Here is a 57,671-nt window from a genome sequence, read left to right as displayed (position 1 = left end):
CTGCTTAGGAGTTCCTGCTATCATTGGAGCAAACGGAGTAGAGAAAATCGTAAACGTTACTTTAACTGCTGAAGAGCAATTGAAATTCGCTGAAGCTGCAAATGCAGTAAGAGAAGTGAATGGAGATTTGAAATTCTAATCATTACCCGGCTTTAAGCTGGTTTGAAAATATAAACAGACTGTTCCGAGAAGAACAGTCTGTTTTTTTTTTGTTTAATTTACTAATTTGTTTTTTCTAGCTTGTTGAATCAAGTTATTTTTTAGAATAGTGTCATTCCTAAATATGTATTCTATAGAATCACCTTTCTTTTTAGATATAGAATCACCTATTTTATATGGGTATTCTAATAATTCAACTGAACCATTAGAGTATCTTACAAATAAAAAGTTATGTTCATTTTTATCTCTATAAATATTAGTGACTTTTGCGTACATTTCATAATCAATTAGATTGTTTTTGGCAATTTTTTCATGAAAAAAAGCTAAATAAAGAACAACGAAAAATATAGCAAGAAAAAAATATTTTATGTAATTTTTAATAAGTTTCATAATTTATACATCATTAGGATAGGTAATTCCTGTAATTACTTCCCATTGTACTTATAATTTTATCCGTACTTGGTCCAAAGAAAGCTGCAATATATTATTTACTTTTTCAAGTATCTATTTGAATAAACACCATTTCTTATAAGTTTACCCCATATCAATTGATTGTACTAAAATTCCAGACATTTAATTTTAGTTTTGAAAGCAAGAGTGGCCTCTTTGATTTCGTCACCATTTATACTTTCTTAGATTTATCCAAAGGTAAAAATATCCTGAAGGATGGCAAAATGTATCTTATCTATGGTGATTCACAAAGTTCCATACATTATTGATAAACTGAATGTTCTTTTCATAATACAGCAGGTGTCCGCCATCAATGGAAGCTACTTTCTGATTGGGAAACTGAAAGGTTTGATAATGCTTTGTTCCTACGGCTTTATCTTTTTTTCCTGTAATAATTAATACCGGGACTCTGATGTCTTTTGTAAGCAGGGTGTAATCCGTATAATATTCAGGGTATTCTTTGGGCTTTGTAATCACAGCCATCCCGAAATCGATGATCCTTGGATGAAGAGAGTCTATTTTATCCATTTGTTTAATGGTTTCAATATCATCGGTAAGAAATTTATACCCGATACGCTTTTTTCTCATTAAGCTGCTGACTTTTGCAATTTCTGACTGAAGGCTGTCTTTAGAAATGTCTTTGGCAGGAATGTGGAGGAGTTCATTTCCATATTGAATCTGTTCTTTTAGTGATTCATCATTGAGAAAATGTAACGTGACATTGGCTAGGATAAGTCCTTTTGTATATTGAGGATATTTTTTAGCATAATTCACCGCAATAATCCCTCCAAAAGAATGTGCCAGTAAGAAAACCCTGTTCAGTTTCATATGTTGTCTCAGCTCTTCAATATCCTGGATCATTTTGTCAAGGTGATAGTTTTCTGCCTGAGCTGATCCCCCGGAGCCGCGCTGATCCATATAGATCATTTTCATGTTTTTTTCAAGGTTATTTCCTCCCATCAGTTCAAATGAGGGATATCCCTGTCCGGGTCCTCCCGGAACATAGATGCAGGCTTCTCCTTTTCCGGAGACTTTATATTTTATTTTGATATGGTCGGAGGTTTCAAAAAAGCCTTCAGAACTGTTGCCTTGGGCAGAAACAGAAATGATAGATAAGAAGAAACAGAGGAGTAGCGAGATGGTTTTCATATACTAATAACAGTTGAGAGAACCTGTTTATTACTTTTTTTTATGAATTATTTTTCTTAAAAAAGGCTCAACGGTGAAAGTTGAGCCTTTTTCTAATTATTGATGATATAATTACAGAACGGCTAAATATTTAAGATAGGGTTCCAGAATATCTTTGTTGATCAATGGGGGATATGGCATATCACTGTCCTTTATAAAATCGAGAGTATTTTCTGCATCATAATAGTAGGTGTTTTTATATACCTCTTTTAAAGTTGCTTTTCCATATACTTTATCTGTGAACATTCCCAACAGGGGGTATAGTGGATCTTCCTCATTATTTTTCCATGTATCCAGCCATTCATTATAGGGAAGGGGTTTCATATCAAATCCGAAGTATTGATTGATCCTGTCAAAAAAATCTGTGATAGAAACATCTCTTTCGGCTAGAGGAGTCAGATGGAATTTCTTGCCCAAAGCATTTTTCTGTCGGGATATATGAACAATTGATTTGGCCATATAATCTACCGGAACCAATTGAGATTTGAAGCCTAAAATAGTAGGGTAAGCCTTATTGGCGATACAGCTTTTTACCAATGCTCCCCACCATTGATAGACGGCTGTAGAGCCTGTCTGTGAATTACTCAATGCGTATCCCAGTCGGAAAACAATCACCGGAACTCCTTTTTCCTCTGCCTTTTGCATAATCTGTTCCATTACCCATTTACTCTGTACATACCCCAAATCTCGGCTTACCGCCTGCAAATCCTGATGGATATCATCATTTTCATACACCCATTTTTTATGGGTAAACTGATGGCCAAAGCTAAAGACTGCGCTTGTAGAAAATAATGAAACCGGTTTTACTTTTTCAGCTGCTGCAAATTTAATGACTTCCTGAAGTCCCAGAATATTAGCTTTTCTGATAATGGAATAAGGTTCAATAAAATTCACAGAACTCCCTGAATGATAAATGCAGTCTATTGTTTTTGCTAAATAATTAAATTGTTCCTCTCCCAGACCCAGTAAAGGGTTGTTTAAATCTCCGGTTACCACTTTTATCCTCCCTGTTGTCAGCCAATGGGTAGGAAGTAAGAACTGTTCAAATGCCTGGTGTAAACGTTTTAATGCAATCTGTTCATTTTCTCCCCGAATAAGGCAATAGACGGTGGCTTCAGTTTGCTTCATCAGTTCATCAATAATATGCACTCCCACAAAACCATTGGCTCCTGTCAGCAGTACATTTTGAGGAGAGTTCATTACTGAAGCGTCTATATCACCATCGGTTACAGAGATTTCAGGGACAAGCTGGGCATCTTCTAAGAGCTGCTTGATCATACTTTCATTTTGAGCATCATCCTGATGAGAAATATTCTGCCTGGTCCTGTTTTCTATAATATTTGCTTGTGATTCAATTGTTTTGTGAATAAACAGATCCTGTAGTGATATTCTGTCGCGATAAGAATTGGGTAACCTGTTATAGAGTTTAGCCAGGAGCAAAGAATGGCCCCCCAGTTCAAAAAAATTATCAGTAACCTCAATGAATGGGTATTGTAAAATTTCTGTCCAGATTCCGAATATTGTTTTTTCATAATTGTTTCTGAACTCTTTTTTCTCGTCTACAGAAACGAATGCTTTTTTATAATTGTCCAATAAAGCCTTCTTGTCAATTTTTCCATTCGAATTTATAGGGAGTTTTTCCATGATCACAAAGTCATGGGGAATCATATAAACAGGTAGGGTCTGTTTAAGCTGCTCACGGAAGTTTTTAATCAGCAGATTTTTATTTTTATCATCAAGGGGCATTCCGGGATATTCTAAAAATCCGATTAATTTTTTATCATAATCGCTTTCAGGTTTTACTTTTACCACTGCTTTTCCTACACCTTTCAGTTTTGAAATATTTTCTTCTATTTCCTGAAGCTCAATACGGTATCCCCTGATTTTAACTTGATCATCTATTCTGCCTGCATATTCTATTTCTCCGTTAGGGACCCATTTGCCAAGGTCACCTGTTTTATATATTTTTTCTCCTTTTTTTAATGGATGGTCTATAAATTTGGAATCAGTGAGTTCCTGATGTCCAAAATATCCTCTGCTTAGATTTATACCACCCACACAAATTTCACCGGTTTCATGGATCGGTAGAATTTGATCATTTTCCATAATATAAATATCAGTGTTGGCAATAGGGCCTCCGATGGTCATAAGGTCCTCTTCTGATTTTATAATTTTTGACGTTACCCAGATCGTGGTTTCTGTGGGTCCATAAACATTACATATGGTGTGTTTTCCTTTTAATAATGTTTTGCCTAATGCAGGGGATAAATACTCTCCGCCACAAATGATCATCATGGGTTCTATTTTCTCCCAATTTACGGTGTCTGCCAGCATAGACCAGGTACTCGGTGTGGTCTGAGCTACCGTGATTTTATATTTTAAAAGTAATTCGACTATAGCTTCGGGATTCAGCTGATCTTCCTGTGAAGCGACAACCAGTGTGTTTCCGGTCATGAGTATTGAAAATATTTCCAGAACAGAAATGTCAAAAGCGTAGGTGCTTACGGCAAGCATATGTCCTGCAGATCCGGGAATTACCTTTTCTATGAAATAACTTAATGCATTAACCACATTGATATGTTCCACGGCTACTCCTTTGGGCCCTCCAGTAGAACCGGAGGTAAACATAACGTACATCAGATGATGGGGTTTCAATGTTCTTTCAGGTTTTTCTGAAGACATTGTTTCCCAGTATACATTTTCCCAGCATAAAGATTTTTCAGCCACTTCCTTTGCCGTCTTTTCAAAAGCATTTTCAGTTAGTAACAATGATATTTTACTTTCACTGCTTATATTTTTCAATCTGTCCTCAGGGTATAAAGGAGGCATTGGAACATAGGCCGCTCCTGTTTTCATAATAGCTAAAAGTGAAATAATAAGCTTTTCACTACGGTCAATCATAAGGCCTATACGGTCATCTGGTTGTATGGAAACGATCCTCATCATATGGTTGGCTAGCTGATTGGCCATTTCGTCCATTTCGCGGTAAGTAAGTTCTTTGTTCTGGTAAATGATGGCGGTTTTATCCGGAACCATTTTTACCTGTTCTTCTATCAAATCTATAATAGTTTTGTGTAGAGGATAAGTGTCATTCGAGGTGTGATTGAATTCAAGGATCTGTTTTAGTTGTTCATCCTGAATAAGTTGTCCTTTGATCATTTTTGGATCAGGTAATGCATTTAAGTTCATGGTTTGTGATATGGGTTTTTAAAAATATTGATAAAAGATATGCTGTACTCTTAAAAAGTAAGAGCAGAATCAGTATGTTTTAATTAATGAAATGATAGAAAAATGTTGAGTCAATCAGTTATTTTATTTATTGACTCTATTAATTTTAAACGTCTGAGATAAAATGATGGGTACTGAATTTAAATTCAGAAAATATTTTCAGATTTTCATCTCTTATGGGATTGTGTATCATCTTTTTTTGTGGTTTTCATGGTTAGTGACAGGAAATAGTAACAAAAAAATGAGTGTTTCTGTAAGAATAAAATAGAATTTTTTTCGCTGGAAAATTAATGAAGGATAAAGTGAAATTCGCGATCACTTAAAGGGAATATTCACATTTTTATTCTTAGAAAGAACGGGGTACAATCTTGATTATTTAATGATATGTAAATATATTGATAAAAATTGTAATATTTCTATTAATATTGATTTATTTTTTAACATATTTATTTTATGGTTTAAGAATAAATAATTATTGTTTAAGTAGGAGGTTACTGCTGAAAAATTATGAGATTTAGAATCTGGAATTACTTTTCGTAAAATTAGAGCTGGTTTTTATTGTCATGACTTAAACAATCATGTAGTATTAAATTGTCGGTTATATAAGATTTAAGCAAGCTCAGCAATTTTTTTAAACAACCCGGGATAATGGATGACCAATCCATCTTCATCCACTAAGATGTCAGCTTTAAAGTCGGTCTCAATATTTTCGTACAGATATCCTGTAGGACTTGTTTGGGTATACTGTTGCTTGGCTGGTTTAATATGATTGTTTAAAATATCAATATAAATAACTTCGATCTTCTGCGGATGGTTTTCAGTTAGAATCAAATTATTTATTGGCAATGTATTGGTAAAAGGGGTTAAAGAGATATCGATATATTTAAACCCTTTCAAATCAGGATGTATAAGGTCATTGATCTCCCAATGATCCTGTTGTTTTTTTCCTGTTATCTTAGTCTTTATGGTATTGACTTCAGATTCAATTAAAAATTCCAGCATTGTCCAATCTTTATTAAGGATGAGTTGATAATCTACAGTATACATTTTATCCTGGTAACAGCCGACGATTTTTGATGTTACGGTGTAGTTTTTATCATCCTCCTGTATATTGAAATATTCGAGAGACTGATAAATTATTCCTTGCCATATTAATGTTTTCATTTTACTTTGGTGTATTGTATGATTTGTTTTAGAATACATTGAACGAAATAGTGATTAATGGGAGATTCTTCGTTTCCTGATCCTGCTTAATGTTTCCCTTGCTACGCCTAAGAAAGATGCCAGTTGGGTAAGTGATATCCGCTGTAGCATTTCTGGGTATCTGTTTTCAAGATATTCCAACCTTTCCTGAGCAGAATAGAGTTTGAAAAGATTGGAAAACTCTTCCTGTTTTGTAGCAAACTGACGGATACAATGACGTCCCAGGCTTTCAATTTCATGAGATTCTTTAGCAATTGTGAACAGTTTTTCTTTATTGAAAATAACTGTATGTACTTCTTCACATGCAGCCATATTGAACTCAGATGGTTGTCCACTGCCAAAGCTGCTGATATTGGTAGCTATTTCATTTTCAAAGAAAAATCCGGTGTTCTTTGTCACTCCATTTATCTCATAATATGTTTTAGAAAATCCTTTATCAATAAAGAACAGAGAATGGCAAACCTCTCCTTCCCGCAGCATAAGTTCATTTTTTTTAAAACTTTTTTCAGAAAGGGCAGGCTGGAGCAAAGACCAGCTTTCATCAGAAAAAGGAGTGAGAGAACGGAGATAGCTTAATAGGTTTTCCATGCTTAGTTTTTTGCTCTTAAAATTATTAAAAGATTAATATGATTTCCTTCCTATTATTCCAGATCCAGCGTCATAAAAAGGGCAATCTCGTCGGAATTATTATACAATCTTGTGTTCATACCGGTAATATTGAAGCCCATTCTTCTGTAAAATTGTATCGCAGGATAATTAGTATTCTGGGTTTCAAGTTCAATAACCCGGCAGTTTAATCTTCTGGCTTCTTTAATGGCATTTTTGATCAGCTGTATCCCTGCGCCCTGTCTCCGGTGTTTCTCATGGATCAGGATGTTTTCGATATAAAAGCTGTTGTTCCAGGTTCTTTGCTCACCAATAATCCAGCCTACCAGCTCATGATTCATATACGCTCCGAAAGAATTTCCTTTTTCAATAACTGTATTAAGGGTTTCAAGCTCATCAAGTTCTGTTTCCCATAATTTGGTATAGGAAAAAGCTTTTTCTTTTACCGTAAATTCAAAAACACCGGCATATTCTATGGAAGAGACAGAATATATGGTATCCGTAGTATAGCCATTGTGCCCCCAATTTGTGGAGGGATTGTTGGTAAGCTTTTCCAGTTTTTTTATTTCCATAAAATGATTTTAATAGGAAGTTTATGACATTTCGGTACAGATCTCTACCAGATAATTATCCAGATCTTTAATGTAAGCTGTTTTTTGTCCCCAGGGTTTTACTGTAATATTCTCATATAGAATGGCACCATTTTTAACGGCTTTTTCTACCAATGTTTCCACATTATCTGTAATAAAACCCAGTTCTATCCCGAAAGGTTTAGTTTCCGATTTCGAGGGCAAAAAACCTTCTTTTAAATTGGAACTGGCCAGACTGATCGATGCAAAAGAAATAGTAGTTTCTCCGGTTATCAGCTCACCATAGTCCTTTTCTGGAGTGATGAATTTTATTTCTGTATCAAAAGTATTTTTGTAGAAATTCATTGATTTTTCTACCTCTTCTACATACAGGATGACATATTTAAATTTGATCATAGTATAGGTTTAATAATTGTTGGATAAAATTATTTTTTCTTAATAATATAGTCTTCATCTACCATCAGTTCGATATGAGGCCCATTCAGCGGATAATATTTCATACCTCCAAAATGACCGAAGCGAAACGGGTATTTTTGGCTAAGTTCCCTTATTTTCGTTCCAAAGGAATTAACATCAACATCTATACTCTGGTCTTTATACTGTCTGCCATTGGTAAAGAAGAGCATCAGATTACACTGATCATTAAAGTCGAAATCATGGTAATAAAATACGCTGAGGTTTTCTTCGCGGCATATTGCAGCTAAATCATTAATACAATCTTTTTTGTATACCAGAGGAAGGTTACAGTCAATTCTTATTGAAAAATTTTCAGCGTTATTCTGCCTGAAATCAGAACCTGTCATCTGAATAAACCGATGTTCTATAGTCCTGAATATTTCTCTTTCCGGATCATAGTTTTTGGTATACTGAGCTTCAAAAGGAATATGTCCATCCAAAAGTACTGCATTTTGATCTGTCAGCAGCTCTTCCATTTCAGCAGCTAACTGAAAGTAATAATCAAAAAGCTGATCGTCTCCGATGGTAATCATCACCTGATTACCATTGATTTTTAGCTGTAAATAGGTTTGAGGGAATTTTGCTTTCAAAATTTCCAGTCTGTTGAGGAAATTTTTAATATCATCCACCTGAACTTTTGTCTCCAGTTCGGCAAGACTATCGGTATGACCACCATATCCCTGCATGAAGCTGAAAAATTTGAAATGATATAAATTTTCAGGAAATTTAAAATACCAGTATACTCCTAAAATCATGGATGAATTGATTGGTGAATTGAATATTGATCAAAATTAAATAAAATTTCACACTCCAAAACATTCAAAACCCTTAAATTTGTGGTCAATAAAAATTTACTTGGATGCTTAGGAAAATTTCAATTGCGGCAGCTGCTGTTTTGTCCGTAGTTACAATCAATGCGCAGAAGAACAAAAATACTCAACTGGAAAGACCGAAATTAGTGGTAGGTTTGGTAGTAGACCAAATGCGTTGGGATTATTTATACCGTTTTTATGGTAAATATGGAAATGACGGTTTCAAAAGGTTGCTGAATACAGGATATTCTTTAAATAATGTACATATTCCTTATGTTCCTACGATTACCGCTTTGGGGCATACATGTATCTATACCGGGTCTGTACCTGCCATCCACGGAATTGCAGGAAACGACTGGACAGATAAGGAAACAGGTAAAGGAGTGTACTGTACGGCAGATGACAGCGTTCAGCCGGTAGGAACTACCAATATTAAAACAGGAAGCCACTCTCCAAAAAATCTATGGTCTACCACAGTAACCGACGAGCTGAGGCTGGCAACGAATTTCCAGGGTAAGGTAATAGGAGTTTCTCTGAAAGACCGTGCTTCTATTCTTCCGGCAGGACATACGCCGAACGGAGCTTTCTGGTTTGACGACAGTACCGGGAACTTTATTACAAGTACATGGTATATGAAGGAGCTTCCACAATGGATCCAATCATTCAATGCTCAGAATTTACCTGAAAAATTGGTGGCTAACGGTTGGAATACCTTACTTCCAATCAATCAGTATACAGAAAGTTCACCCGACAATTCTTCATGGGAAGGTCTATTGGGAAGTGCCAAAACACCTACATTCCCATATACCAATCTGGCGAAAGATTATCAGACAAAGAAAGATAATATCCGTTATACTCCTTTTGGAAATACATTGACATTAAAACTGGCTGAAGCTTCTGTAGAAGGAGAACAGTTGGGTGGAGACAATATTACAGACTTCTTAGCTATCAATTTGGCTTCTACAGATTATGCCGGTCATAAATATGGACCGAATTCTATTGAGGTTGAAGATGTTTATATCAGACTGGATCAGGATTTGGCTCAGTTTTTCAGCTACCTGGATTCAAAAGTAGGAAAAGGGCAGTATACTGTTTTTCTTTCAGCTGACCACGGAGGAGCTCATTCTGTAGGATTCCTTAAAGAGCATAAAATTACTACAGGCTTTTTTGGAGAAGGAATGGAAAAAAATCTTAATCAGAAACTGAAAGAAAAATTTGGGGCTGATAATTTAATCAATGCTATAGACAATTATCAGGTGTATTTTGATAGAAAAGTATTGACAGATGCTAAACTTGAACTGGATGATGTGAGAAACTTTGCGGTAAAAGAGCTTGAAAAAGACCCTACGGTTTTATATGCTGTTTCTGTAGACAGAGTTCAGGAAGCCAGCATTCCGGAGCCTATCAAACAAAGAATCATCAATGGGATCAACAGACAGAGAAGTGGAGATATTCAGTTAATCTCTCATGACTCTATGCTTCCTCCTTATTCTAAAACAGGAACTACACACAGTGTTTGGAACTCTTATGATTCCCATATTCCATTGATTTTTATGGGTTGGGGAGTTCAACATGGGGAAAGCAATAAAGAATACCATATGACAGATATTGCACCTACGGTTTCTTCTTTATTGAAGATCCAGTTCCCAAGTGGAAATGTTGGAAATCCAATTACAGAAGTGATGGGTAAATAATCAAACAACATCAGTATATATAAATGGCTGCCTTCAACTATTGGAGGCAGCTTTTATTTTTATAGTATTTATAAAGGTCAGGTTTTATAAAAGTTTTTTATGTTTGAATTTTTCTACACCTTATTCATACGCCTTCATTTTTCATCCGGTATTTCACTTTTTGTCTAATACATTTAAAAAGCTATCTTTGCAAAAATTATGGTTTCCAATATATTGGAATGAAAAGGGAATCGGGTGGAACTCCCGGACTGTCCCCGCAACTGTAAATCGCAACAAAAGTTTCTGTAAAAAACCACTGTGTAAAAACGGGAAGGTACAGAAGGCGAAAGTCAGGAGACCTGCCAGAATAATAATCAAAATATATATTGCTTTCGGAGGAAGAGTAAATTAGTATGGATATAAAAAGATCTTTAGTACTGCTTTTTTCGTCTTATGGCTGCTTTCTTTTTGGACAAGAGAAGGCCTTAGATACTATTTATATATTCGACAGCCAGATGAACAAAGTAAAGCTCTTCCATCATGTAACGAATATTACCAATGAAGATGCTGAAAAAAACTCAACTAACCTTTCCGAATTACTGAGATTTCAATCTTCAGTCTATATCAAAGAAAATGGACGAGGTGCTGTTTCTTCACCTTCTTTCAGGGGAACTACCGCCCAGCAGACTGCTTTTGTATGGAATGGAATTAATATTAACTCCAGTTTTTTAGGACAAGGGGATGTCAATAATATAGCCTTGTTTGGATATGACCAGATCGGAATTAAACCTGGTGGAGGTAGTGTCATTTACGGCAGTGGTGCCATCGGGGGGAGTATTCATTTGAATAACAGCCTTGATTTTAATAAAGGGTTTCATGCTGCTCTGTTTTCAGAATTTGCATCTTTTAATACTTATAATAATGTTGTTAAAGGTTCTTACAGTAATGATAAGTTCAGCTTTAAAGTTTCTGGAAGCCATTCAATAAGCCAGAATGATTATGAAGTAGAAGAAGCGGGCGGAAAGAGGTATACGAATGACAACGGAAAATACTATAATACCAATTTCAATATAGCAGCAGCTTATAAAATTGCTCCCCATCATCAGATCTCATGGATATCGGAGACTTTTAACGGAAAGCAACATTATCCTGTTCGTTTTGGTGATCTGGAAACCAAAACAAAGTACCATACCCAGAATTTCAGAAACCTGATGGCTTGGGATTGGAATACTACGCGTTTCAGTAATTCATTTAAAGCAGCCTATACCGAGGAAAATTTTCAGTATTTTGGAGATATTACAGGACCAGAAACCAGTGGAGGTGCCGGAAAGAATTATATTTTAAAAAATGATTTCAATTACTTCCTCAATTCAAAATGGAATATCAATATTATCGGGGAATTTCAAGTGAATAAAGGTAAGGGCGAAGGAAGTTCAAAAATAGGTGATATCAGTAGAAATGCTGGATCTATTGCCGGATTACTTCGTTATTTTCCTACCAAAGACTTAAGGTTTGGAGCCGGAATCAAGAAAGATTTTGTGGAAGACTTCAGCTCGCCGGTCTTATTTTCTTTTTCAGGAAAATGGAATGCCAACAAATGGTATGATGTAGGGCTAAGTATTTCAAGAAACTTCAGGGCTCCTTCATTTAATGATCTTTACTGGACTCCAGGAGGAAATCTGGATTTAAAACCGGAAACTTCTTATCAGTTTGAATGGAGAAACCAGTTTAAATTAGGAGACTTTAAATTATCTGTAGCTCCTTACTATATGAATATCCGTGATATGATCCGGTGGCTTCCAACAGCTTCAGGATATTACGGAGCGACCAATACCAATAGAGTAGAGTCTTATGGAGTAGAGTCGCAACTGGAATTTGAGAAAAAGTTTGGAAAGCATATGTTGAAATCAAACCTTGGATATTCTTATACAAAATCCAAAGACCTTGATGTTCAGAAACAGCTGATGTATGTGCCTTTCCATAAATTTACAGGAGGTATAGACTACCAATATGATTTTGTGAAGGTATATGTACAGGGAATGTTTAATGGGCTTACCTATACAGATTCCAATGAAAAAAGAAGTGATGCTTTAGATCCTTATTTTGTGATGAATGCCGGTGCCGGAGCTACATTTCTTACAAATTATACCCTCGGTTTTAAAGTAAATAATATTTTAAATGAAACCTATTATACGATGCTTTCCTATCCGTTACCCGGACGAAATTACAGTATAAGCCTTACTATCAATTTTTAAAATAAATTAATTATATGAATATCAGAAAAATTTTACCTCTTGCGTTTGCTTCCATGTTACTTTTCAATGTTTCATGTAGCAGCGATAGCGACATTGTAGAGCAGCCAGTTACTTACGAAGCCGGAGTGCTTATTTCCAATGAAGGCGGATTTACAACCACTACAGCTGAAGTTTCTTTCGTGAGCAGCAATCTTGCTAATCTGTATGACAAAATTTATGCTTCTAATAACAATGGTGAACCTCTGGGGAAAGTTCTTCAGAGTATAGGTTTTCAGGGAGACCGTGCTTATTTAGTGTCTAATGTTCCCAATAAAATTGATATCGTAAACAGATATACTTTCAAAAAACAAGCTACTGTAACCGCTAATCTTGATGGAGCAAGATATATCGCTTTCTCAGGAAACCAATATTATGTAACCAACAACAACTTTACAACTAATAAAAGAAAGCTGAATGTTTACAATACAGGAGATAATTCTTATGTAAAGAGTATTGATTTTACAAATGCTGCTGAAAAAGTGGTGGAAGCTGAAGGAAAAATTGTTGTACAGACTGATGGTACAGGATATGACGCGAGTTGGAATCCAATTGCAACAGGATATACTATCTCTGTGATAAATCCGTCTACAAATACAGTGAGCCAAACAGTAACTCTTCCTGCCAACGGGATTATTAAAGATCTTATTTCTTATAAAGGAACTGCTTATGCATTGGCGTCCGGGGATACTAATTCTTATATTTATAAGATCAATACTGCAGATGGAACGTTTACAACAACAACTCTTCCTATCCCTAAAGTTCAGAAGCTTAGAGGGGAGGATAATAAATTCTATTTTATTACAGATACCAACAAAATATACGGAATGACTATTGGTGCTGCTGCTGTACCAACAACTCCTATTATGACTGCTACAGGTAATGTATATGGATTTGATGTAATTGATGGCAGAATCTTTGCCTCAGACGCAAGTTTTTCAGCAGACAGTAAAGTGAATGTTTACAGTGCAAGCAATGGAACTCTATTGAGAAGCTTCACAGCAGGAATCGGAACAAACGGTTTCTATAAAAACTAACATACAAGGCCCTGGCCTGTATACATAAATTTTTATTTTTTCATCATTTGTGTTTTTTTTCGGTCGGTCTCATAGAGCCGGCCGATTTTGATTCACATATTAAAATAAAAACCCCGGGCTGGAAATCTTTCCAGCCCGGGGTTTTATGATTTAAACTTATATTTTTAATCCTAATTTTTCTGCTTCAGCAATCACAAATTTTGTTGCCTCGTCTTTTTCATTAGGAATTTCTCCTTCAAGAATAGCTTCCTTTACCTTCTCTTTTAAGATACCGATTTCACGGCCTGGTTTAAGCTGGAACATTTCCATGATCTCTTCTCCGGTAATAGGAGGCTGAAAATTCCTTACCTGATCCTTTTCCTCTACTTCTTTGATTTTGACAGCCACATATTCGAAATTCTTTTTAAACTTATCCTGCTTTTTAGAATTTTTTGTAGTGATATCGGCCTTACAAAGGGTAAAAAGATCTTCAAGGTTTTCACCGGCATCAAATAACAGTCTTCTTAATGCCGAATCAGATGCATCATCCGTGATCAAGGCAATAGGTCTGGAGGAAAGCTTTACCATTTTCTGAACATACTTCATATCGCTTCCTAAAGGTAATTTAAGTCTTTGAAAAAGAGCTTTTACCATTTTTGAACCTAAGAATTCATGTCCATGAAATGTCCATCCTGTTCCTTCAACAAATTTTTTAGTAGGAGCTTTTCCCACATCGTGAAGAAGTGCTGACCAACGCAACCAAAGATTATCTGTATTCACAGAAATATTGTCTACAACTTCTAGGGTATGGTAAAAGTTATCTTTGTGAGTCTGCCCTTCCACTTCTTCCACTCCCTTAAGCTCTATAAGCTCAGGAATAATAAGTTTTAAAAGGCCTGTTTGTTCCATTAAACTTAATCCTACAGAAGGTTTTTCAGACAGCATGATTTTGTTAAATTCCACCATGATTCTTTCCATGGAAACAATTTCAATTCTTTTGGCTTCCTGTTTGATAGCCTCCAGAGAATTTTCTTCAATGGTAAAGTGTAATGTAGAAGCAAACCTTACTGCTCTCATCATCCTTAACGGGTCATCAGAATAAGTTTGTGCAGGCTCTAGCGGAGTTCTTAAAATTCCTTTTTCCAGATCCTCAATTCCATGAAAAGGATCAATCAGTTCGCCGAAATTATCTTTATTTAAAGAAATGGCCATGGCGTTGATGGTAAAATCCCTTCTTTTCTGATCATCCTCCAATGTTCCACCTTCTACTTCAGGCTTGCGGCTGTTTTCAGTATAACTTTCCTTTCTCGCTCCTACAAATTCAAGATCAAGGTCCTTGTATTTGATCATAGCCGTTCCATATGTTTTAAACACAGAAACTTTTAGTTTAGGATCAATATCCTGAGCTACAGTCTGAGCAAGCTCAATACCATTTTGTTCGGTCACAAAATCTATATCTGTAGAAGCTTTTCTTTTCATTAAAAGATCCCGGACATAGCCCCCAACAATGTATACGGACTGATTATTCTTTTCCGCAGCCTCAGAAATTATTTTGAAAAGTTTTAAATTTTTATTTTGGTTAAGATTAATTTTCATCGTTAGTAAATAGCGTCAAGTTGTACTCATATCACCCATTAATCATAATGAGCATACATTTTATTAATTTTTCCTTCTTCATTAAAAAACATGACTTCAACAGCCTGTTTGTCCATAATAGATTTGTAGAATAATGCAACAGAATCAACTCCTGCAGTAGATTGTATCAGCTCGAAGTGAAGATTAGGAAACTTTTCCAGCGCCTTTCTCCAGTAATCACGAACGGCTTCTTTTCCCTGCAGTGAACTTTCCTTTCCTCCTGCAGCCATCGAAATCATTGGAGTGGTGATTTCAATATCATCAGAATAGTGGGATAGAATAGCTTCTAAATCATGAGAATTCCAGACATGTATCCACTCCCGGGCAAAATCTTTATGGTTTATCATATATTGTAATGAGTTGGAATTTTGCAAAGATAGAACTAAAAAAAGAAATCCTGCCGATATGAACAGACAAGACTCTAAAATAAACAGATCAATATATTTTATTCACGAAGAACTTTGATTCGGTTGTCACTCCATATTTTGATCACCGAAGATCCTGAATATTTTGACACTTTATCTCTATCTTCTTCCACAGCATAATCTACAAGACTGATCATCTCATTTGAAATATCTGAAAACTTCAACGGACTTTTCTCACCACTGAAATTAGCTGAGGTAGAAACCAACGGTTTATTCAATTTTGTAATTAATTTTTTACAAAAGTCATTTTTTACCAATCTGATACCAATACTGCCATCTTCGGCAAGTAATTCTTTGGGCAATCCGCGGGGATTTTCATAAACAATGGTAACCGGCTTTTCACTAAGATCAATAATTTCCCATGCCATTTCCGGAACATCCACCAGATCCTGAAGTCTTTTTTCAGACTCCACTAAAATAATCATGGATTTATTTTTTTCACGCTTCTTAATGTCAAAAATTTTATTGACAGCCTCTATATTGGTAGCATCACAACCAATTCCCCAAATAGTATCTGTAGGATAAAGAATTGTTCCGCCGGATTTTAATACTTCGATAATATGTTCCATAATGGTATTGAATTCAAAACAGTCTATAAAGGTAGAGAATCTGGGAATTTCAGACAAAAAATTGAGGAATAAATGATATTGTATTTTAATTTTTTTTAGGCTTTGGCTAAAGCCAATGGAAGATTTTTTCATAGGAAAACGGGCTAAAGCCCGTTCCTATTGATGATGGAGATGTTTTATATTAATAATTTATGATTCAAGGGTGAAATAGACATTTTCAAAATGGTTATGCATTATGTATTGAATTCAATAGAAATGGGCTTTAGCCCATTTTAACAAAGGATATATGCATTTGGCTTTAGCCAAAACTTATTCCTTAAAATTATATTTTTCAATAAACTCTTTGTATTCCTCAATAAAACTCTTTTTCTGATGATGTCTTTCTTGATTTTTAATATAATTCCTTACCTGATCTACCATTGATTCAGAAATGGAAACTGCAAAATATTCATCCTGCCATGAAAATTTATCTTTTGTAAGCTTGTTTTTATTGATCCAATGAGAAGATTCACCTTTTATTAATTGGGTTATTTTCTCAATATTTTGATCCGAACCCAACGAAATAAGACAATGACAATGGTCAGAATATCCATTAACCACATCTAGAAAGATTCCTTTTTCTGTAGTATATTCTTTAATATGTTTCCATACTTTTATTCTTATGTCAAAGGTATTAAGGAAGGGGGCTCTATTTTTTGTAGAGAAAACAAGATGAATAAAAATTTTGATAAATGACATTTGTGTTGTTTTAACCAAAAATAATGTTTTTTCAGGTTTCGGCTAAAGCCAATGGAAGATTTTTTCATAGGAAAACGGGCTAAAGCCCGTTCCTATTGATGATGGAGATGTTTTGTATTAATGATTTATGATTCAAGGGTGAAATAGACATTTTCAAAATGGTTAGACATTATGTATTGAATTCAATAGAAATGGGCTTTAGCCCATTTAACAAAAAAATATACATGATATGGTTTTAGCCAAAACTATACGGGTAGAGAATCAGGGAATATCAGACAAAAAATTGAGGAGTAAATGATATGGTATTTTAATTTTTTTAGGTTTCGGCTAAAGCCAATGGAAGATTTTTTCATAGGAAAACGGGCTAAAGCCCGTTCCTATTGATGATGGATGTGTTTTATATTAACGATTTATGATTCCAGAATGAAATAGACATTTTCAAAATGGCTAGATATTATGTATTGAATTCAATAGAAATGGGCTTTAGCCCATTTAACAAAAAAATATACATGATATGGTTTTAGCCAAAACTATACGGGTAGAGAATCGGGGAATATCAGACAAAAAATTGAGGAGTAAATGATATGGTATTTTAATTTTTTTAGGTTTCGGCTAAAGCCAATGGAAGATTTTTTCATAGGAAAACGGGCTAAAGCCCGTTCCTATTGATGATGGATGTGTTTTATATTAACGATTTATGATTCCAGAATGAAATAGACATTTTCAAAATGGCTAGATATTATGTATTGAATTCAATAGAAATGGGCTTTAGCCCATTTAACAAAAAAATATACATGATATGGTTTTAGCCAAAACTATACGGGTAGAGAATCGGGGAATATCAGACAAAAAATTGAGGAGTAAATGATATGGTATTTTAATTTTTTTAGGCTTTGGCTAAAGCCAATGGAAGATTTTTTCATAGGAAAACGGGCTAAAGCCCGTTCCTATTGATGATGGAGATGTTTTGTATTAATGATTTATGATTCCAGAATGAAATAGACATTTTCAAAATGGTTATGCATTATGTATTGAATTCAATAGAAATGGGCTTTAGCCCATTTAACAGGAAAATAAACATGCATCCGGCTTTAGCCAAAACTTATTATATGAACTCATCTGATTTAAAAACAAATTTTCCCAAGTTAGAATAATGGAGTCGTTCTATTGGATTTATATTTAATGCATAAATAAATGGAACCAAAGGTTACCAATAAAATAGAAGCTACCCATAAAAAATAACCAATTTCAAGGCTGTATATTCTTCCCATTCTTCCATTTTCAGCGGCTAAAACTTCTTTCCAAAAAAAGAATGAAACAGAGATTACTGAAGCAATCAATCCAGTTACAAAGGAGATTAGATAAGAATTTTTATAACTAAATATGATAGATATGAAAAACCAAATATTTGCTGTCCAGATAAAGAATTCTAATATCCCACCACCTAGACAACTGATTGGACCTACAAGGAATAATATATATGACTTATAATCTTCAATCTTTCCTAAGTCTTCAATTTTAAAAGCCGTGAAACAAAGAGAAAGAGAAAAGGTTAATAAACTTATAATCAGAATCCACTTTTTTACATCCATCCCAACTTAGATAAATATCTTTCCTCAATAATATTCAGATGATGATAGTTGTGTCCAACGATCAATTTTCCAATGGTTTCTACTGAAATTTCGTTGCCATTAGCGATTCCTGTGTTTTGTAAAGCAGAGGGATTAAGACTTTCTAATAAGATCTGAGAAGATTTTCTTACCAGTTTATATTCTTCGATCAGAGACTCTGGTGTTCTTTCATCTGCGAAAGAGTTATTGGCATATTCATTTTCATCAAATCCCGGAAGATTGTTTTTGTCACCTCTTGCAAAGGCTAATATTCTGTATTGAAAAACTCTTTCGGTATCTGATAAATGCAACAGAAGTTCTTTCAGTGTCCATTTGCCTTCGGCATAAGCAAACCTGGATTGTTCTTCTGTAAGGTTGGAATAAATTCCTACTGTTTTCTCTTCTGATATTTTTAATTCTGCCAACCAGTTTCCTGTTGGCACCTGATCTAAATATCTTTGAATATATTTTTGAAAATCTGTCATGTTTTTATTTTTTTTAAGTTAGATAGGTTTTGCAATTTTATAAGACTGTACAGTATACAAATAATCATGAATTGCTCCACTCATAGAAATTGACGGAATCATACAATTCAAAACCACAGGCAGGGTATAATTGATTTCCGATATCATTACTTTTACCTGTTTCCAGTAATATACCACAGGCTTTTGATGATCTGCATAGTTCTTTAGATGCTTCGATCAGTGCTTTAGAATACCCTTTTCCTCTGTGATTTTCATTGACGTATAAGTCATTAAGCAGCCAGTAACGCTGCATTCTTGTAGATGAAAATAGGGGATATAATTGTACAAAACCTGTCAGTTCACTGTTCTCCTCTGCAACAAAAATTTCAGAGTCTTTATTTTCAAGTCTTTCCTGAAGAAATTTTTCTGCTGAAGGAATATCTGATTCTTTATGATAAAAAATCCGATACTGGTCAAATAATGCAGCTAATTGAGGGAGGTCATTAGCGACCGCTTTTCTTATATTTTTCATAAATATTTGGTGATAATGTAAATAAAAAGGAGTGTTTTATATGATAAATACTCCTTTTTACTATTGTATGTTAAGAAAAAGCTTTCTCTAAATCTGCAATAAGATCTTCTGCATCTTCAATACCAACACTTAAACGAACCAAGTCATCTGTAATTCCTAATTCAGCACGTTTTTCTGCCGGGATAGAAGCGTGAGTCATTAAAGCCGGGTGATTGGCTAAAGATTCTACACCACCTAAAGATTCAGCTAAGGTAAATACTCTTACTTTTTCCAGAAACTTGATGGCATCCTCTTTTTTTCCGGATTTGAAAGTGAATGATACCATTCCTCCAGATTCTTTCATCTGAGATTTTGCAAGCTCATACTGTGGGTGAGATTCTAATCCAGGATAGATTACTTTATCTACAGCAGGATGTGTTTCAAGATATTTTGCTACGGCAAGACCGTTGTCAGAATGTCTCTGCATTCTTAATGCTAAAGTTTTAATCCCTCTCAATACAAGATAAGAATCATGAGGTCCTAAAATACCACCGCTTGCAAACTGAATAAAGTGAAGTTTTTCTCCCAATTCAGCATCCTTAGCGATCAGTGCACCTGCAATCACGTCAGAATGTCCTCCTAAATATTTCGTAGCAGAATGCATCACAATATCAGCTCCTAAATCAATTGGTCTCTGGATGTAAGGTGTAGCAAAAGTATTGTCTACAGCTACTAGAATATCTTTTCCTTTAGTAATTTCTACTACAGCTTTGATATCTACCAACTTCATCAATGGGTTCGTTGGTGTTTCTACCCAGATTAATTTTGTTTTATCTGTAATTACGTCAGCAATTTTAGAAACATCATCAAAATTCACGAAAGTAAACTTCAGTTGATATTTTTCAAAAAGCCTTGTAAACATTCTGTAAGTTCCACCGTAAAGATCATCTACAGCAATAACTTCATCGCCTGGGTTTAATAATTTTAAAACACAGTCGATAGCAGCAAGACCTGACCCGAAAGCTAAACCTCTTGCTCCATTCTCAATGCTTGCCAAAGAGTCTTCCAATGCCTGTCTTGTAGGATTGGCAGCTCTTGAATATTCATATCCGGAATGTACTCCCGGGCTTTTCTGTGCAAATGTAGACGTTAAAAATACAGGTACATTTACAGAACCTGTTGCAGATTCATGATGCTGCCCTCCGTGAATTACTTTTGTATTAAAATTCATATTTATATAATTTGATACTTTAAAAATGGGGTAATTTGAAGATGAGATAATGGTTTTTGATTGTATTATGATCTCATCCTATTTTCAAATTATCAAAGAACCCTATTTTCAAATTGTTTTTATTTTATTGCTGACTTTACTGCAAATTCTTCTGCAATTTCTTCCATCCACTGCGCTACATCCTCCTCTCCGGTAGCTCTCTGGTATGTACTTCCTAAAGATACTAAGATCTGGTGGATAAACATCTTCATTTGATCTACAGGCATTTCTTTAGTCCAGAGGTCTATTCTCAAAGCTTCCATTGCTTTATCATCCCATACAGAGATCATGGTTGCTTTAGTTTCTTCCTTTTCAACTCCGCCATCCTGTGCATTCCATGTTATACTTTCAGGGATGTGGTTTTCATCCAGCTCTACATCTATCGTAATCTGAGTCTTTCTCATTTTTCTATTTTTCTAAATTCTAAATTTTCTATTATTTAAGTTTCGGTTTATAACCGGACTGATTAAAGATTGTTGTCGCGTCCATTTTAAGGAAAGCAGTCAGTTTTGTTTCAGGTTTTTCTTTAAGATAAGCTTTACAAATCTGCCATCCTGTAAAAATTCCAATTTGTGGTGAAGATTCATTATCAATCTCTGTATAAAATTTGGAGAAGGGTCCCGGAGCAATAAAACGTTCTCCTAACCTTGGATCATCCCCAAAAAGCAGATTGCTTTCCACAAAATAATTCCAGATATTCGCTTCATTTACCTTAGCCCATTCATATTGTTTCTGGGTGTAATTCATTTTAAGGTAATCAGGAAAATCCGGTAAGAAAGCATCCTGAAGAGTCATTACCTTTCCGTTCAGAATCACCTGGTCAATAAATTTCTGGTGATCCGGAGATTCTGTAACAATATTTTCAGCAAATAACTGTGAAACCTTAGGAACAATATTCTGAGGATTCATCGATTTCTGGAAATACAGTTCCAATCCTTTGTAATGAGGATTGCCATCACCCATAAAACCTGTAATATCTATAAACAGCAGATTCCCTTTTTCATCATAAAAAATAGGATCCTGTACCATCTGTAATGCAGATGAAAAAAGATATACTTTAGGACTTTTGAACTGTGGAAAATAATATTTGATATGTGAAAATAAATCCTGCAGTTCCTTCTGAAGTTTTACTCCATCAATTTTTCCAATCGCTTCTTTATAGATTTTTATTTCTTCAGTATCGGCTCTTCTTTTCTGAAAGTCAGCATCAGAAACACTTCCCTGAAACCAGGGAAACTTAGCTTTAAACTGATCTAACGGAATTCCCGGATTGTAAAATTCTTTTGAAATATCCGTCACTTCAACTTTTTCAGCGGTATTGGTTATTTCTACCTTCCACTGATTTTCCGGTTCTTTTTTACAGGAATCTAAGCCCAAAACTAAAACAGAAGAAAGCGCAATAAATCTAAAAATCTTCATTATTTTTACATGAAATTAAGTTTACAAAAATAAGGATTAAAAAGACAATTAATGATGAAAATTAAAATATTTACAGCACTATGTCTTATTTTGGGATTTTCTTTTTTCTACGGTCAAAAGCTTGAGTTTAAAGATAAAAACTTTGAAAAAGCAGTCCTTGAGAATTTTGATCTGAATAAGAATGGAATATTGGAAAAGACCGAAATAAGTATGATCACAAACTTATTTTTAGTTCAGAAAGGAATAACATCAGCAGAGGATTTACGTTTTTTTGAGCATGTAAAAATGGTTATTCTGGATGATAATATTATTTCCAATATAGCGATAAGCAATATGGATAATCTGGAACTGTTCTCATGCACAGGATGTAAGGTTTCCTCATTCAGGGCTGAAAACCTGAAAAGTATGACCTCGTTATATCTTGACAATAATCTTTTGGAAACAATTTCATTAAAGGCTGCGCCAAAAATTAATCAATTAACATTATCTTTAAATCAACTAAAAACTATCGATTTGACTTCATTTAAAAAATTAAGAAAGTTGAATCTTGAGCATAATAAACTCCAAAAACTGGATATTTCAGAAAATACTGATCTTCAGACAGTGAACGTTGGCGGAAATAAAATGAAAGATGCAGATATAAGGAAGGGAATGAAAACCAATATTACTATTTTTGGAACCGAAGAATAAACTAATGATATGAGAATAGAGACGGATCGACTGATTTTAAGACAGCTTGAGGATAATGACTGTGAACGGATGTTTCTTATGGATTCTGATCCTGAGGTGATGAAATATCTTGGAACACCGGTAGCAAGCATCCAGGAATCAAAAGAGATGATAAAAATGATTCAGAAGCAGTATGAGGAAAATGGAGTGGGAAGGCTTGCTGTTATAGAAAAAGAAAGTGGACTGATGATAGGGTGGAGTGGACTGAAATTATTAACCCAACCCATCAATAACCATGTCAATACATTGGATCTTGGATATCGTTTCATCCCTGAATTCTGGGGAAAAGGCTATGCCATGGAAACAGCGATAGCTGTTCTTCATTATGGTTTTAATGAATTGAATGCAGATGCTATATACGCTTACGCAGATTCCGGAAATACAGGATCCAATTATATTTTAGGAAAATTGGGATTTGAACGAACCGGAGAGTTTGAGGATTCTGGAGTACTCTGCTGCTGGTATGAACTGAAACGTGAAAAATATCTTTAATATAAATATGACAATACGCAAGGAGGAAGAAAAAGACCATAAAAAAGTATTTCAGCTTATAGAAGAAGCTTTTAGGAATATGGAACATAGCGACCATCAGGAACATTTTCTTGTTGAAAAATTAAGAAAATCGGATGCTTTTATCCCTGAACTGTCTTTGGTAGCAGAAGATGAGCAGGGTGAAATTACCGGTCATATTCTCTTCACAAAAATCAAAATAGATAATGGCCCAGAATCTTATGAATCATTAGCATTAGCTCCTGTTTCAGTAAAACCTGAGTTTCAGAATAAAGGAGTGGGTGGCAAACTTATTCTTCAAGGACACGCGATAGCCAGGGAACTTGGCTATTCTTCAATTATACTTATCGGACATGAGAATTATTATCCAAGATTTGGTTACGAAAAAACCAGTAATTTTGGGATCTCTTTTCCATTTGATATTCCGGAAGAAAACGGAATGGCTATTGAGTTGACAGAGAATGGATTAAAAAATAAAAAAGGGGTGGTGAAATACCCTAAAGAATTTGGAATAGACTAAAAAATATAAACAATGCAGACACAAAAAGTGATAGATCATATTGTAAGCTGGTTAAAAGATTATGCAACAAAAGCTAAAGTAAACGGGTATGTATTAGGTGTTTCCGGAGGTGTAGATTCCGGAGTGGTTTCGACTCTGGCGGCAATGACCGGTCTGAAAACATTATTGATCGAGATGCCTATCCGTCAGAAAGCTGATCAGGTAGATAGAGCAAGGGAACATATGAATGATTTGAAGTCAAGATTCCCGAATGTAGAAGTGATGTCTGTGGATCTTACGCCTGCATTTGAAGAACTTTATAAAACTTTTGATGTAAAAGATGATTTATATTCCAATGAAAAATTGGCTTTTGCCAATACAAGATCCCGTTTAAGAATGCTTACCCTTTACTATTATGGGCAGCTTAACGGACTTTTAGTATGCGGAACCGGAAATAAAGTTGAAGATTTTGGAATCGGATTTTATACAAAATACGGAGATGGCGGTGTAGATGTTTCTCCCATTGCAGACCTTTATAAAACAGAAGTTTATACCCTTGCAAAAGGATTAAACCTTATTAAAAGTATTCAGGAAGCGATTCCTACAGATGGACTTTGGGATGTAGACCGTACAGACGAACAGCAGATTGGAGCTACATATCCGGAACTGGAAAAAATTCAGAAAGAATATGGATCCAAAACGGCAGAAGATTATGAAGGAAGAGATAAAGAAGTCTTTTTAATCTTCGACAGAATGCATAAAGCAGCCAAACATAAAATGGATCCCATTCCCATCTGTGATATTCCGGAAGAGTGGAGAAGCTAGTAAAATTGTTGTATTATTAATAGAGTATTACCATGAACAGTAAAATAAGATCAGTTTTTTTTATATGCCTGGGACTTCTTTTTGGAATGTCTGTCATGTATATTTACAATAATTTTATTGCAGATAAAAAAGACCAGGCCGCTACAAAAAAAGAAACTGTAAGCTACGGAAGTACATCTGCTCAAGATGGGTACACTAACGGAACATCATCTGCCCAGATTTCCATTGATAAGTTAACAGAAGAAAAAACTGTTATTACCTATGTGAAACAAAACCATAGGCTGCCTGATTACTATCTTACAAAAAATGAGGCCCGAAAACTGGGATGGAATCCTTCAAAAGGAAATCTTTGTGAAGTGCTTCCCGGGAAGGCTATTGGAGGAGATAAATTCGGAAACAGGGAAGGACGGTTGCCGGGTGGCGGAAAATACTTTGAAGCCGATGTTAATTATCAATGCGGAGGTAGAAATGCAGACCGAATCATATACACGGAAAATGGCGACGTCTACCTTACTAAGAATCATTATAAGAGTTTTGACAAACAGTAAATAGTCATTGCTTTATCACTTACGTTCCTCGCCATGACAATGGGTATATTGTATTTTAAATTATTGTATTAATTTTGAAAAATAATAATCTCTTTTATCTGCTATTGGCTTTGTTCCTGATTATCTCATGTTCGGAAAAACAGAAGATGAAGATCAAGGAAAGGCATAAACCCGCGATTACCATTCTTATACAGCCATTTAAAGATGTTAAACCTGAAAGTTTGGAAACCGTGGCAGAAGGAATTAGGGAGGTTTATCCGAATGTCAAAGTGCTTGATGCTATAGATTTTCCGGAAAATACTTATTATAAAGAGAGAAACCGGTACAGGGCTGATTCAATTATCAAGTTCTTGAGTAAAAGGACAAAAGAAGGTTTTGTAACGATAGGATTAACCTCGAAAGATATTAGTGCTACCAGAGGGGAAATCAAAGACTTTGGAATCATGGGATTGGGATATACTCCCGGAAAGGCCTGTGTAGCATCAAAATTTAGGTTAAGTAAAGAAAATTCTGATGAACAGTTTTTTAAAATAGCCATTCATGAGCTTGGCCATACGCAGGGGCTTCCACATTGCCCGGAAAAAATGTGCTTTATGAGAAATGCAGAAGGTAAAAACCCTACCAATGAGGAAACCGGGTTCTGCAAGAAATGTAAAAGTTTTTTAATCAAAAAAAATTGGAAATTCAGTTCAATATGAAGACAGTATATATAGATTTTACAGACATAGGCGATTATGAAGATTTTTACGCCCAATTAAAGGAAAAAATTCAGCTTCCTGAATACTTTGGGGATAATCTTGATGCGCTTTATGATACCATTACAGGAGACCTGGAAATGCCACTCCACATTGAATTCGTAAATATGACAGTAGATCAGCTTGAAATTTTCGAAGATCTGCTTACCAGTTTAGAAGATGCTGAAGAAGAAGTTGAAGACTTTAGTTTCAGTTATTATCTGGAGCAATATGAAGATGAAGACGATGAGGATGTAGAATCAGAAGAAGAAAAATAAACGAAAAATAGAAAGAGGTTGTTTCATAAATAGAAACAGCCTCTTTTTTTGATCTGTGGTTTTATTTACCATGTGATGCAAAATTGATTGAAAAATAAAAACCTGCAGAAAACTCTGCAGGTTTTTATAAGTCTATTTGTCTTGTTACAGATTCACTCTTTCTTACAAGAACGTTGAATCAAAATAAAAAGGAAGAAGATCTTTTACGGCGTGTACTTTTACAACCTCATCATTCATGCTTGAAAAATAGAGATCAATGTCTTCACTTTGTTTTGTTTCATATTCTATTAAACTCTGACGGCATGCTCCGCAAGGAGGAATTGGCGGATTGCTTTCATGAAATTCTTTAGGACCTCCTACGACGAAGATCTTTTTTATTTTCACATCCGGAAAATTAGCAGCTACCCAAAAAAGAGTGGTTCTTTCAGCACAAAGTCCAGATGGAAATGCAGCATTCTCCTGATTATTGCCGGAATAGATTTCTCCATTTTCCAATAATACGGAACACCCTACCAAAAATTGGGAATAAGGTGCGTAAGCGTTTTCACGAGCCGCTTTGGCTCTTGCTAATAATGTATTTTCTATATCACTCAGCTCACTGCTATTTTTAAAATATTCGTAACTGATCTGTATGTCTTTTTTCATATATTGTAGACTAAAAAAGGGGGGTAAAATTACTTCTTTTTAATGAAGTGGGCAATATTTATTCTTCTGGAGTTAAGTTGAATTTTTTTAAAAAGATAAAATGTTATATACACCAATACAATTCAGAAATGTAGAGCTAAAAAACCGATGGGTAATGTCACCTATGTGTATGTATTCATGTGAAAACGGAATGGCCAATGATTTTCATTTTGTACATTATGGAAGCAGAGCACAGGGAGGTACAGGACTGATTGTGATAGAGGCTACAGGAGTAGAACCCCGGGGAAGGATTACCAATCATTGTATGGGAATCTGGAATGATGAGCAGGCGGAAAAACTACAGAGAATAGTAGAGTTTGTACATACCCACTCAGATTCCAAAATAGGAATCCAGCTGGCACATGCTGGTAGAAAGGGCTCTACCTGGAACAATCATCAGATCTCTATTGAAGAAGGCTGGGAAACGATTGCTCCTAGTCCTATTCCTTATCATCCTTCAGAAAGAATTCCACATGTGCTGACTACTGATGAGGTAAAAGGGCTTGTGCTCAACTTTAAAGAGGCAGCAAGAAGAGCTGTAAAAGCAGGTTTTGATATTATTGAACTTCATGGGGCACACGGATATCTTATCCATCAGTTTCTTTCGCCTCTTTCCAATATAAGAACCGATGAATATGGCGGAAGTTTTGAAAACAGAATCCGTTTTCTGTTGGAGATTGTAGAATCCGTAAATGAAGAACTGAATGCAGAAACGGCACTTTTTGTAAGGATTTCCGGAACAGAATATGCTGAAAACGGATGGGATATTGAAAGCAGTGTGGCTTTAGCTAAAGTTTTAAAAGACTATTCCGTTGATCTGGTAGATGTATCGAGCGGAGGAAATATTCATGGAGCTAAAATTTCAGTTTTTGATGGCTATCAGGTTCCATTTTCTTCACAGATAAGAAATGAGGCCGCTGTTAAGACAGGTGCTGTAGGTTTGATTACTGAAGTTGAACAGGCTGAAGAAATCCTTCAGAATGGAAATGCCGATCTTATATTTGTAGCACGGGAAATCTTGAGAAATCCATACATAGCGGTTCAGGGGTCATTTGAGATGAAAGAAGAATGCTTTTTTCCTCATCAATATACCAGGGCGAAAATCTCATCATAAATACGTATAATATAGTTTAATACTGCAGAAATGGATGTTGAAGATTTCATGCTGACCTGTCCCAGTAAAAAATTTCTGGGAGTAGAATGCCTTGGGTGTGGTGCTCAAAGAGCTATTGTGCTGGTATTTGAAGGAAAGTTTTCAGAGGCTTTTCATATGTATCCTGCCGTATATACTTTATTATTGTTTTTCTTTACCCTTGGCTGGAGTTTCATCGACAAGAAAAGAAAATATGGTGTTGCTTTAGGGATTATGGTGGTAATCAATCTTTTAATTATGATTGCTGCTTATATGTATAAACATAATATTTTTGAAACCGTTTAACGTTTTGTAATTAATTGTTAATCATTCTTATAATGGTCTACAGAAGACTGAAAAATCCAATATGAAAACTTTCCTGTTGTTTGTTTTGTTTCCGGTGATTCTATTTTCACAAACGAGTACCATGATGAAGAATCTGGATGATACTCAAAAGAAAATTCTTTTGAACCTGGTAAAAGAAGATGCGAAAGTTTCCATTTTCTCTATACAGCATCAGCAATATCTTGATTCCATTCTTATTATTTTGCCTAAAGAAGCCTTTTTCTGGCAACAAAAAGCAATGCCGCTGTTCAAACAAAAAAAATATGAATTGGGTATGGTATATCTGAATAAAGCCGTTGAATTAGATAAAACCAATCACTACAAAGAATACAGGGCATTTATAAAATGTGTATTTCAAAAAAATTATACGGAAGCCCTGAATGAATTTAAAGCTCTTTCAGAAGAAAATGAGAATGGTGTTATTATGGATCATCCCTATACGTTTTGGATGGCTTTATGTTACCTGCAGTTAAATCAATTTGATGTATCCAAAAGATATATGGAAAAGGCTGTTGCTTTCGGAAAGAAATACAATGAGGTGAATCCTTATGAAATGTTTTATCTGGGAGTTATAGAATATGAAAAAGGTAATTATCAGGAAGCCATAAAAAATCTGGATATATCCTTGAAGTATTATAAAGATTTTGCTGATGCTAAGTATTACAAAGCTTTGTCATTAGCCAGAACTGACAAAAAAGAAGAGGCCGGCAAATTACTTCTGGAGTCAAAAGAGAATTTTGAAATAGGAAAATCTTTCAATGAAGGAAATTCTTTATACGAGACATTTCCCTATCAGGTTTCCAGGCTTAGCTACGTCAGTTTGGAGGCATTGTAAAAGAAGAACAGCAAATCATCAATAAAAACATATGAAATTATTGAATGAAATATAAGCTTAAAATCACAGAGTTAGAGAGCAAATCCTCTTGAATTAGAATTCAAAATCCGGCAAAAAGTCGTAGAACTACTACAATTTATGAAACTGTTGCTTAAAAACTTTTTAGATTAGAACATGAACTCTATCTTTGTTATATAAATCCTATATACGGGAACAATCATTAAGGATAAAATTTAAGAAATGGCAGGAAATTCAAGAGGAATCTTAAAATTCAATGGAGGTGAAGGTCAAAAGTTATTAAAGCTTAATTACAGCGTATCAAGAGCTACAGATGTTTCAGGACGTGTAGCATCTGATCCGACAAACGCCCTTATTAAAGTAACGATTGAAGCAACAGAAAAATCTGATGTTTTGGAAAGCTTACTCAACAGCAAATACAAGCCTACAAACGGAGAAATTAATTTCAATAAATCTCATGAAGAGGGAACATTGATCTCTTTAAAATGGGAGAACGGATATGTGATCCAGCACGAAGTAGATTTTGATGCTTTAGACAGCAACAATATGCTGATCAGCTTTGTAGTTAGTGCAGAAAGTATTACGTACGGAAATTCATCTTATGACGGACTTTGGCCTATGAGCTAGATCCTCAGTGTTGAGATATAAAAAGGCTGTCCTCTTAAGACGGTCTTTTTTTACCTATTATAAAACCTGATTTCAGGGATTATTATTTACTAAGTCCCGTTTTATAAAAAAATTAAAAACCTTAACAAATCACTACAAAATATGTCAAACACATCTGGAAGAAGTGCAGGATCTTTTCGTCCGACACAAAATGCAGACGGTGTATCTGAAAATCACCATACTGGAATTAACCGCCTGGTAAAGCTTTCTTTGGTTATAGAAGGAAAGATGATCAAATACTATAAACACTTTAAACTTAAGCAAAGTACAAGACGCCACCATGAGTTTACCCTTACTCTGGCACATGATGCGCTGGGAGACAGGCAAACCCATTCACTGGAAGAGGCTAATAAGTTTCTGGGTAAGCGTCTTACGGCAGTACTCTCTTATAAAGACATAGACAACAGTCCGGAAAGAACTTTTGTGGGAGTTATTACGGGAGTAGGATTCAGCCAGGAGAAAATGAGTCTGGGAAATGTCGTGCTTACGGGTTGTAGCCCAACCATTCTGCTTGATGGGGCACCACATATTCAGAGTTTTGGAGGTACTCAGCCTGTTAATATGGGAATTATTGCTGATGAAGTGATTAAACAGGGGATTGACAAAGGTCGTTTTGATATCAGGGTGGATGCCAATAATTTTTCACAGATTATCTACAGCAGCCAATATGACGAAACCCATTACAATTATCTGGCGAGGATGGCAGAAGCCTATGGAGAGCAATTCTATTACGATGGGGAAGTGCTTCATTTCGGAAAACTGCCTCCACAAAACAAACCTATTGTATTGACTTATGGAAGCAGTGCCAATGATATAAAGGTTGACCTGAAAGCTGTTCATACCCGACCGCAATTCTATGGCTACAACAGTAATAAAGATGAAAAGCTGACTTCAGGATCCACCCCGATTAAGCATGTGGGGGATCTGGCTAAAACAGCATACAGCCATAACGATTCTATCTATAAAACTCCTGCATTACAAATAGCTCCTGTAAAAGCAGCTACGCATCTCGATGTTGAATATTCACAGAAAAGCGCTTCAGGAAGTGAAGCGGTAAATGTTTTTTCTATCTCAGGAAATACAACGGTTCCTTTTCTGCATCCCGGATGTGTAGTAGATATGCAGATGCGTAAACCGGATTCTAATGAAACCTCTTATTTCACTAGAATTATGATTACAGAAGCAGAACATGAAATTGATACTATAGGTCATTATCAGGGAAGCTTTGTAGGAATAGCTTCAGATACGGGATTTCTTCCCAAACCGGAATACACGGTTCCAAAAGCAGAGCCACAGACCGCAACGGTAATCTCCAATACCGATCCTGAAGGACAAGGAAGAATACAGGTGAGATTCGACTGGCAGACCAATGACACTACCCACTTTATCCGAATGATGAGCCCTGATGCCGGAGGAACGGATCAGATTTCTCAAAACAGAGGATATGTAGCCATTCCTGAAGTAGGAGACCAGGTGATGGTTAATTTTGTTCACAGTCATCCGGACAGACCTTTCGTAATGGGAGGAATGTTCCATGGAGGGGTAGCGTTAGGAGGAGGTGTCAATAACCATTTGAAATCAATACAAACCCGAAGTGGGATCAGAATCTTAATGAATGATCAGGAAGGAAGTGTAACGATCCTTGATCCAAGTGGCAATAGCTATTTTATGGATGGTAAAGGAAATATCAGCATGAAAGCTCCGAAAAATTTCACGTTAAATGCCGGTGAGAATATCAATATCAGTGCAGGAAAGGAAATCTCTGTGAGTGCAGGGGCAAGTATTACCAGTACTGCCAATGAAGATATTATTTCTACTGCCGGAAAAGATATGAAACTAACGGCATCAGGGGATATCACAGAATCTTCGGATACCAGAACAGAAATGGTGGAAAAAGAATTTAAAAGACAGTCTGAAACGTCTAATGAAATAGCTGGTGAAATTTCTATGTTTAGCGAACTTGAGAATATGACCATGCAGAGCGGAAAAATTGTAGAATTCAACAGTGCTGAAAAATCAAAATTATTCTGATATGGCCATTATAAAGACAGCAACCAATATAAAAATAACGGTCAAAGATTCTTATCATCTGAACGTGGGGAAAAAAGTTGAAAAAATAGCAAAGAAGATCAACGTTGAAGCACAAAGAGATAACCTTGTGTTAGCAAGTAATAAGAAAATCATGTCTCATGGGAATAAATAAATGTAGGTTTTTTCTTGATATGGTTTCTTATCAAAGAATTTGCAGTTAAAGTTAATAAAGACAATCAAACTATTTCTGTCAATCAATTTTTAGCGAAAAACTATGCATAATAATCAATTTGGAAATTATACACCGCCAGCACCCCCAAAAGGGCAGATAGACATTAGAATCGGTGTTTTTTTTGACGGTACACAGAATAACAGAAGAAATTCACAAGCTGCAGGAAACGAACCTGGATATAAACCTACTGCTGAAGAGAAAGCAGCTTACAAAAAACATTCAAATAAATCTGATGATAGCTATACTAATGATTTATCTAACGTAGCCAGAAAAGAATACTGGTATAATGAAGATAAAAGCAAGTATATCAGTAAAGTATATATCGAAGGGATTGCAACAGAAGATTTACAGGGAGATGTGGATAAAAAGACAAATCATAAAGGTGTGGCTTACGGTGCAGGAAGCACAGGGGTAATAGCGAAGGTTCAAAAAGGCTGTCAAAGAGTAGCTGAGAAAATTAATGAGCTTAAAGGCAGGTTTGAAATAAATACCATTATACTAGATGTTTTTGGTTTTAGCCGAGGTGCTGCAGCGGCAAGGAATTTCGTATATGAAGTGACGCAAACGAAACCAAGGAATGGGCTGTTAGGGTTTATTTTAGATAACGATAAAATAGAATATGGATCCCTTCAAATTAGATTTCTTGGGGTATATGATACCGTATCCTCCTATGATCCTAAAGCGAGTGAAATTACAGTACACCCCGATTTTAACAATGATGTAGGAGAGCTGAATTTAAACACATTAAAAGCAAAGAAAATTATTCATTTATGTGCTTCAGATGAGCATAGAGAAAATTTTATGCTGACAAGAGTAAGGCTAGCGCCAGGAGGTAAAGATTTTTTTCTACCGGGTGTTCACTCTGATGTTGGTGGATGTTACACTCATAATATGCCTGAAAGTAAACAGATCATGGATTTTGATAATACTGTGGGAGATGGTTTGAGTGATGCAGACTATGATAGGGCCTTAAATATTGATTTAAATAATCTTATTGAGCAAGGTTGGTTTAAGCGCAGTGAAGTGGTAGCTCCCAATTCATGGCATGAAACATACATTAATAGAGAAAAAATAAGTAACAGGTATAGTTTTATTCCTCTGCATATAATGAGTGAACAGGTCAATGAAAACTACTCTAATACGATTGATATAACCAATTTAAATAAGTCATATCGTATTCCTAACGGGACTGAAGATAAATATTATCCGCTGGATTTAACTAAGGTTAAAAAACGGCTCGATGAATATGTCAGCGGGTCGGCTCCTGAGATGACTTATTATACGAATACAGAAATTGAAGCACTACGAAAGCAACTAGCAGCTAAAAAAATAACCGCAGAGAAATTTAATCGAATTGTACAGGATCACAATTTACTAATATATTTAAGAAACAGATACTTACACTGGAACTCAAAATTTGGAGATATTGGGTATAATCCTCATTTCACCTTTGACAAAAAAACATTACAAATAAAAAGATTTCGAGAAATGGCTTTTAACTCATGAAAATACCTGTAAAACATATACTCTTCAGACTTATTATATTGCTTATCCCTTATTTAGGGTTTTATTTTATGTTTGCAGAAAGCGGTTTCAACGGACAAACCTATGATTTAGATGAACTCCCTTTGTATTTGTTTTTTGCTTTGTTTGGTTATGTTTTTGTAGAGATATTTTATTGGAAATATAAAAAATATAAAAATAAACTTATAGCGAATATATGTTTGATCGTATTTTTCACATTGCTTTATTTTATACTACCTCACCGAAGATATTTTAATTAAAATCTCAAAAAGAAATGCATTTTAAAACGAATATAATTTATTGTTTACTTTTCATCAGTACCTTAATCTCATGCCAAAATAAAATGGAAAAATACAAATGGCTTCCCACGGAAAGTTCACCCCTTCTATATCCTATGAATATTTATAAAGGTCATCTTTTTCTTGAAGATGGCAGCAGTGTATATATTCCCTGTTCGGGTAGTTCTCATACAGGTTGGGGCTATAGCGGATCTATGCATACTCAGGGAAGTGATTTAAAAGCAGTCCCGGTTAAACTTGAGGTAACCTGGGCATCATTTTTAGAAAATAAATTTTATACCGGAAGCTGGGACTTGCCTGTAGATAAAATAAAAGAACTTTTTAAAGAAGGAACCGTTAATTGGAGAACCAATGAAAAAGAAGGCTATTCCTCTGTTGTCGTAGGACTGGCCCCTGGAGGAGTGGTAGTAGTCTGGATGTATGGTAATGATCAGCAGGTAGAAATAGGACGATACCAGGCAAAAGAAACTTCTGTAGCTATGAAAGACTATGTTCCCGGAAATCCTACCATAACGCAGGAAGAATATTTTGATATGAGTAAATCTGTTCCTGAGGCATATGAAAATATGAAGAAAAATGGAATTCAGTTTGGGATTTGGGATACCTACCGTAAAAAATATAACTGGAGAACCAGCATAGAAATTCCTAATCATACTTTCAAAAATGTGACATTGGAAATGTATAACGGAGAGGAGGAAACATTGTTTAATGAGACCATTGACAAAAATCCTTTTAAGGAAAGAGCGATCCCACGTCTGTTATCTTATTTATTTGAAGACAAAAATGGTAAGCAAACAGTTTTTGAAGTAAGATACTTCGATGAAGAAGAGATATTTTCATTATTTAAAAAAGTAGATGAAAACAAACCTATAGAGATTGTCCTTCGTATGAATGATGATCTGACCAATAGAAGACTGATCTTAAAACAAGGAAATAATGAGTTTCCTATACAGAAAATTGATCATGACAATATGTGGGAACTTAAAAAATATAAGTCAAAATAGTGTAAAACCAGGATTACATGAGGATCTGCATAATATGGAGAAGGATGTAATCGTAAGCGTTGTAAAGTAAATATTGAAATTATGGGCATAGCTCTGCTGGCAACAACATCTCAGAAAAAGATAGTATGCCGGTAGAAAAATAAAGTGGGAAGATGATTTTATGCAGAAATTTAATAAACATATCGTTCAACAAGAAGAAACTTTAAAAAGCATTGCCGCTTTTTATGACCTTGATGCGGATGCTTTAAAGCTATTTCACAATAATCTTTGTCAGGTAAAAGATATGATCCTCATAGAACTGACCGGGCAAAAAGAGCTTTTTATTCCAAGAACGGCAGTAGCAGACAAAAATAAGCTGGTGAAGTTCGGGAGAGGAAACAGCCTGATTTTTCAACCGGGTAATTCATTTTTTAAATATGGGGTGATTATTAATCTGGAAAGAGGAGATCATAAAAATGAGCTGAAATACGAAACCTCAGTACGCTGGCTGAAAAGTGAAAATGACCTGCATTTTTTTGAAATTGACCGAACCTCTAATCTGTTTCTGAATGAAGAAGAAGTAAATGAGATTGCTGATACACTGGCCTATAAAACATCAAAAGTTTTATATCCTTTACAGGTAAGTGTAGATCAATATGGAAAATTCAGTGCAGTTGAAAACCTTTTCGTTTTCAGTGAGCGGTGGCCGGATGTTAAAAATGAAGTCTATAAAGAATTTGAAGGAGAAATAGTGGATGAATATTGCAGAAAGATTGAAGCGATACTGGATGAGCCGGATGCAATCAGCCTGTATCTTAAAAATGATTACTTCATCAGAACACTATTCTTCGGAGTCTATCAGCGTTTTGGACAGAATTATCAAATTGAGGGAACAGAAAGTTTTCCTGTCGTAAATAATCCCATAGAGCCCCGGTATAAAATAAAACTGGAGATCGACCCGCTGAAAGATGAATACGATCTTGTGAATATTGGAGGAGAAGGAAAATTGCATGATGAAAGAGATGTATATGACTTTATCAACGAATCACCTTTTTCATTAATTATTGATGATAACCCAACAATCAATCACCAGGGAGATTTCAGGATAAAATATTATCTCAACGGAAAACTCCAGCTTCCCGAATCCATGTATATGGAGTGCAGTATTATGCTGAAGGAAGAAAAAAAAATATCAGTAGTAGTATCCGCCCTGACGGAACAGTAAAAAACAAAATAAAATGAAAATAAAATTAAATCATAAACTTCTTACACTGCTTTTTATGGCCTGGTTTGGCCTGTGCTTTGGGCAGAAAGTAGAATTTACCGTACCTAAAAGTATTGAAACATTACAGAATTCTATATTTTATTTCAGTAATGGCTTTACAAAAGATGAAGCCAAAGCGGCGGCGGCATCTGATGACAATTTTTCAACGACTGTTGATCTTTATAATTTAAAATACGATAAAGACTACAAGAACCCTTATCTGAAACTGGCATTGAAAAACGGAGCAAAACCTAAGCAGTTTATTCAGCAGGCAGTATGGAATGTAACCATGAAAAAAGTGTCCGGGAAAAGTACAAAAGTCAGTGTTTTCCTTGAAGCTGTTACTCCCGACCGTTGGTCAAAAAAAGATATTGACGTAAAACAGACCCAGTCTACAGGAAAAGTAGAACAGGAAATCAAAGAATTTCTTTTAAATTATAATGAACCAAAGGTTTCTGAAGCTTTAGAAGCAGCGGCAGACGCAGCTGACGTAGCCGCTACAGAAGCTATGGCCACAGCTCAGGTTGCTGATTTTGAAGCCAGAAATTCAATAGAAAAGGTAACATCAAAAAAATTACAAACCTTATTCGGTAAAAAGCAGTTTGTTTCTCTGCCCGCAACATCCGGAACCTTTACGAAGCTTTTACAGATCCAACCCAGCGAACTTGAATGTGGAGATTGTAAAAACGGGAAATACTCCAGTTGGGATTTTGATGATTTTAATATGATCTACACTCAGATGACGACTGGATTAGAATATTATGCCCTGCAGTATTATGGCAGTCAAAAAGTTTCAGGACTACCGTATGGCCTGGTATTCAATGAAAGTTCACCCACAGAATGTAAAACAAAATTTGCAAGGTATAATGCCCAGCTTTACCAGACAACGGTGGATACCGATGAAAACTCATCAAAGGCACTTACAGTAGTTACTTTTAAGATCAACACCAGTTTTGTTCGTCTTGAATTTGGAAATGAATATCTAACCAGACTTGTTATCTCAAATAAAGAATTCTAACCATGGCTGAAAAACATATTGTAGTACAGGGCGCGATGTGCAAATGTCAGTTTGGACAGGCCCCGGATAAACTTAAGGTGCTTACGCACCAAAAAGAATATGCAAACGATAAAAGTGCATCCAAAAAACTGATCGTTACCACAAAGGAAATAGGAGGTGCCACTTTTGAAAAAAATACATTCGGAAACTGTACAAAAAACGGGGGACCACCACCGCCATGCAAAATAATGGTTACCGAATGGCAGAAGTTTTATGATAAAGTACAGCTTAGCAATGGTGGATTTATCATCCTTGAAGACAGTAAAGCGGTCTGTGCTGTGGCAGGAACTCCTTGTATTGAGATTATAGACCATGGGCAGAGAGCCGAAGCCGGCCAGCAGAATTTTAAGAATGCTGATAAAGATGTACAGCAGCAGATCAATCCTTTGGTGAATGCTGAAGAAATGTATAAAAAAGAACCTGTTTATGACACATCAGGTGATAATTCAAAGAATACGGGATGGCAAAAGGAATAAAGAAAATAAATATAGCTACGACTCAGGACAATACAAAAGTGGTAGTCACCCAGGGCGACTTTATAGGAGTTGAACCCGGAAAACCTATTTGGTTTAAAGTTTCAGAATGGTTTCCCGGTACCCCTGAAGCAGACAAAAAAAAGGAAGTGATCTGGATACGGCAAGACAGTGCACGGCAAAAAGTGATTAACCAGCTTAGAAGACCTGCGGGCTATGTATACTGCTATACATTCAGTAAAAAAGAATGTGGAGTTCTCTCTTATTATATAGAAGCAAGTCTGGGTGGAAAACCGGATAAAGTAAATAAAGTAGGAAAATATATCTTTGGACATTGCCCTCCGAGGATTGTAGACTCCAGATGGAGTACTCAGGAAGGGGGAAAAGATGTCAGACAGACATATTATTTCAGCTATGGACATATTATTCACCTTTACCTGGGAACAGAAGGGCTGAATGGAAGAAAAGATCTTATCGTTGAAATCTACAGAAGAATCAGAACAGGAGGAGGAGCAAAAGATGATCCTATGATGAGAAGATGGACAGATGTGGAGGTCAATAATGGGGAGATTAATGTGAAGGTTCAGAATACATCACAATGGAAAGGAACCATCAAGAATATAAAAAATATAGAAGAGCTGTATGTAAAGGTTAAAGATCCCAAGACCGGAAAATATATTGTAGATGATAATAATGATGACATCCACGCAAGGTTTTTAAGGATGCAAAATAACTTGGTGGCTGAAGCACCCCAGCCGCCTCAGAATGTTGTTCCTACCAAAATCTATGCACCGGATAAAAACCTGGCAAGGTATGAACCCTGCAAATTTGAAACAATACAGATCAGCGACATTGTTTTTGAAAAAGATAAAGAAGTTAAAAAGCCAATCATGCTTTTTAATAATGGGGTTGGCGTTAAAAATATAGCAGAAAGAGAAACCATACATGCGACTATTTTTTATGAGTTCAATTCTGCAATCATTGAAGGTGACGGAGAAAAGAAACTGAATAATATTCTTCGTTTTTTACTGGAACACCAACATTCTACAATAACCGTAGATGGATATGCCTGTGTGATTGGTAAGATGCAGTACAACCAAAGCCTTTCTCAGAAAAGATCAGATATTGTAAAGAAATTTTTTACGGACGGAGGACTGGACAGCAAAAGAATAAAATCCCTGGGAAAAGGGGAAGTCCATGCTACAGATGATAAAAACGGTAAGGACAACATCAAATATAAAGACGAAAAAGAATATAAAAATAACCGAAGAGTAGATATTTATTTTGATTATTATCCGCATGATGCGAATACCATTATTTATCATACCATTGCACCTTCTTCATCCACCAAAAGGAATATAACGATAGATGTTTCAGCATTTGATACGAAAGCCTGTTTCAGGAATAATGATCTTCATACCAAAGAAATAAGATTACTGGATGTAGGTCAGGCTATTGATGCCGGAGATAAGGAGAAAAAATTTGCACCACCCACATTCGATTATCCGATATATTCAGATTTATCCAGAGCAAATGCTCTTCCGCTGCAGTATATCTGGCCGGAAGCAACCACTCCGAATAAAATACAGATGTATGCCCACAGCTGTAGATTTTATAGCAATAAAAAACGTACAACAGTTTTAATAAAAGCCTATCCTGATATCAAATGGGATTTCCATTTTTTCCTGAATCTGAGTAATGATCTAAGCGTTAAATGGCAAAATCTTTCTGCTGCAAAGCATAAAGAGATGCAGAGCAAAGCCGGAAAAATAGGAGCAGAAAAAAGATGGAAACAAACCGAAATAGATTTTGGGGTAACAATGGAAGCCAACTGGGACCGAACAGCCGCTGATAAATATAACGGTCATGCTGATGCCACCTTAAAATTTGAGGATAAAATAAAGTGGATGTATAAAGTGTTTAGCTCACTGAAAGAATTTTCAAAAGGAGTGACAGACCAGACCAAAGGTAAAATCAGGAAAAATAGTTTTACCAGTAAAATGCCGTTAACAATAGAAATGAAACCACCCAATTTCTGTCTGGGAGCAGAATGGATGTTGGAAAGAGGGAAGAAAAATAAAAAATCCCTTTCCACTATTGGTACAGATCTGGAGTTTTATTTCAAAGCTTCCCCGATTGTAGGTATTGAAATGACTATAGACCTCCTTGATATGCTGATTCAGGCCGGAGTAGGAGTGGTAAGCGGAGGAACCGCCAATGTGGCCGCAAAACTGATTCTTGATGAGGTGAGAGCCTGGCTGGCTGATGAAGATCATCCGATATCTCTGAATATGTATATTGACCTGAAGCTCTTTGGAAATCTTTCCGGAGAGTCAAAAATTCATTTTAATACCAATTCAGACGAAAGTAAAGGAAATGGAAAACTGGAAACTCAGATTGGTATTGAATTGGATGCCGGTATTGAGGTAAAAGCAAAATTTGTAATCATTGTGGCTGAAGCCTATGCTGAAGGTAAGATAAAAGCAACGGGTAAAGCAACCGCTACTTTTGGACATAATCTTATCTATGACCAGAAGAGCAGCACCCAGAAAACTTTATACTACAAACCGGATGTAAAGTTTGATGGTCTGGTAGCCACCGTAGTCGTGAAAGCAAGTGTTGGTTTATATATTAAAAAAGGAATTTTAAAAGGAGACCGGAAAATGGATCTGGCGGATTTTGATAAAACATACGAAATCCTTCCGGAATTCGATGTTATAGAAAAGCTGGAGAAATATACCGGATTCTCTCCAACGATACCGTTCATTCAGCAGGGATAATATGAGAAAAATAATAGTAACAGGTGTGCTTATGCTGTTTAATTTCTGCAGCTCACAGTCAAAAACAGATCTGACAGCTTTACAATTGGGAGCTGCCAATGAAATAGTGATCAAAAATACCACTAAGCAAGTTGACCTTGAACAGACCACTGGATTTCCCTATTACAATACCTACAAAGTAGACCAATATCAATATGGAGATATCAGTTTTGTGCAGGATTACCCTAAAGAAAGAAAGTACATAAAAAGTGAGGTCGGATTTTTAGTAGAAAACCAGAAGCAGAATGCACTGTCAGGATATTATATAACGACCAAAAATTTTAAGGAAAGTGACGCATTGTCAGCTGCATTGAAGAAAAAATATGGTGAGCCTAAAATAATTATTGAAGCTACCGACAGATGGCCATATTCGGGGTATTACTGGCAGGGTACTAAAGATGGTTTTGATATTATGCTGGAGCAGGTGAAAAAAAAAATTAGTGTTGATCAGAAAGAAATAAAAGGTTTTGAAACCAACCTGTATTTTATAAAAACAGGATCACATTACGGAAATATGAAAGACAGAGAGACTGTATTGCAGAGCTTTATAACCAGACATGAACAATAATATGAAAAATTTAAAATACGCATTAATACCAATACTCTGTATGGGATTTACATCATGTAACCAACAGGACAAGAAAAGCAGTGAAGCCCAAATTGAAGCCCGGAATGATACTCAAACGGGACCTTTCAATCTTGCTGCTCTGACGATGGGACAAAATATCAATGATATTTTAAAATCGGGAGGAATGACCTCTAAAGATACCGTACAAACCGATGAGGTAACTCTGATTGGAAATGAGAGATTAGCTTTTTCTTCAGAAGCATTATTACATTTTAATGGGATCAGTTTAGACGGTAAAAACAATAAAAACATCAATAAAGTGCTTTTACACTTTGGAAAAGTAGATCAGGAAATTGGACCTCTCGCTAATGAAAAGGATGACGAGCTGGGAATGTACCAGCTGGATATTTATACCGAACCTGAAAAAAAAGCTCTTTTTGAAAACTTAAACAAAACCCTTCAGAAACCTGTTTTTACCACAGTACATGAAAGTTTTGAATCAGACGTCAAAGACAATGAGATCATACAGACTCAAAATAAATTCAGACAGGAAGTGGCCATATGGAAAAATAAAGGAATGATCTATTATTACTGTGAAACCAAAATAGATAATAAACCTGATGAATACAGATGTAACTTATTTGTGTTTAAAAATAAAGAGTGGAAAGATCTGCTGAAAGGATCAGGATATCAGGATCTCGATAAAATTTCTCTTAATTGATCCGAACAGATAATATTTCAATTTCAATAAAATAAAACCAGTAAAAAAATAGTATATATTTCCCATGCAGCAGCCTTATTATGTAATTGACTTCAGTGCATCAGCATGTATGTTTGAGATCAGGATTAATGATTATCCGGTTATCCATATGAATGCTACCAATCAGGTATCTACCATGATCCCTGTTAACTATGCCATACTGGAAAAAGGAAAACAGACGATAACAGCCTCTATTTTACCGGTGGCAGGGCAAACCGAAATTGATAAACAGGCTGAGCTGAAATTCAATATCAAGCTTTTTGATGTTACCAATAATTTTGTGTTTGATAAACAGTTTGGAGACTATCAGTCTAAACCCGTAGAAGATAAAAAATTACCTGTGATCAGGTATGAAAGTTCGTTTGATGCCGATGTTCCTTATAAGCTTACTGCATGGCAGGACGGAATGAACCTTAAGGATGTTAAAGACTGCCGGGAAAAACTGGATCTGGCCTATAATAAAATCATCAGGCTGATTCAGAATGCCAAATATGATGAGTATAAGAAACTCATTTTAAGAAGAGAAGGAAATATGGCTCAGTCGATGTATCTGTCTCCACAGGAATCCGAAGGAAGATTCAAAGAATTACTTAATGAGTTTATGGGAGGCATGAAAATTCAGCCGATACCTGCTGATGCCATGATGATCCTGTATGCAGACAACAGAACAGCTGTCTTAAAAAGGCCAAATGGTGATGCCGCATTATATTTAATAGATCCTAAAACACAGGAAGAGCTGATGCTCGATATTACCTTCTATATTCCGCAGGGAAAAAATGAATTTGAGATCATATAATCTTGGAAATAAAATGTATTTTTGAAGGCCATCCCCATTCTTAATGAATGTTTTAATGGGCTTTCAATATCCAAATCATCTATGAAGAGCGAAAAGAAAACGTCATATACGGGATACATTGTTCTGGGAATAATAGGATTTTGTTTTCTCTATTTTATTCTGTGGACTATTTTTAAAGAGAAAATGCCGTTACATAAGTATCTGTATGAAATATCCAGTAATTATGATGCTTATGCAGAAAAAGCATTGTTTATTTTTCCTGTAGTATTTTTTGTTTTCATTTTTCTTACCTTAATGAAACCTACTTCTGCTAAACGTTTTTTAAGGTTGCAGGCATCTCTTCCAACCTCGAAAATAAAATCCTTAGCTAAAGGACTTGTAGAAGTGGAAGGAACATTGGTCATGAAAAACCCTTTACTTTCTCCGGTAGACAATGAAACCTGTATCGGGTATTATTATACCATTGAAGATATTGATAAAGATTCAGACGGTAAAGAATCTTACAGAACGATACATAGAGAAACCCAGTGTAATCCTTTTCAGATAAAAGATGAAACGGGAATTATAGAGGTAGAACCCGAAGGAATTGAATTGATCCTTCTCGGAGAAACAAATATTAGCAGCAATAATAGTAAAAGACACAAAGAAACCCTTCTGAAAGACGGTCAAAAAATGTTGTTGGTAGGCTATGCCGATGCTAAAAACGGACAGCCATTTATCAGAAAAGACGACCATTATAAAGTGCTGGGAATCACCTCTGCATCAGGAATCACGGTATGGAATAAATATCAGCCGTTGTTGAGGTCTTTTCTGTTTACCTGTTCTGTTATCCTTTTAATAATCATATTTATATTTACACAATAATGAACCAAACTGTTGCAATTATATTACTGATCCTGCTGGGTGTTGCCGTTATAAGCTTCTTCATCAATTTGTATAATAAGCTGGTGATGCTCAAATTCAATGTAGAAAAAGCCTACGGTAATATTGATGTGGTTTTGAAACAAAGAGCAGATGAAATTCCTAATCTGGTGAACGTAGCCAAACACTTTATGAGCTATGAAGAAAAGCTGCTTACACGCCTTACAGAACTGAGAACCTTTTATAACAGTACTACAGATGCTGATAAAAAGACCGAACTGGCCAATGAAACTTCAAAGGCTTTATCTTCATTCTTTGCCGTTTCTGAAAACTACCCGGAGCTTGCTTCCAATAACAACTTTTTGGAACTGCAGAAAAGAATTTCTGAACTTGAAAACAAAATAGCAGACAGAAGAGAATTTTTTAACGACAGCATTAACCTTTACAATATAGGAATTCATGAATTCCCCAATGTAATACTGGCAAAAATGCTGGGCTATAAAGACAAAACTTTACTGGAAGTAACAAACGCCGAAAAACAATATGACGGAGTTCAGTTTTAATACCTTTTTCGGACTCGAAAAACAAATGGCAGAATATCCTGAAGTCGCGATATTTGGAGCCCTGTTTTTACCTTTGCTTTTATTTATCCCTGTAGCTGTAATAGGCTGGATATTCAGAAAGCTGAAATTCAATATGTATATTATTCATGTATTGCTGTATACGCTGATGTTTACCTTTGTTATAGGAGCTCTTGCCGTATTTATACTCTTCTTTATCACGGATAGAAACGGTGTGAAATTAGCGTATTGCTGGCTCACTGTATTGATAGGGATGTTCTTTTTCAGTATGATGAATACCAATACCATTACCAAAATGTTTACCGATTGGTCAAAGATTATTAAAGAGAAGGATGCCAAGTAATTGAGGAAAGATAAGGAATAAAGAGTGCAATTCACGGCTGCTTGGTCAGATCAGCCTGCGGCTATTTCTTAGGTTTAAACATTTTAAAAATAAGCCTTTGAGTCAAAATTAATACCGCATTCTGGAGTAAGAAAATCTCTGTATTGGCAAACAGGCATAAAATAAAGGCTGGTCTCTGAAAATAGAGACCAGCCTTACTTATTGTTATCAATTCAAGATTATTTTACCAAAAACTGCATCGTTGTATTATCCAGTTTTAAAATATAAATTCCCTGACCAAGATTTTGGGTCTTAATAGAATTTCCATTTTTAAAAGGCTGATTAACCGTTTGCATCACTTTCCCCTGTACATTATAAATCTCTGCTTTTTTGATATGCTGTACATCTCCATTTACAAAGATTTCCTGATTAGTGATTGGGTTAGGAGAGATTTTAAAATTTTGAACTTTCGTTTCTAAAGCTGCAGTTTGAGCTTTTCTGGCAGTTCCACCAGGATAACATGTCCATTTAAGATCGTCAATAGCAATTCTGTTACTTGCAGAACCATTAACCAGACTTACAGTTACATTACCAGAAACATCAATATTGTTAATCGTAGTCGTCGTTGCCGTTGCACTGTAAGGAATACTTCCTACTGTGGTTCCGTTTACTTTTACATCAAGATTTCCATTACTTCCGGAAAACTTCAGCTGGGTAGTTACTGTTAAAGAACCAATACCATTGCCTGAATTACCTGATGTTAAAGAACCGCTTCTTATGGTAATAGCTTTATTGTTGACTGTTTGGTCTGTTCTGGCATCAGTAGCTGTCCAGGAGATCCCACCGTTGCTCCATGTTCTTGTAGAATAAGAGGCACTGGAGGCAGGGATGGTTTCAAAAGTTTCATTGACACAGTCTGTAGATGGATTGGTTGATCCTGCATTGGTTGTTCCTGAAACAGTAGAGCTGTTCGCGGAAGAATTTCCAGCGGCATCTTTAGCAACCACATAGAAAGTATAGGTAGTAGAAGGGGTGAGACCTGAAATAGTAGCTGTAGTAGAATTTACAGTAGTATTCAGGCTTCCGTTCATATAAACAGCGTAAGAAGAAACACCTACGTTATCAGAAGAAGCATTCCATCCAAGAGAAATGCTGTTAGATGTTTTTCCGCTAACCGCTAACCCTGTAGCCGTTGTTGGAGCCTGTGTATCATTGCTTGGCTGTTGAGATCCCCAGATAAGATTCACATAGCTTGGATTATCAATAAACGGGTTTCTATTACCCTGGTAAGTATAGGATGCATTATTTCTGTTGATTTCAGCCTGAGAAACGGGATCCTGGTTGTTCCAGGCTAAAAGAACATTAAGTTCCCATGTCTGTAAGCCCGGAAATGTAGAACTTCCCAGCATATTTCCTGAAGAAAAAGAAGAAAGCTTACTCTGATAACGGGTTACAAAATAAAAGATCATACGTGCCACATCACCTTTAAACTCATCGATCGGTTCGAAAACAGTTCCTGAATATCCTGAAGAAGTAGAATTTCCAAGCTTAGATCCGTTTTTAGATGTAAAAGTAGCACTTCCCACCTGTCCGAAAGGATAATTACTTCTCATACCGTTTACCTTTCCGTCAGTAGCTCTGATGAAATGAATATCAGAAACCATAGGGGAAGATTGATTAAATAAACTTTGAGGAACAATATGCTCTCTGTTATAGCAATTTCCTTCCGTAGAATAAGTACCACACTGATTGGTGCCCGGTGTATAGTTATAAGGATCTGCTCCTACAGGCTTTTCTGAGTAAATATCAAGGATAGACCCATCATTTTCATAATTCTTATCAATATCAGTGGTTTTATACCCGGTCCACAATCCGTTGTAACCTTTATCCTGATGTCCATTGGTAATAATGGTGCTTAATTCCGTTTTCAAAGCAGCACCGCTCAGTCCGTTGGCAGAATTGTAATATCCTGCAGGAGCCTGAGCATTGGCAAGGCCTGCAAAAACAGAAAATAAAATGATTTTTTTCATACTAATATTATTTCCAGCAAGAATACTACATTTTTATGAATAAAAAATTACATAATTATTAATTTTCAATAAGCAATATTGTGCTTTGCATAATAAGCGATTAAGTAGTATTGTTCATTAAAATAGGATAGAGGTGCAAGGAGAATTTTTTAGCAAATCGGTATGTAAAAATAGGATAAGTGCTGAAAGTCTGCATCATAATTCAACAGGATCAGACTTCAGTTTTGTTTGTTAATTAAAATCATCCTGTATCAGAGTTATTCTAAACCTGTTCTTATAGCCATCATAAAAAATGCCGGCACAAATGTACCGGCATCTATAATAAGTGCTTTAATTTATTTCCTTTGTGGCGGATAATTTTTCATGATCTCAGCAAGAATTTCCGGAATTTGTCTCTGTTTGGATTTTGGTGAATCCACAGAAATCCCACTTCCGATACCTTGCCAAACTAATTTGTTTGTTTTTGAATCGATAAGATCTACGATCAATGCTCCTTCATTATAATTGCTGGTCCATGTTCTGCTCATTCCTACGCCCCATCCGAACGGGCCTCCCCAGCCCCACATTCCGTAAGGTGATGAAGAATTGATATCCGTTACTTTTTTATGATTGGCTTTTACGTTGACGATCAGATCAGGATTCTCTCCGGACTGAAGTCCTTTGCTTTGAAGCTGTCTTGATAATTCATTCAAAACCCTGTCTTTATCAATATCATTCAATTTCAAATCATCAATTCTTATTTTATAGGTTTTATAAGAATTGAAATTGGCTGTTTCAGCATAATCAGAACGTACCTGAAAAGGGCTACATGAAGTAAGACCTAATGTAGCAGAAGCCAACAAGATAAAAATATATTTTTTCATTTTATTTATTTTTTTTATCGTTTTTAATGAATGTATCTGTCTTTTTATCATACCCGTAAGGACAGTGTCTGCAGCCGCTTTTACAGCAATGTCCTCTTTTCAGATGAAATTTTTCTGTAAAAACCTTGTATCCCTGTTCGTTGTAGTAAAAGTCCTCACCTTCTTTGATGTCAAAATGGGCCATAAGTTAAACGTTAGTCAAAAAACTTTTTATATTTGTTGTTATGATAATTGTATGCCAAAAGCCTTTAAAAAAATTAAAAATTAACGGCATTGCTCTCTTTCCCTTTATCTTCATTAGGAAACCCGAAGATAAGGAAAATAAAGTACTTATCAATCACGAAAAGATCCATTTAAGACAGCAGCTGGAGATGCTTATTATTTTCTTTTATATTTTCTATGTCATCGAATATTATTATTGGCTTTTCAAATTAAAAGATGGATATCTGGCCTATAAAAGGATTTCATTTGAAAGAGAAGCTTACGCAAGAGAAAAAGATTTGAATTATCTCAAAACAAGAAAACTGTGGGGGTTTTGGAAATATATAAAATGATAAAGCTCTGTTTTTTATTTTTCCATTCATTGTCAAAATCCTGTTGAGTTTTCTGAGGCTCAAAATATTTGTCGTGATTTCTCCTGATATCATAGAGAATAGCATTACCTAATAAGTTCTTTTGTAAGAATCAGGTATTACTGAATTACAATATAATCTGATTATCTACCAGAGCTTATTCCATTTAATAGAAGTGGGCTTTAGCCCGCTTACGAATAAACATTTATCCCTTGGCTTTAGCCAAAACCTACTCATTGAAATATTTTTGGTGATTGGTCGTAAAATGTGGCTGAGATCCCTACGGGATGACAAAGATTGTGGATAGCTGCTATTTACATGGTCATATTTGAGTTATTATTTCAAAAAACAGATTCTATAGAGTTTGTCATTTTGTAAGAATCAGGTATTACTGAATTACAATATAATCTGATTATCTACCAGAGCTTATTCCATTTAATAGAAGTGGGCTTTAGCCCGCTTACGAATAAACATTTATCCCTTGGCTTTAGCCAAAACCTACTCATTGAAATATTTTTGATGATTGGTCGTAAAATATGGCTGAGATCCCTATGGGATGACAAAGATTGTGGATATCTGCTACTTACATGGTCATATTTGAGTTATTATTTCAAAAAACAGATTCTATAGAGTTTGTCATTTTGTAAGAATCTGGTATTACTAAATTACAATATAATCTGATTATGTACCAGAGCTTATTCCATTTAATAGAAGTGGGCTTTAGCCCGCTTACGAAGAAACATTCAACCATTGGCTTTAGCCAAAACCTAGTAAATACATTCTTCCACGAAAATACCTCATCAGAATTTCGACAGCTGTTGAAACCTATAAGGAAATAAATCTTTTGTTATTTTTGCAATCAATAAACCTTGAGTAGTTCAAAAATAAACATGTTATTACAACTTCCCACAGAACCTGTTCCCATTCAGGAAATTTTCACTGATAAAAAGGTGAGCCTTTTTATCAAAAGAGAAGACCTTATCCATCCTCAAGTTTCAGGAAATAAATACTGGAAACTTTTCTATAATATCAATAAGTATCTGGAAAAAAATCCTGAAAACCCTTATGTTATTACCTTTGGAGGAGCCTTCTCGAATCATATTTCTGCAGTTTCTGCTGCCGGGAACATGGCGGGTATTCCAACATTGGGAATTATAAGAGGGGAAGAGCTGCAGAATAAATGGCGGGATAACCCTACTTTGGTTTTTGCCAAAAGAAATGGGATGAACCTGAAATTTGTCACCCGTGAGGAGTACCGTCATAAAGAAAAACTCACTGAATTCCTGCAACAGGAGTTCCCTGATGCGTTGATCGTTCCGGAAGGAGGTACCAATGAAGAGGCCGTGGAGGGGATAAAAATGATGCTCAATGAGCAAACAAAAGATTTTGACTATCTTTGCACCGCAGTGGGAACAGGAGGGACCATTGCCGGAATCTCAAGATTTTGTGAAGAAAATCAGAACGTTATAGGATTTAAGGTCGTTGACGATACTTCACTGGAGAAAAAAATAGGAGAATTAACTTTGAAACATAATTTTAATCTAATAGATTCAAGTTTTGGAGGTTATGGTAAAATAAATGATGAAAACATTCGTTTTATCAATGATTTTAAAGAGAAATATAATATTCCTTTAGAACCGATTTATACAGGAAAGATGATGCAGAGGGTTTTTGAATTGATGGAGCAAGACTACTTTCCTGAAAACAGCAGGATATTGTGCTTTCATACAGGAGGATTACAGGGGATTGAGGGAGCAAATCTGCTTTTAGAAAAACAGAATAGAAATTTAATTATATAAGTAAAATTGAAAAACATGAAAAGACTTTTCTTATTAATAAGCCTTTTAGTTTTATCAAAATTTTCTGCCCAAAGTTGGGCAACTGAAGATCAGTATATCCAAAAATTCGCTAAATATGCGGTAGAGGAGATGGAAAAATATAAAATTCCGGCTTCTATTACCCTTGCTCAGGGACTGCTGGAAACAGGAGGAGGGCAAAGCAGACTGGCGCTGGAGGGTAAAAACCACTTTGGAATAAAATGCAAGGAAGACTGGACAGGTAAAACAATGAAACATACAGATGATGCACCTAATGAATGCTTCCGTGTGTATGAAGATCCAAGACAGTCTTATGAAGACCATTCCATATTTTTATCTACAAGGAAATACTACGCCAATCTTTTTAATCTGGATATGAAGGATTATAGAGCCTGGGCTTATGGTCTTAAAAAAGCGGGATATGCCACCAATCCACGTTATGCTTCCATCCTGATTACTAAAATTGAAAAATACAGATTATACGAATACGACAATACCAGTTCTAATGAAGTATTGTATGCCGTTCTAAAAATGTATCCGGATCTTAAGGATGACAGAGCTTTCATGGCACAGCTTGAACCTTCAAAAATGGGTAAAAAAGCTAAAGATCCTGTTACTGTAGAAGTTCCTTACAAGCAAACCTCTTATGCACAGCAGCAGAAAAGAGTGGAGAGAATCAAAACAAAAGCGGAGATTCTTAATTCTATTCTAATCAAAAGCCATCCAAATGATGGTCTGAAGTATATTGTTATTCCTGAAGATACTAACGTACAGTTTATTGCCAATAAATTTAAAGTGAGCGAAAGCAGACTGATGAAATGGAATGAGCTGGAAAACGATGTATTAAAGAAAAACGATATTGTTTTCCTTGAGTCTAAAAATTCTTCGGGAAATACGGCAACTTACAAGGCTGCATCAGGGGAAGATATGCATGATATCGCCCAGAAATTCGGAATCAAATTACATAAATTATATGCTAAAAACAGAATGGATGAAGGACAGCAGCCATCTGCAGGACAGTTAATTTATTTAATAGATAAAAAACCAAGAAATTAATTTTTGTTGATAAAGGATCATTAGCGGTTACTTATTAACTGTTGATCAATTCTTGTCAACCCGTAACTAATATATGAAGTATCAAAGAAGTTCGGCTTTATTTGATGAAGCCTACAAATACATTCCGGGAGGAGTAAACTCTCCGGTTCGCGCATTCAAATCAGTGGGAGGAGTTCCTGTTTTCATGAAATCGGCAAAAGGAGCTTACCTTACCGATGCAGATGATAATACGTATATCGATTACATCAATTCATGGGGCCCTGCCATCTTAGGACATACCCATCCTGAAGTTTTGGAAGAACTGAAAATTCAGGCTGAGAAAGGTTTTTCTTTCGGTGCTCCTACAGAACTGGAAACAGAAATTGCAAAATTCATCATTGAAAATGTACCTAATATTGACCAGATCAGAATGGTTTCTTCAGGAACTGAGGCATGTATGAGTGCCATCAGACTGGCAAGAGGGTATACAGGAAGAGATAAAATTGTAAAATTTGAAGGTTGCTACCACGGACATTCAGATTCATTCCTGATTAAAGCAGGAAGTGGAGCTGCTACCTTCGGAAATCCCAATTCTCCGGGAGTAACAGCAGGAACAGCTAAAGATACTTTATTAGCCCGTTATAATGATTTTGAACAGGTTGAAGATCTGTTCCGTCATAATCAGGGTGAAATTGCAGCAGTGATCATCGAGCCTGTTGCAGGAAATATGGGTTGTGTTTTACCCGAAAATAATTTTCTTCAAAATTTAAGAAGAATCTGTGACGAAAATGGGGCTTTACTTATTTTTGATGAAGTAATGACCGGTTTCAGATTGGCTTTTGGTGGAGCTCAGGAGCTTTTCAATGTGAAAGCTGACCTGGTAACCTATGGAAAGGTAATCGGTGGAGGTCTGCCGGTAGGTGCTTTTGCCGGAAGAAATGAAATTATGGATCATCTGGCTCCAAAAGGAGGCGTATATCAGGCTGGAACGTTAAGTGGAAATCCACTGGCTATGAGAGCAGGATTAAAAACCCTTCAGCTTATTAAAAATGATTCGGAATTCTTCAACAGACTGAATAAAACAACAGAAACTTTAGATTTTGAAATCGGAAAAATTTTAAATGAAAAAGGAATTGCCCATAAGATCAACAGAAAAGGGTCTATGATGTCTGTATTCTTCCATATCAACAGAGTTTCAAATTTTGATGAAGCTCAGGAAGCCAATCATTCGTTATTTAATAACTTCTTCCATCAGATGCTGCAAAATGGAGTGTATCTTCCACCAAGCGGATATGAAACTTATTTCATCAGCGATGCGATCAAGGAGAAAGAAATTGATATGACGCTGGAAGCAGTAAGGAAATTTGAATATTCTAATAAATAATAAAAAAGACCGGATTTTAATCTGGTCTTTTTTTTTGGGTAACAGGACTCAATCTATCAATCTTTTAAAGGGGAATCTCTACTTCTAGAGTTAAAGAGCCTGTTTAAATTTTATTCAGGAATTCTTATATATTTTGTTGACAAGACTCAATAGGTCAGTTTGAAATTATTTTTTTGATCAAAAAGATGAACGCAAAGTTGATGAATAATTCCGCTTTATTGTAAGCGGGCAAAGTGATGCGACTTCGTCGCTGATGAAGACATATGCTTATCCATGCGCTTCGACGAGTCAACGAAGTTGATTCTATCCTTTGCTCCCTTAAAATATGGATAATGTTTGTGTTAGAAAAACATATCATCAGTACATTAGAAATTTAAACAGACTTAAAGTCATCGTTTGTTTTTTACCTGTTTTTAGATCATACCCTATAAAAACAAATTTTCAAAGCATAAATCATACAGATTTTGTAATAAACCATACACTTTGTTCCTGATCATTCTTTTTAATTTTGTCATAAATAGATTGGAAATGATGACTTCAGACAATAATATATCCCGTAAGGATTTTATCAGGAATTCTGCATGGGCAATGGCCGGATTAACTTTACTCCCTAATATCATGACAGCATCACCTTTTTTGGATGAGAAAAATATATTGGCGAAAGGAAAATTAAGCCTTAAAAATGTCCGTTTGGAAACCGGGTTTGAATATCAGGAAGGAGAAGTTGCATCCACCAAGACGGATCTGTTTTATATAGAAGTTGAGCATGGAAAGATCACAAAAATTGCTCCCAACCAACCTCATGCTAAAGCAGTAGACGGAAAAGGATTACTTATGCTTCCCGCATTTAAAGACATGCATATTCATCTCGATAAAACATTTTATGGAGATCAATGGCAGGCCGTGAGAAAAAGAACCGGCGGTATCAAAGGGATGATAGAACTGGAGCAGAAAATGCTTCCTGAGATGTTGAAAAATTCAACTTTTAAAGCCGAAAAACTGATCGAACTGTTGCAGTCAAAAGGAACCTCATATGCCAGAAGCCATGTGAATATTGAACCTACTTCAAAACTTCAATCATTAAAAAACCTTCAAAAGGCTTTAGAGAATAAGAAGAAAGGTTTTGGAGCAGAGCTGGTTGCTTTTCCTCAGCATGGGGTATTCTATACCGATTCAGCTCCTTATCTGAAAGAGGCTGCGAAGATGGATATTGATTTCATTGGGGGGGTAGATCCATTCAATATTGACGGAAATATTGAAAAAGTAATGGATTTTACCGTTCAGTTGGCATTGGATCATCAAAAGGGAATAGATATTCATTTGCATGAAACCGGAGATTCCGGATTGAAAACCGTAGAATATCTTATTAAAAAAGTGAATGAAAACCCTTCTTTAAAAGGGAAAACTTATATAAGTCACTGTTTCATCCTGGCTAAGCTGGAGAATACACAACAGGAAGAAATAGCCGAAAAATTAGCGGAGGCCCAAATAGGAATTGTTTCTACGATTCCTTTTGGAAGAATGATTATGCCTATTCCAACCTTATATAAGCATAATGTAAAGGTATTGACAGGTAATGACAGTATTGTAGACCACTGGAATACTTTCGGAACAGGAAGTGTGCTGGAGAAAGCCAACCTGATGGCCCAGTTATATGGGTATTCTACAGAATTTTTACTGTCAAGAAGTTTAAAACTGGCGACAGGAAATATCCTTCCATTAGATGATAAAGGAAATCAGCAGTGGCCCAAAACAGGTGACCAGGCAGATTTTGTATTGCTGAAGGCAAGCTGCTCTGCAGAAGCTGTATCTAGGATTTCAAATGTTGAATCATTGGTGCATCAGGGAAATGTAGTCTTTTAAGTTTTCGGCCTAAAAATAAACGATTATGAAAGTTTTAGTATTTCTTTTAACATTCGGAAGTATGAGTGCCTGCGGAGAGAAACCGGTTGATTTCTCAAAAGAAGATACGAGACCTCAGGAAAATATTATAGAAAAGGTGAAAAACAATGATCTCACGGCCGTAAAATCTGCTTTAGAAAATGGAGCGGATGTTAATACTCAGGATAAAAGGGGACGTTCATTATTACTGCTGGCAACAGTAGAAAAGAATATAGAAATGGCAAAGCTGCTTGTTTCGTATAAAGCCGATGTGAACCTCCAGGATCATCAGAAAGACAGTCCGTTTTTATATGCAGGAGCAAGCGGGCAGACAGAATTGGTGATATTATTTCTGGATAACGGAGCCCGTTTTGATTTGTATAACCGATATAATGGTACCGCATTAATTCCGGCATGTGAACGGGGATATGTAGAAACTGTAAAAGTTTTAGTAAAGGCAAAAGGTTTCCCAATCAATCACGTGAACCGCTTAGGATGGACGGCATTAATGGAAGCCGTGATCCTTGGAAATGGTACCCGGAAATATCAGGAAATCGTGCAGATTTTAAAAGATAATGGCGCAGATATCAACATTCCTGACCATTCAGGGAAGACTCCTTTGGAACATGCAGAATCACTAGGTTTTAAAGAAATAGCTGAGATCTTAACATCATAGCATGCCATAGGAGTAGGCGTAGAAGTGCAAAGAGTTAAGCTGTATTGAGTTTTATCCTTTTGTCTTTGCATTACTTAATATCCTGTAATTGATAAATTTAGATATATTTTAGTTTGTGTTTGAACCACAAAGGATTCAGTATTTGTTTCTTTTGTGGTTATTTTAATTTTTCTCTCATAATTTTTATTAATTTTAGGAGAAATTCAGGTAGTGTGGGTTATCATACGGATCATTTTCCCATTTTAGGAATTCAGGAGTTTAGTGAGAATCAGCTTAAGGGCTGCAATCTGCTGTTTAACGAACTTTACGGGGCACGTTCTATTGATGATCCCCATAAACACGATTTTTTTATCATTAATCTTTTTGAAAAGGGAGTTGGTTCTCATACCATTGATTTCGTAGAATATCAGGTGAAAGATTTCCAGATCCATCTTGTTTTTCCGGATCAGGTGCATCAATGGGTGATTGAAAAAGAAACAATAGGGTACCAGCTGATGATCAGCAGGGATTGGTTTGAAAGTTTTCTGCCTTCATTAAGATTTTCCGCATCCTATTACCAGAACCATCCGGTGATCAATCTTTCCCAGGATATTTTTACCACTTTCAGATATGAATTTCAGGCAATCCAGAAAGAACTGAATGGAGATAAGGTTTTTTGGGAACTGATCCAGAAGAGAAGTGAGCTGATAGGCCTGTTGGTAAGTAAGTCTGTGGAAGGTGCTTTCAAAGATTTTGAAGTCTATAATTCAAATCCTATTATTTCAAAATTCTTACATCTGATTGATGAACATTTTAAAACTGAAAGATCCGTTTCTTTCTATGCAGATAAACTTAATATTTCTGCCAATTATCTGAATATTGTCTGCAAAAAAAATCTCAATGCTTCAGCATCATCCCTTATTCAGGACAGAATTTTATTAGAAGCAAAACGTCTTCTGAAAGTTTCTGAAATGTCTGTAAAAGACATTGTATATGATCTTGGTTTTTATGACCATGCCAGCTTTTCGAAATTCTTTAAGGCACAAACCGGGATGACTCCCTCTCAGTTTAAAGAATAATTTGTACAACATATGACATAATTGATACACCGGTTTTGAGGAAGAGCTGATGTAATTTTGTATTGTTAAAATTTTAAATCATGCAATTTCCATATCAATTAGCTGCAAAAGGAAAATACTCACTGAAAAATGTCCGCCTGGAGACAGGTTTTGAATACGAAAATGAAGAGGTAACAGGTACAAAAACAGATCTTTTCAGTATTGACATTGAAGATGGGAAAATAAAAGCAGTAAAAATTAATGAACCGGCTTCAAACGCTATAGATGCTAAAGGATATCTGATGCTTCCTGCTTTCAGAGATATGCACATCCATTTGGATAAAACATTATACGGACTTCCATGGCAGGCACTCTCTCCGAAAAGGAGAACGGTAAAAGATATGATTGCCTATGAACAGGAGATTATTCCTGAACTGTTAAAAACTTCTGTAGAAAGAGCTGAACAGCTCATCAACCTGCAGCAACATTATGGGACTCATTTTGCAAGAACCCATTTTAATATTGATCCTACTTCGGGATTACAATCACTTGAACATCTGGAGCAGGCCCTTGAAAATAAAAAAGACTCTTTCAAAGCTGAGCTGGTGGCTTTCCCACAGCATGGAGTATATTATACCGATACAGCTCCTTTACTGAAAGAAGCGGCACAGCTGAAAAGTGTAGGCTTTATTGGGGGACTTGATCCTTTAAGTATTGATGGAAGTATCGAAAAGGTAATGGACTTTACCGTTCAGTTGGCTTTAGATCATCATAAAGGAATTGATATTCACCTCCATGAGGTAGGAGAATCAGGTATGAAAACCATGAATTACCTGATCGATAAAGCTATTGAAAACCCGGAACTTCAAGGGAAAATATTTGTAAGTCATGCTTTTGCTTTAGCCCATCTTTCTCCAAAAGAAACAGAACAGATTGCTGAAAGGCTGGCTGAAGGGAAAGTGGGAATAGCATCTTCTGTCCCGTTCAAAGGAACTGTAATGCCTATACCTACCTTAAAGAAATATGGGGTGAATGTATTGATAGGAAACGATAATGTACAGGATTACTGGAGTACTTTCGGATCAGGAAATATGCTGCAGAAAGCAAACCTGATCGCTGAACTGTATGGATATGCGACAGAGCTGGCATTATCAAGAGCACTGCAGTTTGCTACCCAGAGTATTCTTCCACTGGATGAAAAAGGAAAACAGCAGTGGCCTAAAGCAGGAGATGAAGCGGCTATTATTCTTACCAATGCATCATGCTCCGCAGAAGCTGTTTCCAGGATGACCACAATAGAAGCCCTGATGAATGACGGGAATCTGTTTTGGAGAAATTAGAAAGAATATATATTTTTTATATACACTTGTTTTTTGTAGATCAGCCATCGGATTTTTCCGGTGGTTGATTGTTTACAGCTTGTCTGAAAGTATATGACTTGTATATCCAGAGCAAAATGAAAGTGAGTCGTCCTAAAATAGGTTGACATAAAATTAAACAATATTTAATTCGGAGATGCATTTGTTTCTTCGGATTTTTTATGGACTGTATCTGGTGTTTGCATATTAAGACTTAGATGTGGTCTTTTCGTATTATAAAGCCAAATACTTTCTTTTATTAATGAACTTAAGTGGTGCATATTTTTTGTTTTACAAAAAAGAAACTCCTGCTTTAATATCCCATTAATTCT

60 protein-coding genes and 1 riboswitch (1 of these 61 running past the window's edge) are annotated in these 57,671 nt (G+C 35.7%); of the genes, 37 read left to right on the top strand and 23 right to left on the bottom strand.

Translation table 11 applies throughout. The features are described from left to right. Nucleotides 1-139: the end of a malate dehydrogenase gene (locus tag DRF57_RS12090; RefSeq protein WP_047492134.1), read on the top strand. The gene continues 788 nt to the left of window position 1, outside the view; only the last 139 of its 927 coding nucleotides appear in the window; its start codon lies beyond the left edge, outside the window; its stop codon occupies nucleotides 137-139. A 74-nt stretch (nucleotides 140-213) separates the two neighbouring features. Here DRF57_RS12090 and DRF57_RS12085 read toward each other — a convergent pair whose 3' ends face one another. The 8 genes from DRF57_RS12085 to DRF57_RS12050 all read right to left on the bottom strand — a co-directional run bounded on the left by DRF57_RS12085 (nucleotide 214) and on the right by DRF57_RS12050 (nucleotide 8,635). Then, on the bottom strand, nucleotides 214-549 hold the full coding sequence (locus DRF57_RS12085) for a hypothetical protein (RefSeq protein WP_115918730.1): 336 nt from the start codon (nucleotides 547-549) through the stop codon (nucleotides 214-216). Between the two features lie 291 nt (nucleotides 550-840). Next, entirely contained in the window at nucleotides 841-1,758 is a 918-nt protein-coding gene (locus tag DRF57_RS12080) for an alpha/beta fold hydrolase (RefSeq protein ID WP_115918728.1), read from the bottom strand. Between the two features lie 111 nt (nucleotides 1,759-1,869). Further along, nucleotides 1,870-4,986, bottom strand: a complete 3,117-nt coding sequence (locus DRF57_RS12075) for a non-ribosomal peptide synthetase (RefSeq protein WP_115918726.1) — start codon at nucleotides 4,984-4,986, stop codon at nucleotides 1,870-1,872. Between the two features lie 648 nt (nucleotides 4,987-5,634). Next, nucleotides 5,635-6,189: a putative glycolipid-binding domain-containing protein gene (locus DRF57_RS12070; RefSeq protein ID WP_157969889.1), complete on the bottom strand. Its 555-nt coding sequence runs from the start codon at nucleotides 6,187-6,189 to the stop codon at nucleotides 5,635-5,637. Between the two features lie 54 nt (nucleotides 6,190-6,243). Next, nucleotides 6,244-6,816: a Crp/Fnr family transcriptional regulator gene (locus DRF57_RS12065; protein ID WP_047492147.1), complete on the bottom strand. Its 573-nt coding sequence runs from the start codon at nucleotides 6,814-6,816 to the stop codon at nucleotides 6,244-6,246. Between the two features lie 53 nt (nucleotides 6,817-6,869). After that, entirely contained in the window at nucleotides 6,870-7,406 is a 537-nt protein-coding gene (locus DRF57_RS12060) for a GNAT family N-acetyltransferase (protein WP_047492150.1), read from the bottom strand. Between the two features lie 21 nt (nucleotides 7,407-7,427). Continuing rightward, complete coding sequence (locus tag DRF57_RS12055) at nucleotides 7,428-7,820, bottom strand: VOC family protein (protein ID WP_115918722.1); 393 nt, start codon at nucleotides 7,818-7,820, stop codon at nucleotides 7,428-7,430. Between the two features lie 29 nt (nucleotides 7,821-7,849). Further along, nucleotides 7,850-8,635, bottom strand: coding sequence for a hypothetical protein (locus DRF57_RS12050; RefSeq protein WP_115918720.1), 786 nt, complete (start codon nucleotides 8,633-8,635; stop codon nucleotides 7,850-7,852). A 104-nt stretch (nucleotides 8,636-8,739) separates the two neighbouring features. On the opposite strand from DRF57_RS12050, the gene pafA reads away from it, so the two are divergent. The 3 genes from pafA to DRF57_RS12035 all read left to right on the top strand — a co-directional run bounded on the left by pafA (nucleotide 8,740) and on the right by DRF57_RS12035 (nucleotide 13,693). Next, nucleotides 8,740-10,386 carry an alkaline phosphatase PafA gene (gene pafA / locus DRF57_RS12045; RefSeq protein ID WP_047492158.1) on the top strand — a complete coding sequence of 549 codons (1,647 nt, stop codon included), beginning with the start codon at nucleotides 8,740-8,742 and terminating at the stop codon, nucleotides 10,384-10,386. 182 nt (nucleotides 10,387-10,568) lie between these two features. Beyond that, a riboswitch (cobalamin riboswitch) is annotated at nucleotides 10,569-10,746 on the top strand. Nucleotides 10,747-10,778: 32 nt separating this feature from the next. Then, nucleotides 10,779-12,620: a TonB-dependent receptor plug domain-containing protein gene (locus tag DRF57_RS12040; RefSeq protein WP_115918718.1), complete on the top strand. Its 1,842-nt coding sequence runs from the start codon at nucleotides 10,779-10,781 to the stop codon at nucleotides 12,618-12,620. A 14-nt stretch (nucleotides 12,621-12,634) separates the two neighbouring features. Beyond that, nucleotides 12,635-13,693: a YncE family protein gene (locus DRF57_RS12035; RefSeq protein WP_115918716.1), complete on the top strand. Its 1,059-nt coding sequence runs from the start codon at nucleotides 12,635-12,637 to the stop codon at nucleotides 13,691-13,693. Nucleotides 13,694-13,849: 156 nt separating this feature from the next. Here DRF57_RS12035 and DRF57_RS12030 read toward each other — a convergent pair whose 3' ends face one another. The 10 genes from DRF57_RS12030 to gldB form a co-directional block, all read right to left on the bottom strand. Continuing rightward, a complete protein-coding gene (locus tag DRF57_RS12030; protein WP_115918714.1) occupies nucleotides 13,850-15,268 on the bottom strand; it encodes a CCA tRNA nucleotidyltransferase in 1,419 nt (472 codons plus the stop codon). Between the two features lie 38 nt (nucleotides 15,269-15,306). Next, the gene (locus DRF57_RS12025) at nucleotides 15,307-15,654 is read right to left on the bottom strand and encodes a nuclear transport factor 2 family protein (RefSeq protein ID WP_115918712.1); all 348 of its coding nucleotides are present in this window, start codon (nucleotides 15,652-15,654) and stop codon (nucleotides 15,307-15,309) included. Between the two features lie 98 nt (nucleotides 15,655-15,752). Further along, nucleotides 15,753-16,301, bottom strand: coding sequence for an L-threonylcarbamoyladenylate synthase (locus DRF57_RS12020; RefSeq protein ID WP_047492175.1), 549 nt, complete (start codon nucleotides 16,299-16,301; stop codon nucleotides 15,753-15,755). A 309-nt stretch (nucleotides 16,302-16,610) separates the two neighbouring features. Then, the gene (tnpA, locus tag DRF57_RS12015; RefSeq protein ID WP_115918710.1) at nucleotides 16,611-17,039 is read right to left on the bottom strand and encodes an IS200/IS605 family transposase; all 429 of its coding nucleotides are present in this window, start codon (nucleotides 17,037-17,039) and stop codon (nucleotides 16,611-16,613) included. Between the two features lie 1,145 nt (nucleotides 17,040-18,184). Then, complete coding sequence (locus tag DRF57_RS12010; RefSeq protein ID WP_115918708.1) at nucleotides 18,185-18,631, bottom strand: hypothetical protein; 447 nt, start codon at nucleotides 18,629-18,631, stop codon at nucleotides 18,185-18,187. Then, entirely contained in the window at nucleotides 18,622-19,134 is a 513-nt protein-coding gene (locus DRF57_RS12005; protein WP_047492181.1) for a DinB family protein, read from the bottom strand. The genes DRF57_RS12010 and DRF57_RS12005 overlap by 10 nt, the downstream gene beginning before the upstream one ends. A 64-nt stretch (nucleotides 19,135-19,198) precedes the next feature. Further along, the gene (locus tag DRF57_RS12000) at nucleotides 19,199-19,645 is read right to left on the bottom strand and encodes a GNAT family N-acetyltransferase (RefSeq protein WP_047492184.1); all 447 of its coding nucleotides are present in this window, start codon (nucleotides 19,643-19,645) and stop codon (nucleotides 19,199-19,201) included. A 70-nt stretch (nucleotides 19,646-19,715) separates the two neighbouring features. Next, nucleotides 19,716-20,855, bottom strand: a complete 1,140-nt coding sequence (locus DRF57_RS11995; RefSeq protein WP_115918706.1) for a cystathionine gamma-synthase — start codon at nucleotides 20,853-20,855, stop codon at nucleotides 19,716-19,718. 119 nt (nucleotides 20,856-20,974) lie between these two features. Next, entirely contained in the window at nucleotides 20,975-21,298 is a 324-nt protein-coding gene (gene gldC / locus DRF57_RS11990; RefSeq protein WP_047492191.1) for a gliding motility protein GldC, read from the bottom strand. A 31-nt stretch (nucleotides 21,299-21,329) separates the two neighbouring features. Next, nucleotides 21,330-22,313: a gliding motility lipoprotein GldB gene (gldB, locus tag DRF57_RS23630; protein WP_081989115.1), complete on the bottom strand. Its 984-nt coding sequence runs from the start codon at nucleotides 22,311-22,313 to the stop codon at nucleotides 21,330-21,332. A gap of 51 nt (nucleotides 22,314-22,364) precedes the next feature. On the opposite strand from gldB, the gene DRF57_RS11980 reads away from it, so the two are divergent. The 7 genes from DRF57_RS11980 to DRF57_RS11950 all read left to right on the top strand — a co-directional run bounded on the left by DRF57_RS11980 (nucleotide 22,365) and on the right by DRF57_RS11950 (nucleotide 26,436). Further along, entirely contained in the window at nucleotides 22,365-23,003 is a 639-nt protein-coding gene (locus tag DRF57_RS11980) for a leucine-rich repeat domain-containing protein (RefSeq protein WP_115918704.1), read from the top strand. Between the two features lie 9 nt (nucleotides 23,004-23,012). Then, the gene (locus tag DRF57_RS11975; RefSeq protein WP_115918703.1) at nucleotides 23,013-23,534 is read left to right on the top strand and encodes a GNAT family N-acetyltransferase; all 522 of its coding nucleotides are present in this window, start codon (nucleotides 23,013-23,015) and stop codon (nucleotides 23,532-23,534) included. A 7-nt stretch (nucleotides 23,535-23,541) separates the two neighbouring features. Continuing rightward, entirely contained in the window at nucleotides 23,542-24,072 is a 531-nt protein-coding gene (locus DRF57_RS11970; protein WP_115918805.1) for a GNAT family N-acetyltransferase, read from the top strand. Between the two features lie 12 nt (nucleotides 24,073-24,084). Further along, nucleotides 24,085-24,876: an NAD(+) synthase gene (gene nadE / locus DRF57_RS11965; RefSeq protein ID WP_115918702.1), complete on the top strand. Its 792-nt coding sequence runs from the start codon at nucleotides 24,085-24,087 to the stop codon at nucleotides 24,874-24,876. A 32-nt stretch (nucleotides 24,877-24,908) separates the two neighbouring features. Continuing rightward, nucleotides 24,909-25,424: a ribonuclease domain-containing protein gene (locus tag DRF57_RS11960; protein WP_228450439.1), complete on the top strand. Its 516-nt coding sequence runs from the start codon at nucleotides 24,909-24,911 to the stop codon at nucleotides 25,422-25,424. Between the two features lie 74 nt (nucleotides 25,425-25,498). Next, entirely contained in the window at nucleotides 25,499-26,122 is a 624-nt protein-coding gene (locus DRF57_RS11955) for a Zn-dependent protease (protein WP_241508023.1), read from the top strand. Next, the gene (locus DRF57_RS11950; protein WP_047492213.1) at nucleotides 26,119-26,436 is read left to right on the top strand and encodes a barstar family protein; all 318 of its coding nucleotides are present in this window, start codon (nucleotides 26,119-26,121) and stop codon (nucleotides 26,434-26,436) included. Before DRF57_RS11955 ends, DRF57_RS11950 begins: the two co-directional genes overlap by 4 nt. A gap of 162 nt (nucleotides 26,437-26,598) precedes the next feature. Here the strand turns inward: DRF57_RS11950 and DRF57_RS11945 are convergent, their stop codons facing one another. Further along, nucleotides 26,599-27,081 carry a cytidine deaminase gene (locus DRF57_RS11945; protein WP_084085075.1) on the bottom strand — a complete coding sequence of 161 codons (483 nt, stop codon included), beginning with the start codon at nucleotides 27,079-27,081 and terminating at the stop codon, nucleotides 26,599-26,601. A gap of 100 nt (nucleotides 27,082-27,181) precedes the next feature. Here DRF57_RS11945 and namA point away from each other — a divergent pair, with 100 nt between their 5' ends. The 18 genes from namA (at nucleotide 27,182) to DRF57_RS11850 (ending at nucleotide 44,707) form a co-directional block, all read left to right on the top strand. Beyond that, nucleotides 27,182-28,234: an NADPH dehydrogenase NamA gene (gene namA, locus DRF57_RS11940; protein WP_115918697.1), complete on the top strand. Its 1,053-nt coding sequence runs from the start codon at nucleotides 27,182-27,184 to the stop codon at nucleotides 28,232-28,234. 30 nt (nucleotides 28,235-28,264) lie between these two features. Further along, the gene (locus tag DRF57_RS11935; RefSeq protein ID WP_115918695.1) at nucleotides 28,265-28,558 is read left to right on the top strand and encodes a DUF2752 domain-containing protein; all 294 of its coding nucleotides are present in this window, start codon (nucleotides 28,265-28,267) and stop codon (nucleotides 28,556-28,558) included. A gap of 61 nt (nucleotides 28,559-28,619) precedes the next feature. Beyond that, entirely contained in the window at nucleotides 28,620-29,432 is an 813-nt protein-coding gene (locus DRF57_RS11930; protein ID WP_115918693.1) for a tetratricopeptide repeat protein, read from the top strand. A gap of 240 nt (nucleotides 29,433-29,672) precedes the next feature. Continuing rightward, nucleotides 29,673-30,077 carry a type VI secretion system tube protein TssD gene (gene tssD, locus DRF57_RS11925; protein WP_047492225.1) on the top strand — a complete coding sequence of 135 codons (405 nt, stop codon included), beginning with the start codon at nucleotides 29,673-29,675 and terminating at the stop codon, nucleotides 30,075-30,077. A gap of 141 nt (nucleotides 30,078-30,218) precedes the next feature. Further along, complete coding sequence (locus DRF57_RS11920; RefSeq protein ID WP_084085067.1) at nucleotides 30,219-32,147, top strand: type VI secretion system Vgr family protein; 1,929 nt, start codon at nucleotides 30,219-30,221, stop codon at nucleotides 32,145-32,147. A gap of 1 nt (nucleotide 32,148) precedes the next feature. Further along, nucleotides 32,149-32,319, top strand: coding sequence for a hypothetical protein (locus tag DRF57_RS23625; RefSeq protein ID WP_156126088.1), 171 nt, complete (start codon nucleotides 32,149-32,151; stop codon nucleotides 32,317-32,319). 102 nt (nucleotides 32,320-32,421) lie between these two features. Then, nucleotides 32,422-33,885: a phospholipase effector Tle1 domain-containing protein gene (locus tag DRF57_RS11910; protein ID WP_047492233.1), complete on the top strand. Its 1,464-nt coding sequence runs from the start codon at nucleotides 32,422-32,424 to the stop codon at nucleotides 33,883-33,885. Between the two features lie 361 nt (nucleotides 33,886-34,246). Then, nucleotides 34,247-35,206 carry a DUF2931 family protein gene (locus DRF57_RS11900; protein WP_241508022.1) on the top strand — a complete coding sequence of 320 codons (960 nt, stop codon included), beginning with the start codon at nucleotides 34,247-34,249 and terminating at the stop codon, nucleotides 35,204-35,206. Nucleotides 35,207-35,366: 160 nt separating this feature from the next. Further along, a complete protein-coding gene (locus tag DRF57_RS11895) occupies nucleotides 35,367-36,410 on the top strand; it encodes a hypothetical protein (RefSeq protein ID WP_115918687.1) in 1,044 nt (347 codons plus the stop codon). A 13-nt stretch (nucleotides 36,411-36,423) separates the two neighbouring features. Continuing rightward, complete coding sequence (locus tag DRF57_RS11890) at nucleotides 36,424-37,467, top strand: hypothetical protein (protein ID WP_115918685.1); 1,044 nt, start codon at nucleotides 36,424-36,426, stop codon at nucleotides 37,465-37,467. Between the two features lie 2 nt (nucleotides 37,468-37,469). Further along, nucleotides 37,470-37,982, top strand: a complete 513-nt coding sequence (locus DRF57_RS11885) for a DUF4280 domain-containing protein (RefSeq protein WP_047492247.1) — start codon at nucleotides 37,470-37,472, stop codon at nucleotides 37,980-37,982. Continuing rightward, entirely contained in the window at nucleotides 37,967-40,759 is a 2,793-nt protein-coding gene (locus DRF57_RS11880; protein ID WP_047492251.1) for an OmpA family protein, read from the top strand. The genes DRF57_RS11885 and DRF57_RS11880 overlap by 16 nt, the downstream gene beginning before the upstream one ends. A gap of 1 nt (nucleotide 40,760) precedes the next feature. Continuing rightward, nucleotides 40,761-41,366: a hypothetical protein gene (locus tag DRF57_RS11875; protein ID WP_115918683.1), complete on the top strand. Its 606-nt coding sequence runs from the start codon at nucleotides 40,761-40,763 to the stop codon at nucleotides 41,364-41,366. A gap of 1 nt (nucleotide 41,367) precedes the next feature. Then, nucleotides 41,368-42,087: a hypothetical protein gene (locus tag DRF57_RS11870; RefSeq protein ID WP_123863316.1), complete on the top strand. Its 720-nt coding sequence runs from the start codon at nucleotides 41,368-41,370 to the stop codon at nucleotides 42,085-42,087. A 64-nt stretch (nucleotides 42,088-42,151) separates the two neighbouring features. Then, complete coding sequence (locus DRF57_RS11865; RefSeq protein ID WP_115918679.1) at nucleotides 42,152-42,922, top strand: hypothetical protein; 771 nt, start codon at nucleotides 42,152-42,154, stop codon at nucleotides 42,920-42,922. An 81-nt stretch (nucleotides 42,923-43,003) separates the two neighbouring features. Then, the gene (locus DRF57_RS11860; protein ID WP_115918677.1) at nucleotides 43,004-43,786 is read left to right on the top strand and encodes a hypothetical protein; all 783 of its coding nucleotides are present in this window, start codon (nucleotides 43,004-43,006) and stop codon (nucleotides 43,784-43,786) included. Then, nucleotides 43,786-44,346: a LemA family protein gene (locus tag DRF57_RS11855; protein ID WP_047492265.1), complete on the top strand. Its 561-nt coding sequence runs from the start codon at nucleotides 43,786-43,788 to the stop codon at nucleotides 44,344-44,346. Before DRF57_RS11860 ends, DRF57_RS11855 begins: the two co-directional genes overlap by 1 nt. Further along, complete coding sequence (locus DRF57_RS11850; RefSeq protein ID WP_115918675.1) at nucleotides 44,327-44,707, top strand: hypothetical protein; 381 nt, start codon at nucleotides 44,327-44,329, stop codon at nucleotides 44,705-44,707. The genes DRF57_RS11855 and DRF57_RS11850 overlap by 20 nt, the downstream gene beginning before the upstream one ends. Before the next feature lie 218 nt (nucleotides 44,708-44,925). Here DRF57_RS11850 and DRF57_RS11845 read toward each other — a convergent pair whose 3' ends face one another. From DRF57_RS11845 to DRF57_RS11835, 3 genes are all read right to left on the bottom strand, one after another. Next, nucleotides 44,926-46,716 (bottom strand): endonuclease, encoded by a 1,791-nt coding sequence (locus tag DRF57_RS11845; protein ID WP_115918673.1) that lies wholly within the window; start codon nucleotides 46,714-46,716, stop codon nucleotides 44,926-44,928. A 335-nt stretch (nucleotides 46,717-47,051) separates the two neighbouring features. After that, entirely contained in the window at nucleotides 47,052-47,579 is a 528-nt protein-coding gene (locus tag DRF57_RS11840; RefSeq protein WP_047492272.1) for a DUF4136 domain-containing protein, read from the bottom strand. 1 nt (nucleotide 47,580) lies between these two features. After that, complete coding sequence (locus DRF57_RS11835) at nucleotides 47,581-47,763, bottom strand: DUF5522 domain-containing protein (RefSeq protein WP_047492275.1); 183 nt, start codon at nucleotides 47,761-47,763, stop codon at nucleotides 47,581-47,583. Between the two features lie 40 nt (nucleotides 47,764-47,803). On the opposite strand from DRF57_RS11835, the gene DRF57_RS11830 reads away from it, so the two are divergent. The 8 genes from DRF57_RS11830 to DRF57_RS11795 all read left to right on the top strand — a co-directional run bounded on the left by DRF57_RS11830 (nucleotide 47,804) and on the right by DRF57_RS11795 (nucleotide 57,321). Beyond that, a complete protein-coding gene (locus DRF57_RS11830; protein WP_115918671.1) occupies nucleotides 47,804-48,133 on the top strand; it encodes a hypothetical protein in 330 nt (109 codons plus the stop codon). Between the two features lie 908 nt (nucleotides 48,134-49,041). Continuing rightward, nucleotides 49,042-49,950, top strand: coding sequence for a 1-aminocyclopropane-1-carboxylate deaminase/D-cysteine desulfhydrase (locus tag DRF57_RS11825; RefSeq protein ID WP_115918669.1), 909 nt, complete (start codon nucleotides 49,042-49,044; stop codon nucleotides 49,948-49,950). Between the two features lie 15 nt (nucleotides 49,951-49,965). Next, nucleotides 49,966-51,024 carry a glucosaminidase domain-containing protein gene (locus tag DRF57_RS11820; RefSeq protein ID WP_047492285.1) on the top strand — a complete coding sequence of 353 codons (1,059 nt, stop codon included), beginning with the start codon at nucleotides 49,966-49,968 and terminating at the stop codon, nucleotides 51,022-51,024. Nucleotides 51,025-51,097: 73 nt separating this feature from the next. Next, nucleotides 51,098-52,387 (top strand): glutamate-1-semialdehyde 2,1-aminomutase, encoded by a 1,290-nt coding sequence (gene hemL, locus DRF57_RS11815; protein ID WP_115918667.1) that lies wholly within the window; start codon nucleotides 51,098-51,100, stop codon nucleotides 52,385-52,387. 528 nt (nucleotides 52,388-52,915) lie between these two features. Then, on the top strand, nucleotides 52,916-54,250 hold the full coding sequence (locus DRF57_RS11810) for an amidohydrolase (protein WP_115918665.1): 1,335 nt from the start codon (nucleotides 52,916-52,918) through the stop codon (nucleotides 54,248-54,250). A 25-nt stretch (nucleotides 54,251-54,275) separates the two neighbouring features. Then, a complete protein-coding gene (locus DRF57_RS11805) occupies nucleotides 54,276-54,944 on the top strand; it encodes an ankyrin repeat domain-containing protein (RefSeq protein WP_047492293.1) in 669 nt (222 codons plus the stop codon). Between the two features lie 212 nt (nucleotides 54,945-55,156). Continuing rightward, the gene (locus DRF57_RS11800; RefSeq protein ID WP_115918663.1) at nucleotides 55,157-56,002 is read left to right on the top strand and encodes an AraC family transcriptional regulator; all 846 of its coding nucleotides are present in this window, start codon (nucleotides 55,157-55,159) and stop codon (nucleotides 56,000-56,002) included. A gap of 80 nt (nucleotides 56,003-56,082) precedes the next feature. After that, on the top strand, nucleotides 56,083-57,321 hold the full coding sequence (locus DRF57_RS11795) for an amidohydrolase (RefSeq protein WP_115918661.1): 1,239 nt from the start codon (nucleotides 56,083-56,085) through the stop codon (nucleotides 57,319-57,321). Nucleotides 57,322-57,485: 164 nt separating this feature from the next. Here DRF57_RS11795 and DRF57_RS11790 read toward each other — a convergent pair. Beyond that, nucleotides 57,486-57,671, bottom strand: a 186-nt coding sequence (locus DRF57_RS11790; RefSeq protein ID WP_157969888.1) for an integrase core domain-containing protein, incomplete at its 5' end; no start/stop codon positions are given.

The sequence above is a fragment of the Chryseobacterium rhizosphaerae genome, from assembly GCF_003385455.1.
GTDB classification, from domain to species: Bacteria; Bacteroidota; Bacteroidia; order Flavobacteriales; family Weeksellaceae; genus Chryseobacterium; species Chryseobacterium rhizosphaerae.
This window is presented reverse-complemented; position numbering and strand designations above follow the sequence as displayed.

Bases quoted from the DNA above. Each gene is read 5' to 3' on its own strand.
- DRF57_RS11805 (WP_047492293.1), top strand. From the start codon at position 54,276: ATGAAAGTTTTAGTATTTCTTTTAACATTCGGAAGTATGAGTGCCTGC.
- DRF57_RS11945 (WP_084085075.1), bottom strand. From the start codon at position 27,081: ATGAAAAAAGACATACAGATCAGTTACGAATATTTTAAAAATAGCAGT.
- DRF57_RS12070 (WP_157969889.1), bottom strand. From the start codon at position 6,189: ATGAAAACATTAATATGGCAAGGAATAATTTATCAGTCTCTCGAATAT.
- DRF57_RS12055 (WP_115918722.1), bottom strand. From the start codon at position 7,820: ATGATCAAATTTAAATATGTCATCCTGTATGTAGAAGAGGTAGAAAAA.
- DRF57_RS11910 (WP_047492233.1), top strand. From the start codon at position 32,422: ATGCATAATAATCAATTTGGAAATTATACACCGCCAGCACCCCCAAAA.
- DRF57_RS12020 (WP_047492175.1), bottom strand. From the start codon at position 16,301: ATGGAACATATTATCGAAGTATTAAAATCCGGCGGAACAATTCTTTAT.
- DRF57_RS11995 (WP_115918706.1), bottom strand. From the start codon at position 20,855: ATGAATTTTAATACAAAAGTAATTCACGGAGGGCAGCATCATGAATCT.
- tssD (WP_047492225.1), top strand. From the start codon at position 29,673: ATGGCAGGAAATTCAAGAGGAATCTTAAAATTCAATGGAGGTGAAGGT.
- DRF57_RS23625 (WP_156126088.1), top strand. From the start codon at position 32,149: ATGGCCATTATAAAGACAGCAACCAATATAAAAATAACGGTCAAAGAT.
- namA (WP_115918697.1), top strand. From the start codon at position 27,182: ATGTTATATACACCAATACAATTCAGAAATGTAGAGCTAAAAAACCGA.
- tnpA (WP_115918710.1), bottom strand. From the start codon at position 17,039: ATGTCATTTATCAAAATTTTTATTCATCTTGTTTTCTCTACAAAAAAT.
- DRF57_RS11825 (WP_115918669.1), top strand. From the start codon at position 49,042: ATGTTATTACAACTTCCCACAGAACCTGTTCCCATTCAGGAAATTTTC.
- DRF57_RS11935 (WP_115918695.1), top strand. From the start codon at position 28,265: ATGGATGTTGAAGATTTCATGCTGACCTGTCCCAGTAAAAAATTTCTG.
- DRF57_RS12000 (WP_047492184.1), bottom strand. From the start codon at position 19,645: ATGAAAAATATAAGAAAAGCGGTCGCTAATGACCTCCCTCAATTAGCT.
- DRF57_RS11810 (WP_115918665.1), top strand. From the start codon at position 52,916: ATGATGACTTCAGACAATAATATATCCCGTAAGGATTTTATCAGGAAT.
- DRF57_RS11930 (WP_115918693.1), top strand. From the start codon at position 28,620: ATGAAAACTTTCCTGTTGTTTGTTTTGTTTCCGGTGATTCTATTTTCA.
- nadE (WP_115918702.1), top strand. From the start codon at position 24,085: ATGCAGACACAAAAAGTGATAGATCATATTGTAAGCTGGTTAAAAGAT.
- DRF57_RS11860 (WP_115918677.1), top strand. From the start codon at position 43,004: ATGAAGAGCGAAAAGAAAACGTCATATACGGGATACATTGTTCTGGGA.
- DRF57_RS12050 (WP_115918720.1), bottom strand. From the start codon at position 8,635: ATGATTTTAGGAGTATACTGGTATTTTAAATTTCCTGAAAATTTATAT.
- DRF57_RS11980 (WP_115918704.1), top strand. From the start codon at position 22,365: ATGATGAAAATTAAAATATTTACAGCACTATGTCTTATTTTGGGATTT.
- DRF57_RS12035 (WP_115918716.1), top strand. From the start codon at position 12,635: ATGAATATCAGAAAAATTTTACCTCTTGCGTTTGCTTCCATGTTACTT.
- DRF57_RS11835 (WP_047492275.1), bottom strand. From the start codon at position 47,763: ATGGCCCATTTTGACATCAAAGAAGGTGAGGACTTTTACTACAACGAA.
- DRF57_RS11900 (WP_241508022.1), top strand. From the start codon at position 34,247: ATGGAAAAATACAAATGGCTTCCCACGGAAAGTTCACCCCTTCTATAT.
- DRF57_RS11850 (WP_115918675.1), top strand. From the start codon at position 44,327: ATGACGGAGTTCAGTTTTAATACCTTTTTCGGACTCGAAAAACAAATG.
- DRF57_RS11855 (WP_047492265.1), top strand. From the start codon at position 43,786: ATGAACCAAACTGTTGCAATTATATTACTGATCCTGCTGGGTGTTGCC.
- DRF57_RS11920 (WP_084085067.1), top strand. From the start codon at position 30,219: ATGTCAAACACATCTGGAAGAAGTGCAGGATCTTTTCGTCCGACACAA.
- DRF57_RS11820 (WP_047492285.1), top strand. From the start codon at position 49,966: ATGAAAAGACTTTTCTTATTAATAAGCCTTTTAGTTTTATCAAAATTT.
- DRF57_RS11970 (WP_115918805.1), top strand. From the start codon at position 23,542: ATGACAATACGCAAGGAGGAAGAAAAAGACCATAAAAAAGTATTTCAG.
- DRF57_RS12010 (WP_115918708.1), bottom strand. From the start codon at position 18,631: ATGGATGTAAAAAAGTGGATTCTGATTATAAGTTTATTAACCTTTTCT.
- DRF57_RS11895 (WP_115918687.1), top strand. From the start codon at position 35,367: ATGCAGAAATTTAATAAACATATCGTTCAACAAGAAGAAACTTTAAAA.
- DRF57_RS11890 (WP_115918685.1), top strand. From the start codon at position 36,424: ATGAAAATAAAATTAAATCATAAACTTCTTACACTGCTTTTTATGGCC.
- DRF57_RS12065 (WP_047492147.1), bottom strand. From the start codon at position 6,816: ATGGAAAACCTATTAAGCTATCTCCGTTCTCTCACTCCTTTTTCTGAT.
- DRF57_RS11870 (WP_123863316.1), top strand. From the start codon at position 41,368: ATGAAAAATTTAAAATACGCATTAATACCAATACTCTGTATGGGATTT.
- DRF57_RS11830 (WP_115918671.1), top strand. From the start codon at position 47,804: ATGATAATTGTATGCCAAAAGCCTTTAAAAAAATTAAAAATTAACGGC.
- DRF57_RS11960 (WP_228450439.1), top strand. From the start codon at position 24,909: ATGAACAGTAAAATAAGATCAGTTTTTTTTATATGCCTGGGACTTCTT.
- DRF57_RS11950 (WP_047492213.1), top strand. From the start codon at position 26,119: ATGAAGACAGTATATATAGATTTTACAGACATAGGCGATTATGAAGAT.
- gldC (WP_047492191.1), bottom strand. From the start codon at position 21,298: ATGAGAAAGACTCAGATTACGATAGATGTAGAGCTGGATGAAAACCAC.
- DRF57_RS12085 (WP_115918730.1), bottom strand. From the start codon at position 549: ATGAAACTTATTAAAAATTACATAAAATATTTTTTTCTTGCTATATTT.
- DRF57_RS11795 (WP_115918661.1), top strand. From the start codon at position 56,083: ATGCAATTTCCATATCAATTAGCTGCAAAAGGAAAATACTCACTGAAA.
- DRF57_RS11885 (WP_047492247.1), top strand. From the start codon at position 37,470: ATGGCTGAAAAACATATTGTAGTACAGGGCGCGATGTGCAAATGTCAG.
- DRF57_RS11845 (WP_115918673.1), bottom strand. From the start codon at position 46,716: ATGAAAAAAATCATTTTATTTTCTGTTTTTGCAGGCCTTGCCAATGCT.
- DRF57_RS12030 (WP_115918714.1), bottom strand. From the start codon at position 15,268: ATGAAAATTAATCTTAACCAAAATAAAAATTTAAAACTTTTCAAAATA.
- DRF57_RS12080 (WP_115918728.1), bottom strand. From the start codon at position 1,758: ATGAAAACCATCTCGCTACTCCTCTGTTTCTTCTTATCTATCATTTCT.
- DRF57_RS12075 (WP_115918726.1), bottom strand. From the start codon at position 4,986: ATGAACTTAAATGCATTACCTGATCCAAAAATGATCAAAGGACAACTT.
- DRF57_RS12005 (WP_047492181.1), bottom strand. From the start codon at position 19,134: ATGACAGATTTTCAAAAATATATTCAAAGATATTTAGATCAGGTGCCA.
- DRF57_RS11840 (WP_047492272.1), bottom strand. From the start codon at position 47,579: ATGAAAAAATATATTTTTATCTTGTTGGCTTCTGCTACATTAGGTCTT.
- pafA (WP_047492158.1), top strand. From the start codon at position 8,740: ATGCTTAGGAAAATTTCAATTGCGGCAGCTGCTGTTTTGTCCGTAGTT.
- DRF57_RS12025 (WP_115918712.1), bottom strand. From the start codon at position 15,654: ATGATAAACCATAAAGATTTTGCCCGGGAGTGGATACATGTCTGGAAT.
- hemL (WP_115918667.1), top strand. From the start codon at position 51,098: ATGAAGTATCAAAGAAGTTCGGCTTTATTTGATGAAGCCTACAAATAC.
- DRF57_RS11975 (WP_115918703.1), top strand. From the start codon at position 23,013: ATGAGAATAGAGACGGATCGACTGATTTTAAGACAGCTTGAGGATAAT.
- DRF57_RS11880 (WP_047492251.1), top strand. From the start codon at position 37,967: ATGGCAAAAGGAATAAAGAAAATAAATATAGCTACGACTCAGGACAAT.
- gldB (WP_081989115.1), bottom strand. From the start codon at position 22,313: ATGAAGATTTTTAGATTTATTGCGCTTTCTTCTGTTTTAGTTTTGGGC.
- DRF57_RS11865 (WP_115918679.1), top strand. From the start codon at position 42,152: ATGCAGCAGCCTTATTATGTAATTGACTTCAGTGCATCAGCATGTATG.
- DRF57_RS12060 (WP_047492150.1), bottom strand. From the start codon at position 7,406: ATGGAAATAAAAAAACTGGAAAAGCTTACCAACAATCCCTCCACAAAT.
- DRF57_RS12040 (WP_115918718.1), top strand. From the start codon at position 10,779: ATGGATATAAAAAGATCTTTAGTACTGCTTTTTTCGTCTTATGGCTGC.
- DRF57_RS11875 (WP_115918683.1), top strand. From the start codon at position 40,761: ATGAGAAAAATAATAGTAACAGGTGTGCTTATGCTGTTTAATTTCTGC.